Origin of the sequence: Peribacillus sp. NPDC097675, assembly GCF_050277655.1 — a bacterium.
GTDB lineage: Bacteria > Bacillota > Bacilli > Bacillales > DSM-1321 > Peribacillus.
On record NZ_JBNNSK010000011.1, the window covers coordinates 1 to 57,671 of the forward strand.

Here is a 57,671-nt window from a genome sequence, read left to right on the forward strand (position 1 = left end):
CAATTCGCTCCGACATCTTTTTTCTCAATTATAAACAAATGTACCCCATCTGATTGGACTTTTTTCAAAGTGTCTATCTGATAGGGTACATTTTATTCCTCGAGCCAGCTTTTTGTTACGTGGTTATAACGTCTCAAAGATACTGGGATTATCCAGGAAAGGCGCCTCAATGACAATTTTTTCTTCGGAAATGGGATGAGTGAATTCCATTTTTCGAGCATGTAGGGCCTGACGCAAAAAGGTCTTCTTTCCCCCATAAAGCGTATCTCCAGCCAAGGGATGATTCAAGTGGCTGAAATGCACCCGGATTTGATGTGTTCTTCCACTTTCCAATGTACAGCTGACGAGGGTCCTATTTTCATTAGGGTATCGTTTCATCACTTGATAATGGGTGATGGCCGTCTGTCCGGTGGGGGAAACTCTTCGTCTCGTCGCATGATGTCGGTCCCGTCCGATTTTTTCATCGATTTTTCCTGAGTTTTTTTGTAGGTTTCCTTCCACTATAGCGAAATAGGTCCTCTTAATGTTCCGTTCTTCCAGCATTCTATCGAGCATGGAGCCAGTTAGTCGGTCTTTAGCAAAAAGGACGGCACCGGTGGTATCTTTATCAAGTCTATGAATATGCTTAATCATACAGTTCTGCCCGGTTTCTCGCAGGTGGTATGCGACTCCATTAATCAATGAATTCCTATCACCGGGATGGGAGGGATGAGTATCCATGCCAGCCGGTTTATTCGCGATTAATAATACATCATCTTCATAAATGATGCTTATGCCCAAATCTGTAGCGGGTACGGAATCAATTACACCGTTAAGCAAGGGGATGCTTATCTTGTCTCCTTCGGAAATCTTGCTGGTCCACGGAATTAACATGTCATTCACTTTTACTTCTTTACTCATTCTCCATTCATGTACAAGTTTCTTGGGTGCTTTCCAATGATCTCTGAAAAGTCCTTCTAAAGTGAATTCATCCCAGTTTCCAGGAGCATGAATCAATAAGGTTTGGTCTTTTACCATGAAATGCTTCAAATTTATTCCTACTTTCGTTGGATTTATTTTGTGTTTTTATCAGAAAAACATATACTTATTACAGTACAATAAGGAAAAAAGAATCATTAGACCTATTGAAAATAATACAGTGGGTAAAATTACCACATAACATTTACAAAAATTATGTTATTCTATTAAAAAAAGGTTGATTCTCTAATATTAAACAAGATTTAATAGGACTAAAGTATTTGAAAAAGGTGGTTTTATTCGTGAAGGTTGTCTCTTCATCAACGGAAGAACAAGAGCAAGAAATTGCTAATCTTGTTGGACGTTTCTACGAATCTGTATTTCCAAATTACTTCACAGAAGATGAAATCCTTCATTTTAAAGAACTAGGCGTATTACAGCCGAATAAAAGTACATTCACCTACACCGGCACGCTTAGAGACGCCTATCAGGTGATGACATGTCTTCAAGTTCTCCTAACCATTATGGACAAAAGAGAGAAGCTGAATTCCAAAGCACCAGAAAGTAATTCCGTAGAATTGTTCATGAGGAACGTTACACTTTTGAATGAATATGGAATCTTCTTCCCGTTTGGTTATGATCATTTTATTGAGATGAATGAACAATCGGGTGTTGGAGGCTTGCCTATGTACAATGTTCAAGTAGCGAATTCATACTTAGTATAAGGGAAAAAAAAAGAGCCGGCTATAACGGGAAATGCCTTTCCGTCATAGCCGGCTCTTTTTCTTAATTGATGTCGTTATCCTCAAACCATTTCTTGAATTCTGCTTTTTCATGGTAGCCGACTAATCGGGCTTTTTCTTGTCCATTATTATAGTAGACGATGGTTGGCGTACTCTTTATGCCATAGTCGCTCCATCCTTGCTCGAATTCCAATAGATTGTACTGTACAAGGTCAATGCCCATCTCTTCAGCGAGGGGTGCAACTACAGGTGTGGTTTTTTGGCAATGCACGCATTCAGGACTATAAAAGTACACGGTCATTTCTTCTTTTTTCTGCAGGTCATTCTCCAACTCTGCCGGAAGAATCAAATTTTGATAATTGGGATCATCCAACTGATCGACAGTGGCGGATTTTAAATCATCCTTGCCGTATGGATTCCCTTTCGCTTTTTCTTCTTTTTTCATATTTGTCACAACGCCCAGTACGATGAATAGAGCGACGATAATCACTAAAAATACAACTATTTTTTTCATTAAGCGGAAGCCTCCTTGGATCTTGCCCATACGATGTAACTGCATAGGAATATAATGATGAATGCTATGAGAGCTAAGGCAGGGATCGTAATGAATCCAAACCAGTTAATATATTGACCTGTACATGGGACCCTTCCGCATGCTAGTGAATGGTCGGAAAAAAAAGAAACCTTCTGAATCAAATAATGGTACGTTGAAATGAGTGCGCCAATCCCGGATAATATCATGGTATAAAAGCTGATCCAATGGTCTTTACGAATGATGGCTATACCTAGAATGACCGTAAGAGGATACATGAGAATCCGTTGGTACCAACAAAGGGCACAAGGTTCGTATTGCTTAATTTCAGAAAAGTATAAACTTCCTAACATGGCAATGATAGAAGCAGCCCATGCAATAAATAGCCAGTTTTCCTTACTGTCTTTTGTCTTGTCCATCGCTTATTACTCCACCTTTTTTTTCTTTAATAAAAGTATAGTCTGTATCGATGGCGTCTGTAAAATATATGTTCTTAAAAAATGCTTTATATGGGGTTTCTTTAAGGTATTTAACGAAGAAATAAGGAATCCCGAGTGTTTTATTTTTAAAAATAGGGGTATAATCTTCGATGAAGAGTATAAAGGAGCCTGAGAAAAATGCCTAATTTAGACCTGCATAAATTTGAGAAAATCATGGAAATACGAAATATGAAGCCAGGTGACATAGACGAAATTATTGCTATGCAAGCGTCTTGTTTTCCAGGAATGGATCCATGGAAACGAGACCAGCTCGAAAGCCATTTGGAAATCTTTCCGGAGGGCCAATTTGTAGCTGAGTATGATGGCAAAGTGATTGGTTCCTGTTCCAGCCTCATTATCAATTTTGACGAATATGATGATCGCCATACTTGGGATGATGTGACGGATAATGGCTACATCACGAATCACAATCCTGACGGTTATAATTTATACGGGATCGAGGTCATGGTTCATCCTAAATTCCGCAGGATGAAAATCGGACAAAGACTATATGATTCAAGAAAAGAACTGGCAGCACAAATGAACCTGAAAAGTATCATCATCGGAGGCAGGATTCCAAATTACCATAAATATGCGGATGAATTGTTACCGAGAGAATACGTAAAGGAAGTGCAATTACATAAGATTTATGATCCTGTCCTTTCATTCCAGCTTTTAAATGGATTCACTTTGATGAGGATCAACCCCAATTATTTGCCTGATGATTTGGCTTCCAATAAGTACGCGACGCTCATGGAGTGGAATAATTGGGATTATCAGCCGAAAACGAAACGTTATTACAAGACATCCGAACCAGTTCGGATATGTGTTGTACAATATATGCTCCGCCGTATCGAATCATTTGAGGATTTCGCCAACCAAGTGGAATATTTCACGGATGTTGCTTCCGATGCGAGCGCAGATTTCGCTGTATTCCCGGAACTGTTCACGACCCAGCTGATGTCGTTCTTAAATGAACGGTCCCCAAGTCTGGCAGTCAGGAAACTTTCGGAATTCACGGAACAGTACATTGAATTGTTCACGAAGCTTGCTGTAAGATATAACGTCAATATTATTGGTGGATCACATTTCGTTAAAGAGGAAGATGACAATATCTATAATATTGCCTATTTATTCCGCCGCGATGGGACCATTGAAAAGCAGTATAAAATCCACATCACTCCCAATGAAAGGAAATGGTGGGGAATTAATGCAGGGGACCGTGTGCGCGTCTTTGATACGGATTGCGGAAAAATTGCCATTCAAATCTGTTATGACATCGAATTTCCGGAACTTGCTCGGATTGCGACGGATATGGGTGCCAAAATCCTGTTCACACCTTTCTGTACGGAAGATCGCCAAGGCTATCTGCGCGTCCGCTATTGTGCCCAGGCACGTGCTGTGGAAAATCAGATTTACACGGTCATCTCAGGAACCGTCGGAAACCTGCCACAGACGGAAAACATGGATATCCAATATGCACAGTCAGGAATTTTTGCTCCATCAGATTTCGAATTTGCTCGTGATGGCATTGTCGGGGAAACAAGTCCCAACCTTGAAATGGTGCTTATCGGTGATGTCGATTTGGAAATCTTACGACGGGAGCGACAGTCTGGTACTGTAAGACAGTTAAAAGATCGTCGCCATGACATTTACAAGTTGCATTATAAAAATGGGGATAAATAAGAATATATCTAGGCTCGTGAGGGAAAACAACGCTTGTTGCTTTTCCCTTCACGAGCCTTTACTTCATTTATTGGCAAAAATATGTTAATTTGGTAATAGAGTTAGATACATAAGTTTACATAAGGGCGTTGAGAGGAGATGTTGGAGATGGAATGGAAATCTTTATACACCACTTGGGCAGAATACCAGAATTTGAATGGGGAATTACGGATCCTGCTCGAGGAAATGCAACGAGATGAAGCTAAACTCGAAGATGCCTTTTATAAGAACTTAGAATTCGGAACAGGCGGCATGCGTGGGGAAATTGGGGTTGGAACAAATCGAATGAACGTATATACGGTTCGAAAGGCAACGCTTGGACTGGCTCAGTATATTTCTTCATTCGGAGAAGAGGCGAAAAATAGAGGGACGGTCATTGCCTATGATTCGAGGCACAAGTCACCAGAATTCGCACTGGAAGCGGCTAGAACTTTGGCCACATTCGGTGTGAAGGCCTATTTATTCGATGAGCTGCGTCCTACGCCTGAATTATCCTTTGCTGTTCGGGAACTGAATGCCTTTGCGGGAATCGTGATTACAGCAAGCCACAACCCTCCAGAATACAATGGATACAAGGTATACGGACCGGATGGGGCCCAGCTCCCTCCCGATGCGGCAGACCAAGTCATCCATTATGTGAATGCAATCGAAAATGAACTGGATATACAAATTAAAGAAGTCGAAGCACTTAAAGATAAAGAACTTATTGAGGTCATTGGCGAGGAACTGGATGACGCTTATAATCAACAGCTGTTAACCGTTCCAGAGAATCCTCAGTTGGCAGAGGAAATAGATGTGTCACTTGTTTTCACGCCCCTTCATGGGACGGCCAATAAATCAGTGAGGCGTGCACTTACCGATTTAGGCTATCAAAATGTCCATATCGTCAAGGAACAAGAATTGCCTGATCCTGACTTTTCGACAGTGAAGTCCCCGAATCCGGAGGAGCCGGCTGCCTTTGAAATGGCCATCGAACTCGGAAATAAGGTAGAAGCAGATCTGTTGATCGCGACAGATCCTGATGCCGATCGACTTGGAATTGCCGTGAAAAGCGAAGCGGGCCAATATGTCGTCTTGACCGGCAATCAAACGGGTGCCTTGTTCTTGGATTATTTATTGAGTCAGCAGAAAGAAAAAGGGACGCTACCTCAGAATGGAGTGGTCTTGAAAACAATCGTGACCTCGGAAATCGGAAGGACGATTGCCAAATCCTATGGGTTGGAGACTGTCGATGTATTGACTGGATTCAAGTTCATTGCTGAGAGGATAAATGAATACCACGAAAGCGGGGAACAAAGCTTCGTCTTCGGATATGAAGAAAGTTATGGCTATCTCATCAAGGACTTTGCCCGCGATAAAGATGCCATCCAAGCCGCCATACTAGCAGTGGAAGTGTGTGCCTATTACAAGAAACAGGGTCTGACCCTTTACCAAGGATTGATGAATGTCTTTGAAAAATATGGATTCTATTTGGAAGGACTCCGTTCATTAACCTTGAAAGGAATTGAAGGAGCGAAACAGATTCAGGACATATTGGATCGATTCAGGCAGAGCCCTCCCACACAGATTGCCGGTATCCCGGTAGCTGTGGCTGAAGATTATCAGAATGGCAAAAAGCAAGTGCTAAAGACCAATGATGTGGAAGATATTCAACTTCCGAAATCTAACGTATTAAAGTACTTCCTGGATGACGGCACGTGGGTATGTCTTCGTCCCTCAGGTACTGAACCGAAAATCAAATTTTATTTCGGGGTCCAAGGTGCTTCCATGCAGGAATCAGAAAATAAGCTTTCAGCTGTCGTTACTGATTTCATGAGTGAAATTGAAGCATTGGTGTAATGTATAAAAAAGGTAGGTAACGCGAAGGGCCTTCATGGTTCTTCGTTCTTCTATGTGTAGAATGGAATGCCTTAAAATCAAGAAATCCTACGGTAATTTTGGTATACTGAAATAGACATCAGGAATTAGATGAAAAATGCGATTTTTCATTTCAAACCATATAAAACATCCACGGAGGGGTATCTTCATGAAATTAGTTATCATTAACGGTTCACCACGTAAACAAGGACGTACAGGGATAGCTTCACGCTTCATCACTAAACAATATGGAGCAGAATTAATCGATTTAAGCAACAGTGAAATTCCTTTGTATTCCGGAGAAGGCGAGCAATACCAATTGAAAGTGATTCAAGATCTTCGTACAAGCATTGAAGAAGCGGATGGTGTCATCTTGACGACTCCTGAGTATCACGGTTCTATGAGTGGCGCTTTGAAAAATGCATTGGACTTCCTTAGCAGCGACCAATTCACTCACAAACCCGTTGCGCTTCTTGCCGTTTCAGGTGGAGGAAAAGGTGGAATCAATGCGTTGAACTCCATGAGAACAGTTGGACGCAGCCTATATGCAAATGTGATACCAAAGCAATTAGTACTTGATCCTCATTGCTTCGATTATGACAATGACGGACTGAATGAAGATTCAGCATTGCTTGTAGAGGCTTTAATGGATGAGTTGAAAATGTATGCAACTGCATATGCAACCATAAAAAAATAATGAAAAAGGGTCAGGCAGATGCCTGACCCTTCCTTGTTTCCTAATAGGGTCCACCAGCCATAGTTTAATCCCCGTAAAACGCAACTTGTATAATATTTCCCTTTTTGTACAAACTAATGTTGATTTCAGTAAAGAACTTCATTTTCATATTCACTCGTCTGTTCAGCAGCATGATCGAGATAACGAAATAGGGCATACAGCTGAGATTGAACGACTTGATAATCATGCTCAAACTGATAAGCATGTAAAAAATGTTCAATTTTCTTCGAAAGAATATGATCTTTCGTACGAACCATCAATACTAACAGGCTGTCCCAATCCGAACGGTGTGTGTGAAACAAAGCCTGATCATAATCCGCTATCCTCATGTCATTCTCCTCCTTAATAAGGAGCTATTTGTATTTTGTACAGAATGAGCAGAAGCTTTCCTTACAATAAGTGGCGATATAGAAAAACCGGTGTTTGTTGTTTTTTACCTGAATAATAAATAAAGGTGAGTACATGAAAAAAATCATTTTGATGGGGTTGATCTGTTTTCTACTTTTACCTACGGTCACGCTTTCTAAACAGCGATATTCACCAGAAACAATGGAGAGTGACCTTTTGAAGATACAGAAAAAGTATCACTTAGAGGTTGAAACAATCGGTAGAACTGAAAAAGGAAAACCAATAAAGGCGGTTAAGCTTGGAAAAGGGAAAAAGTCGATTCTAATGGTCGGTGCCCATCACGGCCGGGAATGGTTAAGTTCCCTAATCCTGATGGCGATGCTAAAAGACTATGCCTCCGCCTATCAATCGGGTCAACCAATTGGGGAATTTCCATCTAATTTATTAGATGAAGTTAGTATCTGGTTCATCCCGATGTTGAATTCTGATGGAGTCCGCATCCAGCAGGGGGATTTTTCCGACTTGAGTATAAAGGAGAGAGCGGCGGTCTGGAAAATGAACGACTTTAGCACCGATTGGTCCCGGTGGAAAGCCAATGCGAAGGGCATTGATTTAAACAGGCAATATCCAAGTGGGTGGGATGACTTAGTCAATGAAGCGAAAAAACCGATGTATCAATTTTATAAAGGAAAACGGCCACTCATGGCAGCGGAAGTGAAAGCCCTCTCGACCTTCACGAGAAAAGTCGATCCCCTCATTGCGGTTTCCTACCATACGTCTGGTCGGGAGATATTCTGGCATTATCATAATAAGCATAAGAATATGGCAAGGGATTATGGCATTGCCAAGAAAGTGGCGGAGATAACAGAGTATGAACTGGCCATTCCGGATAAAGAAGCGATTGGCAGTGGCTTTACGGATTGGTTCATCACTGAGTTTGGACGACCAGCACTGACCATTGAGCTAAGTTATTTAGTTGAGGAAACGAGCCCACCCTTATCCGTATTCCCCGAGGAGTGGGATAGAAATCGGCAAGTTGGAATCATGCTTGTTAAAGAAGCAAATCAGCTGAATAACTATGGTGCGGTTATACATAATAAGACTAACTAGTGATAATCAAGGAGGATAAATTGATGAGGAAATTATTAACGCTGATTATGGGATTCATGATGATCATGCAACTTGCCCCAGATACTCCACTTGCCGCCAGCCCGGATTATGAGAAATATGGAAAGATTGCCATCACTGTCGTTCAGGCTGATTATCCAGGGGATAATGTAACCGACTATGAATACAAAGGCCGTAAAAAATTGGCCAATAATCAAGTGGAAGATGACTTTGTATTCCTCGTTGTGGAAAATGGAAAGGAATTTAATGTCACGGTTACCATTCAACATAACCTGAAAAATAATAAATTATTGAGCATGAAGGTAACCGAACAAAAGAAAAAATAGACACGAGTACAAGCCAAGCATCTCCGTTTTTCGGGGGTGCTTTTTTATCGTAATTGTCACGGAGAGAATGTGAAGACTGTAAGCAAAGCGATGGAAAGGAGTTTGTTCACAACTTCTTAAGCCTATGTTACCTTATAATTAACGAAAATTTCTATATGGTGGAGGGATATGATGACTGACCATTCTCATGAGGGATTGTTAACGGGTGGTAATGTTTCGAAGGTTTATCAATCAGGTCATACCGTAAGACGGGATTTAAAGCCAAACAGCAAAAGAATTCATGGTTTATTGAAACACCTTGATAAGAAAGGATACCACTACGCACCTAAGTTCCATGGTATCGATGAAAACGGAAGAGAAATTCTGTCATTCATCGAAGGAGAAGCCGGTCATTATCCCTTAAAAGAATATATGTGGTCAGATGAAAACCTACAAGGGATTGCGAAAATGCTTCGTCTCTATCATGATTCTGTCAGCGACTTTCCCTTTGACGATGGTTGGCGACCAATAGACCTTACCCCACAACATAGGGAGGTATTGTGTCATAATGACTTTGCGATGTATAACATCATTTTTCATAACGAAAGATCAATGGGCATCATAGATTTTGATGAAGCCGGACCTGGTCCGCGTATTTGGGACATCGCTTATACGCTTTACACTTGTGTTCCATTAAGTCGATTTTATCTTAGTGAAACAGGCGAGAAAAAGTATTATCAGTCCTATCAAGACGCTCACCGGATTAAAAAAAGGGTTGCTTTGTTTTTCGACTTATACGGTGAGGATGTTGCCGCAAATTATATCGAAATGGTTTTGCTGCGCTTAGAAGGATTATGTAAAACCATTACAAGAAGAGCCAGTGAAGGTGATCCTGCATTTCAAAAGATGGTGGATGAAGGGCACCTTGAACATTATATAAACGATATCACTTTCATTTCTGAGCATAGGAAAGAATGGAATTGAAATTCACAAGCCGTTCATGGCTGCCATGAACTTTTCATTGCATTTATGAGGAAGGAACAAGTATAGTTAATAACAGGTTAAATACAGCAAGATTTTAGGGGAATTCGATAATGAGAAAGTTTAAAAAAGTGTACGTTGAAATAACGAACATATGTAATTTGAAGTGTAATTTTTGTCCGAGTTCTAGTTTGCAGAGAACCTTGAAATTTATGGATCCAGAAGGTTTTACCCATGTAATCGAGAAGATTAAACCACATACTGACCATATATATTTCCATCTGATGGGTGAACCATTTTTAAATAAAGATTTGGGTACGTTCCTGGATATTAGCGCCGAAAATGACCTGAAGGTAAATATCACGACAAATGGCACATTGATACAAAAGGTGAAGGATAAGCTTTTGGCCAAAAAAGCTCTTCGTCAGGTGAATATCTCCCTTCATAGCTTTGAAGCGAATGATACGAATAATAGCCTAGACACGTATGTCAGCAATATAACCGATTTCATTAATGAGGCAAATGCCACCAGCGAAGTGATCTGTGCAATCCGACTATGGAATATGGATTCGGACGAATTAAAAGCCAGTAATGGATTGAATGATGATATTCTCTCGATGTTGGAAGAGAAGTTGTCATTGGATATTCGTTTAAGTGAAGCCCTTCAAGAAAAGAATAATATCAAACTCAAAGATCGTGTTTATATCAATATGGCAGAAAAATTTGAGTGGCCGGAACTCGACCGCGATATCATCGATGAAAATATATTCTGCTATGCATTGAGAGACCAGCTCGGCATTTTAGTGGATGGTACGGTGGTTCCTTGTTGCCTGGATAGTGAAGGGAAGATTCCACTTGGAAATATATTCGATTCATCCTTAGAAGAAATCCTTGATGGTGAACGGGCGAAGAACATGTATGACGGCTTTTCGAGAAGATGTGCGGTTGAAGAGCTTTGTAAACGATGTGGTTATGCAAAACGCCACAAAAAATGAAAATGGTGAGTGAACCCCACGATATACTTCGTGGGGTTTTATTTTATTAATTATTCTGAAAATTATTGTTTTATGGAAATGTACGTGTTAGAATGTTCTCTATTATCAGTGAAGGCAATACTTCATAATTAATTAAAAAAAGTATATCATTCATTTTTTGCCAATGAAGGGAAGGGTTTTATGAATGTTCAGCTAAAAGCTAAAGAGATGTTCCCATCATTATCGTCGGGGCAAAAAAAAGTGGCAAAATATTTATTGAGCCATTCACATATCTTTGCGGTCAGCTCAGCTCAAACGTTAGGTAAGGAAATAGGCGTGAGTGAGACGACGATCATACGCTTTTGTTACTCATTGGGGTTGAGCGGATTTGCTGAACTTCAAAAACTAATCCGAAATCAGCTCATATTCGAGAGTAGTAGCTTGAATGAATATCATTCTTCTAAACTGGAAGTCGCCAACCAGCCCAACTTCATGGCACAGGTGATGGAACAAGATATCGTGAGCATAAAAAAGACCATAAATAATCTTTCGAATGATAATTTTACAAAAGCGGTGGATAAAATTGTGGCAGCCGATAATGTTCTAGTATCAGGACACCGTTTATCCTTTTCAGCGGCGCATTGGTTAACCTTCACGCTTAGGCTTGTGAAGGATGATGTTCAATTATATAGATCGGATACAGATGATATTTTTTTACAACTGAATAAAATGACGGAAAATTCCGTATTTATTGCAATATCCTTTCATCGCTATGTGAAAGAAACGGTGAAAATTACGGAAATGGCAAAACAGGCCGGGGCATTTGTAATTGGCATTACGGATTCCGAATTGGCACCACTTGCTGAATATGCGGATGTATTATTACCGGTTTCAACGCCTAGGACGTCGACCATCGATACGGCACCTGTATTGTTTTCTTTACTGAACAGTATAGTGGCAGGTGTCACAATTAAGAATGAAAAGAAAATTAAAGAAAGAAATACCAGATATGACGCATATAATCAGGATGATTTTTTCTTTTGAAGGGGAGAGGGAAATGGATATTACACAATCGCTTGTTAAATTAAGACCACGCATCATCGAGATATTTGACCATTTGCATGCTCATCCTGAAACGAGCTGGAATGAAGTGAATACGACTTCTTTCATTACTGACATTTTAACAGAGAATCAATGCACCGTGACAACCTTTGCCGATTGTACTGGCGTAATTGGTGAGATGGGGGAAGGACGTTTTACGGTTGGGTTACGATCGGATATTGATGCGCTGTGGCAAGAAGTGCATGATACCTTTCAGGCCAATCATTCCTGTGGTCACGATGGGCATATGGCTTTGGCACTTGGCGTTTTCCTGGTTTTGAAGGAAATGAATTTTCAACCAAATGGGAAATTGAAATTCATTTTTCAGCCTGCTGAAGAAAAAGGAACGGGTGCCTTAAAGATGATTGAAGAAAAAGTTGTCGATGATATGGATTATCTATATGGCGTGCATCTAAGGCCAGCTGAAGAAGTGAGTGATGGCCAGGCATCACCTGCCATCGTTCACGGTGCAGCCCAGTTCATAAAAGGAGAAATTATCGGAACGGATGCACATGGAGCAAGACCTCATCAAGGTCAAAACGCGATCGAAATAGGAGCTTCTTTCGTCACAATGCTCAACAATATCCATCTTAATCCTTCCATCCCCTATTCCGTAAAAATGACGCAATTTTCTGCAGGTGGAGAAAGCTCGAACATCATTCCAGGCAAAGCTACTTTTTCACTGGACTTACGCGCTCAGAAAAATGAAATCATGAAGGACTTAACGTCGAGAGTGAAAAAAATTGCAGAAGCATTGGCCCATGCCCATGGTGTTGAAATCAACCTTGAGTCGAGCTCATATGTTGTGGCTGCGCATGTCAACGAACAAGCCCAAGCAATCATGGCAGAGGCCATTTCGGATACATTAGGCAAAGAAAACCTGGTTCCCCCTGTCATTACGACGGGAGGAGAGGATTTTCACTTTTATACGTTGAGGAAACCCAAAATAAAAGCGACGATGCTCGGATTGGGTTGTGGTTTAACACCAGGTCTACATCATCCGCTTATGACCTTTAATAAAGAAGCATTGCTTTCTGGAATCGAAATTTTGACGAAAGCCATCCTTCTTACTTTTGATAAACATGGAGAAGGGGAACGCCATGAGTAATGAACTATTCATCAAATCGTTATCGACATTGGAAGAATTACAAGAAGTGCAGCAACTAGAAACGCTTGTATGGGGCATGGATAGTATCCCCACCCACCAGACGCTGACGGCAGTCAAGAACGGAGGAATCGTTTTAGGCGGTTATATCAACGATCAGTTAGTGGGCTTTCAATACAGCTTCCCGGGATTTAAGGATGGAAAGGTCTTTCTTTGCTCGCATTTGTTGGCTATCCACCCGGAACATCAGAAGAAGGGATACGGAAAGTTATTGAAGCTGGCCCAAAGAGAAGAAGCACGTAAAAAAGGCTACGATTTAATTTCCTGGACATATGATCCGTTGGAAAGCGTGAATGCCCATTTGAATATTGGAAAACTCAATGCGATTTGCCGCACCTATATGGAAGATTGCTACGGCAAGCTTGAAGGCTCTCTTAATGAGGGACTTTCGACTGACCGTTTTATGGTGGAATGGTACATCAATCAAGATAATCAAATGGATCAGGAGCTCCCTAGTCAGGCGACGCACCTCGTAACAATTGAAAAGGATGAACATGGTTTACCATTCATCAAAGACTATAGGCTGGATACATATGAAGAGGTGATAGCCATCCCTATACCAACAGAGATACAAAAAATCAAAAAAGAAAATCTTTCGTTGGCAATTGATTGGCGTTCCAAAACACGTAAGATATTCCAGGCTCTTTTTGCCAAGGGATATGTTGTAGTCGGGATTGAACGGAAAAAAGAGGATAACATCCAACATTACATCTTAAAAAAACAGAAATGAGTGGGGAATATACATGAAAATAAAAGAAGTGCGTTTACGTCATTTGAATATGGATTTAATTGCTCCATTCACAACGAGCTTCGGGACGTTTGTAGATAAAGAATTTATTTTAGTGGAAGTGAAAAATGAAGCGGGATTATCAGGATGGGCCGAATCCGTGGCGTTTGCCGCTCCCTGGTATAACGAGGAAACCATTAAAACGAACTGGACGATGCTGGAGGATTTTCTGATTCCGCTTGTGTTGGATAAAGAAATAGAACATCCAGGTGAAGTGGCTGAACTTTTTGCCCATATCCGAAAAAATAATATGGCCAAATCGGCTATCGAGGGAGCTATATGGGATCTTTATGCTAAAGAAAAGAATATCCCATTGAGTACAGCTCTAGGTGGGGAACTGGAAAAGATTGATGTTGGCATTAGTATCGGTATCCAAAAAACAGTTCCGGACCTGCTGAACAAAATCGAAAAGGGACTGAAAGATGGTTATAAACGGATCAAGATTAAAATTCAGCCAGGCTGGGATGTCGATGTGATCAGGGAAGTACGCAATCGCTATCCGGATGTACCGATCATGGCGGACGCGAACTCGGCTTATCGCTTGAAGGATATCGAGTTACTGAAACAACTCGACCAATTTGACTTAATGATGATTGAGCAGCCATTGTCATCAGATGATATTGTCGATCATGCGACATTACAAGCAAGTATCACGACACCGATTTGCTTGGATGAAAGCATTCATTCCGTAGAAGATGCCAGAAAAGCACTGGACCTGGGTAGCTGCAAAATCATCAATATCAAAATTGGCAGAGTGGGCGGTCTATCGGAAGCGAAAAAAATCCATGATTTATGTAAAGAAAGAAATGTGCCGGTATGGTGTGGGGGCATGTTGGAATCAGGTGTCGGACGTGCTCATAATATCGCATTGACCACACTTGATAATTTTACAATGCCTGGTGATACAGCCGCTTCTGCGAACTATTGGCATAAAGACATCATCAAACCTGAAGTGACCGTGGAAGATGGCGTCATCCATGTACCGAAGACGGCTGGTATTGGTTATGAAGTGGACACTTCCATTGTCGACGAATTCACGTCATATAGTAAACGCTACACAAAATAAGCAAGCAAGAAGGAATGGCACTCAAGCTTCAGTGTTCGAAAACTGAAGCTTGGGTGCTCATTACACTAAAAATGGGTCAATCTCCATGTGCATTAAATTGTCGGAATAATCATAATATTAAGGTGGACTTCCTATGAAAAACAGTATTAATTTAGCTGGTGCATATATCGGAATTATCATTGGGGCAGGATTTGCTTCAGGTCAAGAAGTGTTGCAATTTTTCACGAGCTTTGGAATTTACAGTGTAGCGGGAATCATCGTCGCGACTGTATTATTTGCATTCCTCGGGATGCAAGTGACTGAATTGGGATGCACCCTTCAAACACGTTCGCATAAAAGCATCATCGATCACTTATGCGGCCGGTATTTAGGTAGAGTTGTCGATGTAATCATTACCTTTTTCCTGTTTGGTGTTACGGTGATCATGATTGCTGGTTCAGGTTCCATTTTTGAAGAGCAATTTGGCATTCCAAGTATCGTTGGCGCCGCAATCATGACGGTTCTCACCATTGGGACGCTACTGCTTAAGGTTGATAAAATCATGTCGATCATCAGTGCCGTCACGCCATTTTTATTTATCATCATGATCATTGTTGCTGGTTATTCATTCTTTACATCCGATCTTCATTTTAGAGAAATCATGACTTCATCTAGTAAAGAAACGGCGGCAGCAGGAAATTGGATGATGGGCTCATTGCTGTATGTTTCCTATAATATTACGGCTGGAATCGCGATGTTAGCCGTAATGGGTGGCACGATGAAAAGTAAGAAAGAAGCGGGAGTTGGTGGGATTTTAGGTGGAATCGGTTTAGGAATCCTATTATTCTTGATTAATATGGGAATGATGTCCGACTTAAAAGGCATTGAAGGAGTAAGCATGCCTACTCTTTACTTGGCAAATGAAATCTCGCCTTGGTTAGGAAATATTTTATCCGTAGTCCTATTAGGCATGGTTTATAACACGTCAGTTGGGATGCTTTATGCATTTACGGCTAGGCTAGTACCGTCTGAAACAAGAAACTTTAAAATCTCGGTTATTGTTGTAGGGATTCTCGCATTTTTGGCCAGCTTTGTTGGTTTCATTAAATTGGTTGGTACCGTTTATCCGTTAACAGGGTATTTAGGTTTTATCATCATTGCCGCGCTTATCGTTTCATGGGTACGCTCAAAAACGAAAAAACAGGCATTGCATGCGGAAATAGCAAAGTAATAGACAGTATGGTTGTAAGTTTCTATATTTACTAACATCTTCATTTATTGAGGGTGTTTTTTTCTGTGTGCGAATGACCTTTAAGGTGGAACAAAGCATTTTTCCGCCTTTTTTTCATACATTAGACTAAAGACAGAAGACTTGGGGGGATATCGGATGAATGGATCGGAGCAGAAGGCTCTTGAATATGCCATCAGTGAAATTACGGAAATAGCCACTGGATTCGGATTGGATTTTTACCCGATGCGTTATGAAATTTGTCCTTCGGAAATCATTTATACATTTGGCGCATATGGAATGCCGACCCGTTTTTCACATTGGAGCTTCGGGAAGCAATTTCATAAAATGAAGCTGCAATATGATTTTGGTTTGAGTAAAATCTATGAATTGGTCATAAACTCTGACCCGTGTTACGCGTTCTTACTGGACTCGAATTCACTCGTGCAAAACAAACTGATCGTGGCGCACGTTCTGGCTCACTGCGATTTTTTCAAGAATAATGTCCGTTTCCGGAACACCAAGAGAGACATGGTAGAAAGCATGTCGGCCACGGCAGAGCGAATCCGGGAATATGAAGTGTTGCATGGAAAGCGGGAAGTGGAAACATTCCTGGACGCCCTTCTTGCCATCGAGGAACATATCGACCCGTCACTGATGAGGCCGAAACTCGCCTGGACGATGGAGGATGAGGAAGAAGAGGAGGAAGTAAAGCCAGCGGCAACAGAGTATGATGATTTGTGGAGCCTTGAAAACAAAGATGCGAAGAAGAAACCTAACACAAAAAGACGTAAGAAATTCCCGCCACGTCCTGAAAAGGATATCATGCTATTCATTGAACAGTACAGCCGGGATTTAACGGATTGGCAACGGGACATCATGACCATGATTCGCGAAGAAATGCTCTATTTCTGGCCGCAGCTCGAAACGAAAATCATGAACGAAGGCTGGGCATCGTTTCGCTAAGGTGCTTAATAAAATCTACAAATAGGATAGCTTGAGGTTACGAATAGGTATTAACTTGAATGAAGTGTTTGGCAAACACTGGTTGATATTTGTAAAATGTAAATTTAAATCATCATAATTCTATTGCTTAAAAGGTCTTGGATAAAGAAGACAAGTATGTAGGTCTTAAATTATTTTTATTTACTCCTAGAAGCACTTCGAGTAACTTTATTAGGCTAACATTACCTTGGTAAAGTTACTAAGGTAAAGATATTAATTAAAACATACATTTTCAATATAAACATAATAAAGTTACGGAAGTCTCTTTACTTCTTTAATAAAAAAGTAGTTAAATTTTATATTGTTTAATACCTTAGTAAAGTTCAATTTGTAATCTTTCAATGGTAAAGATACTTGAGTAATAATTATGACGCTTGTATCATTCTTAGCTTGTCCGCTACATATATATAGGTAAAAATGGAGAGGGAAGATGTAGATGGATGAGCAGATATTAAATACCAGTGAAGCGTTAAAAATTTTAAGGAAACACTATATAACGGATGAGATCCAGATGGTAACTCGATTTATACGAAGTGGAAGACTAAAAGCAGAGAAGGATACTAGGAAAAATGGATATCGAATTCGTGAAGAGGATTTGTACGAATTTATTGAGGAAGAGAAGCCTGGCATGGTACAGGTTATATACACATATGAAAAATACATTGAACAGTTACATGTGAAATCTGAACCAGAAAAGTACATACAGATTCTTTTATCAGAAAAGAATGGTGTGGCAAAAAAAGAGACACCTAGTTTGCTGATTTTTGATGAAAATGGTACGACCGATACGCGTGCTAGCGAGCAGCCTATTGCTAATCAAAAGATTGATCAAGATGATGCCTTTATAAATGAAACGTTACCAATTAAACCATCAGGTAATTGGATTTATGAACTCTTTGAACATCCCTCATTTCAAACAAAGTTATCTGAATGGTCGAAAGCTAATCCTATTAATCAGGATCAAAGCAAGGTGAATAGGAAGGAATCAAGGAATAAACACAAATACCATAAACTTTCTTATGAAAACCTTATTAAGATTTTAAAAGGACAAAAGACTGGTAAAAAGATATTGGAACTTTATTCTGATAAGCAATTAGAATTTGTTTACACTTGTTATTATGAAAATGGACAGATGAGAGAAACGTTATTCAATAATGAAAAAGGTTCCTCAGTTTATATCTGCCCAGTTTCTAAGAAAGAAAAGAATCAGTGGTTACATCTATTGGTTGCAACTCATCCCGATATCGTGGAAGCTATGGAAAAAACAAACTCTTCAAGGGGTGGGCAGAGTTCTGGCGAAGGTGATGATGAGAAAGAAAGCTTAACAGTGACTGATGGGGAAAATGGAGTACCATAGAATCTTGATGTCGATGAGTAGGCATTAGACGAAGGTACATCCAATACACATGATGAGTGCTTTAAAGAAAGGATTATATAAATAGGAGCAGAAGAAGTTACTCGCAGCTTACCAGTCTATACTTGACTCCCACTGGTAAGCTGGTGTTCAGGATATAAAGATTCCTGCATAGAGAAAAAAACAATCACTATCCATATGAGTAAACAATTGTTTACTGACGTCTAAGTGGTCTAACTTTATATATAATTTTTAGTACGTTATTTAGTACGCTTTTTAAACCACTCTATGCTACTCTCAACATTTTGGAGTAAAAACTCAGCATATAGTGGATCTTTTTTTTCAAGATCTTTAATATGCTGCTCAATACGGTTTATACGTTGTGAAACGTTAGACGTGGAATCGATTGGCAATACTTTTAAATATTCTTGAATTTTCTCTAGAATAGTTAATTTAATGGTATCTGATTTACCCGTTTCTAAATTGCTTAAATACCCTGCTGATACATTAAGCTCTTTTGCAAATTCATTAAGCCCTTTTCCTTTTTTTTCTCTTAATTGCCGAATTTGTTGACCTAAATTTTCTAGATTCATTCTCAACCTCCATCATAAAAAGCGCTAAATCTAAGGTTCTATGATCATCATCTTAGGATTTATTTACATATTCGGAATAGTTATACAAAAAACCTTTATAAAAAGAAAGATTGTATGAATAACCTACACTTGACTTAGTAGCGATAGGGGCTATTATTTCATAATTTAGTGATGAAAGAAGTAGTAATTAAAAAGTAAAAAAAGAAGGTGACCAGGATTATCCCTGTCATCTTCTTTAGTGGTCATAAGATATAAATTCTATATAATTATTTCAAAACATCCGTGACTTTAAAGACGTGTTAAAAATATACAGACTCAAAATAGCTTGTAGTCCGATCTATTTAATATTCTGATTATCTATTAAGCGAATTAAATATAGAAGCAAGTTTATCTTCTACGCCCTCTATTCCCTCCGTCAAGGCATTGATTTGCAAACAAATAAATAAAAGCAACAAAAGCAACAGAATACCAAAGATATACAAATTAAATGTATGCACCTTTTTCATTTGATTATATCTCCTTTTGATGAGATGGTGATGCTTTGTTTAGAAGTATTATATATTTGTAATTTCCTGAATATGTTAGCTTTATTTCACTTAATCTTTTCATCTTCACAGGAAATTTATTTACTTAATTAAAATGGCTATGTTAAAGGTAACGTTTGATTAAATAATGCACAAAAAAATGAGCTGGAAAATGTATCTCCAAGCTCATTGTATTTGATGTCCGTTTTTACTAAAGCACTCGTTATTCTATAAGGAATAGCAGATTAATACTTAGTTCATTATGGCGTACAGCAACATTTTGGGAATTCTGTACACCAAGTAAATTTCCAACATTAAATAGTCGATTTCCTGTACGTTAAGAAATCGACTTTTTTTATATACTTCCTATTTCTATTTTAGTGGTATCTTTATTTCCATTTCCTTTAATACTTCAAGATTTGGCATGCTAATAGTCACCACTTTTATTGGTTCATTTTTATTTATATGCTTGAACTCTTGAACATACGTGTTTTGTTTGATTCGTTCCGCATATCCTTTCGAATCACTTGTTAAATTATTTCCTGTCTTATCTTCAAGCCATAGGCTGTTGAAGCTGAAATGACCATCGTAAGGAAAATCACTAACCACTTCGAAGTATAACAACGTTTTATCTTTTTGGTACATCACATCAGTTACAATAATTTTTCCCATTTCACCTTGGTCCAGTGTAATTGGTAATTTATTTAAATGTAAAGGTTGTTCGATCCTTGAAGATTGCTCATTGGTAATGGGAATAAGGAAGGGACTGATAGTTAAAAACTCCGAACTCTCTTCTAAAGGAGAAAAGCCATATTCCATATTCATAACAAGTTTACCTCCTTTATCACTACCTGAACCAGATCCACCAGATTGTGTAAGCGATTCCCCTTTGTCATTTAGTAAATTAAATTGTAGGTGTCTATTATCAATCATTTGTGGATTTTCTCCATCATATGAAGTTAAATCAACTGACAGTTTAATTCCCGCAGGTCCGACTTTAACTGTTTTCACAGTCATGTGTGTATCTTTATAAGCCATCACTTGATTAGATTGAATTGTTTTCACTTCTTCCTTAGACTTGGTAACTGGAATTTCAAAATTCCAATTTCCTTTTATATTGCCTATATTGTTCAACCCTATGCTTAGATCAAATGAATCTGGTAGCTCCTCCTCAGGCTTTACATTAATTACACCTGCGTATTGATTATCAGCTAAAAATTCTCCCGTCCGACCGTCACCAAAATTTATTTCCTTACCATTAACTTTTAGTTCTAATTCTCCTAAATCGCCCCACTTGTTAGGGGATTCTTGTATATAACTAATCGACAAACGGGTACCATCATAAAAGATTTCCTTCATTGTTAAGCTTATATTTTTATCTGTAACGGTTTTCTCTATCTTCTCTGATAACCCCTTTTGACTAGCTAATTCAAGCCCTCTATCCCCTACAAACTCGAAAACAGAATTCAATACTGGAATAGATAATAATACCTTAGCCATTGCTGGGGAGACAAAGGCAGAGCCAATTAATACACAAGTTGCTAAAGAAGCTACACCAATAAAGGGATACAACTTTCTTTTTGGTTTCTTATGCTTCGTTTTCGCTCTCTTTATTGCAACCTCTATTGTTTTATCAAGTTTATCGTTAGGTACCTCAATCTTTTCAATAGCTTCTTTTATGTCTGGAATTTGATTATTCATTTATACACGCCTCCTTTAACTTACCCTTCAATTCGTTAATGGCTCGATGTAAATTCGTTTTAACCGTTCCTTCAGGGCATTCTAGAAATTCAGCTATCTGCTTAATAGTTAAGTCTTGATAGTATCTAAGAATAATCACTGTTTTGTACTTCTCAGCTAACCCTTCAATTGCTATAAACAGGTCCATCTTGTCTTCAAGCATTAATATTTCGGAGGATTTAATTCTCTCCAATGAATCTTGATCAATGGGGATCACTTTATTATTTTTCTTGATAAAATCCAATGCTGTGTTTATTAAGATCCGCGTCAGCCAAGTAGAGAAGTATGAAGAGTCCTTTAGGTTTCCAATAGATATGTAGGCTTTGTAAATCGTATCTTGAACAATTTCTAGAGAGTCACTTTCATTTTTCACATACAGGAATGCTGTTCGATAAAGTTTTTCTTTTTCTTTATGAATTAGCTTTATGAATGCTTGGTCGTCCCCTTTTTGCGCTTTTTTTACCGTATTAAAATGGAACATATTTTTCACTCCTTTCTTTCAGACAACAGTTAGACTGACACCCAAGTCATTTCGTTTCAATTATTTGGATAAAAATTTTAATATTACATAATTGCTCATTGATATAAGCCTTTGAGAACGTACTTACCATCAGTGGATTTAATTCTATAATGTTCTAATCTTTTTTCTTGCGCAACGTTTTATAGTCTCCAAGCATCTTTTACAAGTCTAGAGCCAACATTTTATCTACTTTTTCTTTCACAACTCGCCCCATATAAGACTTTAGAAACAGTTGTTTTGGTACGGCCTTGGCAATAAGAACGAAAAAAATAGAGACCTCTTATGGAGAGACCTCTATTTTACTTCTAGATTAATATGGAGTTATTTTAAAAATTATTTATTTAAACGCTTATTATGCCTCTTAATTTTGATAATTTTGTAGATCAAAAATCCTATTGCAACTAAAAAAACTAACCAACCAAACTGAATGTTATGTCTAACCAATTAACAGTAGAACTTGAAGTACTCATATGAATTTCTCCATCCTTTCCGAATGAAACCCTTTATTGTGAGTCTCTCTTTGTCCTTGGATTCACTGAAAGGGTTTACGTCATTTTCTTCAATGTTTTTTCATACTATAAGAAAAGAGAATTAAGGGGGAAACTATGTGAAAGTAGATGAGCAAAAGGACTTGAGTAGGGCAATTGATGAAATAACGGAGATTGCTAAAGGAGTTGGATTGGATTTCTATCCCATGAGATATGAAATTTGTCCAAGTGAGATCATCTATACGTTTGGAGCTTACGGAATGCCTACACGTTTTTCTCATTGGAGCTTTGGAAAACAATTTCATAAGATGAAACTTCAATATGATTTTGGCTTAAGTAAAATTTATGAATTAGTGATTAACTCCAATCCTTGTTACGCATTCTTATTAGACTCTAATTCATTAATACAAAATAAACTAATTGTTGCTCATGTCTTGGCACATTGTGATTTCTTCAAAAATAATATTCGTTTTCAAAATACGAATCGAGATATGGTGGAAAGTATGGCTGCAACCGCAAACCGCATTCACCAATATGAAGTTGAATATGGAAAGCATGAGGTAGAAACGTTTTTAGATGCGGTATTAGCAATAGAGGAGCATATTGATCCTGCTCTTCTCCGACCAGCGTCCACCATTACATTTGAAGATGAAAAGGATGAATTCGAACAAGTAATTACCCCTTATGATGATTTATGGGGGTTAGATAAGAAAGTAGGACCGAAACAAAAATCACCCGTAAAGAAGCACAGGAAATTCCCTCCACAGCCACAAAAGGACCTGATGTTATTCATTCAGCAATACAGTCAGGAACTAGAAGATTGGCAACGGGACATCTTGACCATGATGCGAGAAGAAATGCTCTATTTCTGGCCGCAACTTGAAACGAAGATTTTAAATGAGGGATGGGCAAGCTATTGGCACCAACGAATCCTTCGAGAAATGGATTTAACATCAGGCGAAGCCGTTGAGTTTGCGAAACTCAACGCTGGAGTTGTACAACCTTCCCGCACTAGTATCAATCCCTATTATTTAGGTCTGAAAATGTTTGAAGACATTGAAGAACGGTACAATAACCCATCAGAAGAAATGCTTAGACAAGGCGTGAAACCAAATTCAGGTCGTCAACAGATATTTGAAGTACGGGAAGTGGAATCGGATATTTCCTTTTTACGAAATTATTTAACAAAAGAACTGGTCACAAGGGAAGATATGTACCTATTCCAAAAACAAGGAAAAGACTATAAAGTCATCGATAAAGATTGGAGGCAAGTACGCGATCAACTCGTAAATATGCGTGTTAATGGGGGGTTCCCATATCTCACAGTGAATGATGGAGATTATATGCGGAATGGTGAGCTGTATTTAAAGCATGAATATGAAGATATTGAATTAGATATGAAATATCTGGAGAAAGTTTTGCCTTATATTTATCAGCTTTGGGGGAGAGCGGTTCACCTAGAGACGGTAGTTGAGGTGAAAGAAGTTCTCTTCTCGTATGATGGAAAAGGGCTACATCGCAAGTTTTTATAAAGAAAGTTAAGAAGTTACGAAAAATATATCACCCATAAAAGGTACAAAAAGAGCAGTGTGATTCAATCCGAATCACACTGCTCTTTTTGTACCTTTTGCTTGGACGATATAATAATACAGTTACTCGCAATCTTAAGGAATTGATTTAATAATGCAAAAAAATTGAGCAAGAAAATGAATCTCCAAGCTCATTTTACTTTGATGTCCGTTCATTACTAAAGCATCCGTTAGTTCAATCAAAATTAATGATTTAAGGTAAATCTTTATGTTTATTTTATTATTCCGTATGTATTAAGTTCTGCATCAGATAAATGGCGAAGGTTTGCCTGGGACATTGAACACTTACATCCAACTGCATGTGGAATAAGATTGGATTTCTTCAAATCTTTCATATAGAAGAATTCTTTTCTACATTTTGAACTTCCTCCAAAACCATTTATCAAAACAACTAGTTCGTCTTTTCTAGTTTCAGTAGCCTTTATTAAATCTTTTTGAATATCTGACCATTCGCGCTGGGCATGAACTATTGTTTGTAAGTGTATAAGTAAGAATTGAAGCTTCTTTTTTTCATACATTACTTTTTTAGAATTTGTCACGGGAAACTCTATGATTAATTCTTCGGACACTTCTTGAATATAGCCATGCTGTTGGATTTCATTATAGCCAGGAGAGTTCTTGATTTTTAATATTTCTTCTGGGTTCTTGACTTTTCTTTCCCTTCCGATTGCATTGAAACTTGTTAATAAAATTCGGGCATCGTGGGATAGCGAATAGAACTTTTTCTCATAATGTATCAAATCAATTTGCTCTCCTGATTCATTCTTTACAAAATAGTGCATTGTAAGGTTTTTATCTCCAATTTCTTTTGTAGCTTTAAGCTCATCCTCAAACTCTTTCCAATGATAGTTCCGAAACAATAAGAATGCCATTATAATGTAGTCAGCCTTATTATTATTGAGAGAATACCACATTAATTCATGTTGAATCTTAGAAAGATCTTCATTAGCTATTCCCTTTAGGGGGATTTTTAGCTTTTTTGCTTCTTTGTACGCCAGTACATTTAAACTATAAAACCGTTTAAAATGGTCGTCATCGAACTCTGGAACAAATGAAGAATAATGGAATCTGTTAGCACGATCTAAAATATTACATACCTCTTTGAAATCTCCACCTTTATCGAACAATTCCTTAGCTTTACCGTATAATGTAATACTTTCTTCAACATAATCCACTTGCTTATTTGAAAATTTTATTGTAGTTGAAGTTCTAGGTTCATTCCCTTCTAATTTTGGTGGGGGAATAGGATGAGTAGCAATTTTTTTCGATTCTTTAAATAAAGTTTTTAATTTTTCGAACATATTATCACCTCATGAATTAATTAGTTCAATCAGTCCACATGTAGTTTAATAATGATTGTATTAATTATAGATGGACGATGAATAAAATGTAACTAATTACTTTAAATGGTAATATGGATAAAGTGTATATTTATAACGCTCATGGTAGGATTCAAACTACAAATATACTTGCATAATGCAAGTATGGGTGCTAAGTTAAATATATGATTTTTATCTAAACTCGTGAAAAAAGAGGGGAAGTTATGAGGATCCGTGAAGCGATAGAAACCGATTTAGACTCCGTTAAAAATATCTACAATCAAGGGATTGAGGATCGAGTTGCCACGTTGGAAACAGAGATGAAGGACCAAACTTATATGAAAGAATGGTTTGCCAACCACATCGGACGTTATAAGGTTATCGTCGCTGAGGAAGAAGGAGAAATAGTTGGATGGTCCTCCTTGAATCAATATAGCCATCGCAGTGCTTATAAGGGGATTGCCGATTTATCCGTTTATATATCTAGGAATCATCGTGGGAAAGGGATTGGAGGTTTATTGTTGGACTCCATTGAAAAGCTGGCAGAAGAAAATGACTTCCACAAAATTGTTCTGTTTACTTTCCCTTTTAACCAGATGGGTCAAGGGTTGTATAAGAAAAAGGGGTATCGGAAAGTGGGTGTATTTAAGAATCAGGGAATATTAGACGGAGAATATGTGGATGTTATGGCTATGGAGAAATTAATGTAAACAAGAAGGGGGGAGCGGGTATGACTGTTAACCATGCAAGTGTATTGTCGATTGATTATTTTGAATCCTATTTTAAGTTGCTTTTAGCATCTCGTGAACCTGATTTGGAAAAGGCAAAAGAATACATCGAAACAAATTTCTTTAAAGGAAAGGAAGATTCTTTTGGCGAGCAAACTCGACGGAATTTCATATCAGCGTTTAACAAGCTAAAGAAAAACTAAAAAATACATGCATCAATTAGTTGCAAAATGCAAATAATAGGAGTATAACTGATAGTGAGGTGACAGTCATGGAAAATGAAGATCTTAGAGATCTCTTCCAACTCTTAACTAGACGTTTTGGATTATTGAATAAAAATTGTTGCAACGCTGAAGGAATAGAGGTTTCACTTGTTCAAAGCCATATCCTGTATGAAATAAACCGACGAAATAACTCTTCCATCCAGCAGCTTGCAGAAACATTGGGAACAGATATTACAACGTTTAGTCGGCAAATCCAATCTCTAATAAAATTGAATTTGGTCACTAAAACACAAGATGCGGAAGATCGTAGAATTTCTATCCTTTCCCTCACGGAGAAAGGACAAAAAGTTAATCAAATCATCGATCAGCAAATGAATGATTACTTGAATGAAATCTTCAAGACGATGAATGAGTTTGAAATTGACTCGGTCGTACGGTCACTTAAATTATTAAATGATCGAATGCTGAAGTCCTCTGTATGCTGTACTACTCCAGGCGGGTAGTATTAAATTTTATCAATAGTTGCAAAATGCAACTTTTCATACAACAAATATTCATGAATAAAAACAGTGAAGATTAGAGGAGGAAACAATGATGGTTCAAAAGGAGAAAAGTACATTACCAGTAGCAATTATAGGTGGAGGTCCTGTGGGCTTGGCAGCTGCCGCTCACTTACTAAAAAAAGGAGAGAAGTTTATCGTTTTGGAAGCGGGCGACTCGGTTGGTTCAAACATGTTGGAATGGGGCCATGTAAGGATGTTTTCACCCTGGCAGTATAACATCGATAAAGCAGCAAAGGAATTACTGGAGCAAGCTGGATGGACATCACCTGACGAAGAAGCATTGCCGACAGGTCGTGAATTGGTAGAAGAGTATCTTATGCCCCTAAGTAATCTTCCAGAAATAAAAGAAAATATTATCTTACAGGCAAAAGTGGTCGGCGTTGCTAAAAAGGCTCATGATAAACTAAAAACAGGAAAACGTGACGATGTTCCCTTTCAATTGTATGTAGAAGTGAATAGTGATACAAAGGTCATTGAAGCAAAAGCGGTAATTGATTCATCAGGTACTTGGACAAACCCAAACCCTATCCTTTCTAATGGTATTTGGACGAATGCCGAGAAGGATCTGCACAATCAAATCCACTATGGCATTCCTAACGTCGAACAATTAGAAAATAGATATCAAAATAAATCGACTGTGGTTATCGGTAGTGGCCATTCTGCCATCAATGCTCTATTGGATTTGGCAACTTTACAGCAACGATATACGGATACAAAAATCTACTGGGTGCTTCGTAAAAAACATATCAATGAGGTATATGGTGGGCAAGAAAATGACGGCTTGGCGGCTCGTGGAGAACTAGGCATTAGAATTCAGGAATTAGTGGAGTCTGGACGAATCAATATTCTCACTCCTTTTCATATTAACGGAGTTTCCCCCACAAAGGATAAAATCACTCTTGTGGGAGAACTGAACGGAGAAGAATTTAGACTTGATAATATTGATGAAATTGTTGTGAGTACAGGGTTTAGACCAGATACATCCTTTTTAAATGAATTAAGAATTAACCTTGATTCAGCTGTGGAAAGCATAGAAGCACTTGCGCCGCTAATTGATCCTAATATTCATAGCTGTGGAACAGTGCGTCCGCATGGTGAACAAGAATTACGTCATCCCGAAAAGAACTTTTATATCGTTGGCATGAAGAGTTATGGAAGAGCACCTACATTCTTAATGGCGACAGGCTACGAACAAGTCCGTTCAGTGGTGGCTTATCTTACAGGAGATATAGAGGGAGCAAAAGAAGTACAGTTGGAACTTCCTGAAACAGGGGTTTGCAGTGTGAATCTGACTTCTAATTCCTGCGATTCGGATATGTCCGCAACGGAAACACAGGGTAGTTCTTGTTGTGGAAGCCCCGTGCCAGTGAAATTGGTAATAAAAAATAATTCTTGTTGCGAATAAGACAGAAGACCAGCCTGAAGCTAGGCTGGTCTTTTTTCTGAACCATATCGCACTTTGTTCTAAATCAAAACTCTTCAGGGAAAAATCGTTCTGGTAAGGTTCCTCCTGTTTCTTCAGTGATTCTTTTGTATTCTATTTTATATGTTGGATTATTTGTGAATAGCTGATCTAAAGATTTACCTAATTTCCAAGGGGTGAAATTCCCCGAAAATGCATAATTGAGAGATTTTACTATATCTTCGTCAAACCCATCTTTTAAGATTAAATAGCATATTAAGTTTCTATGGTCACCAGACCAATTAAAATCAGAAATATTATAATCGTCAAATGCTAAGAGTTTAAATTCTGTCCAGAATCCTGATTCTTCCAATGTTTTAAGGACTGTCTCATCATTCTGATTTAACAATAAACGATCAATAACACTACTAACAGTACTTACAAATTCTTTGAACTGTTCTTTAGGTATTAACCTATGTCTAAGAATAGATATTAGAATGTGAGATTTATTATGATTACTTTCTTCTTTCCAAAGTGAACGAATAAATACTGGATCTTCAGAAAAGTAAATGAGATTACTAGGATCCTTGCTTAAGATATGCAAAATTAAATGTTTTTTAGTTTTTAAATAGTTGACTGCATGGACTCTAAATTCACTTTCTATTGTCAATATTTTAATCCAAAAAACGTCATCGTACCAATCCAACATTGGTTCAATCTCAGTATAGTCAAATATTATATCAAGCACTTCAGTATAATCAATCGGTTCAATTGCATATGGAATATCCCTTATAATAGGCAAAGGGTCTGCATGAGGGGGTGTTAAGTTTGTATCAAAAAACACTTTAATTCGTTCTAAGAGAGATTCTTTTCCTCCATTAACCCCAAACTTAGAAAGATTTGATTCAACAAAAAGCCAGAACGTTTCTACATGACTTATGCCAATCTTATTATCTTTTCCATGAGCACAGTCATTTCGTCGATCCTTCCAATAAAAATATTGTTTTTTAACATCATCTGACAATCGAAATATACTGCCAGGTTTATTTCTGTCTATGCATTCAATTATTTTAGATTCCCACTTATCATCATCTCTTAACTCTCTTTGAATATTTCCCCATAAATTTGAAGCATACCCAAGGGGAGGATCTGCCGAAAGAATTCTTTCTTTAATTATGTTTTGGAAAGATAAATATGAGAATAATAAGGATGCTTTATAGGCTTTAGCTCTATAACATATTATTGCTTCATTAATTAATTCTTCAGTTCTATGACTTATTCTTTGGTCTTTTATCCATTCCTCAAAGTGCAATCTCATAATAATAATCTCCTTGTAGAATTATTGCTAAGAGTTAGAAAGTACTGGGTGATAATTTACTCTTTTTATGCATAACTAAATATTACCATATTAAATACACTGAAAATTTTATTTGGAAATATAACCACAGGAGATTATTATCACTTGATTATATAAGAATATCCTTATATAATGATGATGGATAAAACATAAGCATATGCTTATATATAAAGGTTAGGAGGGATAATATGAAAACGAATGAAATGTTGGATATCGAAGTAACAGCGAATATTCTGAAACTTCTGGGTGATAAAACACGTTTGACGATGGTTAAAATTATGTCTGAGCATGAGTGTTGTGTCTGCGAATTTGTGGCCCTATTCGATATGAGTCAGCCAGCTATCAGCCAACATATTCGAAAATTAAAAGATTACGGAATTGTTAAAGAAACCAGAAAAGGGACATGGATCTTTTATTCGCTAAACTCAACCTCTTCGTATCATTCTTTTATACAAACTGTTATCAAGGACTTGCCAAGTCAAACATTTAAATTAGAAGAATTAACTACACAAGGAAAACGAATTTGTTGTGACTAACTAGGAGGTACTATTTCAGTGGGATCAGTTATTTTAGCAAGTGTCATCTTTTTATTAACGCTCATACTGGTTATCTGGCAGCCAAAAGGATTGTCGATTGGATGGTCAGCTTGTGGCGGTGCAGTCTTAGCCTTACTCGTTGGGGTAGTAGACTTTGCGGATGTCATAGATGTGACATCCATTGTATGGAACGCAACGCTCGCCTTCGTTGCCATTATAATTATCTCCCTTATTTTAGATGAAATTGGATTCTTTGAATGGGCAGCTTTACATATGGCTAGAGCGGCTAAGGGGAATGGAGTGAGGATGTTCGTCTATGTTAGCATTCTAGGTGCCCTTGTTGCTGCTTTTTTTGCAAACGACGGAGCAGCGCTTATCCTTACACCGATTGTCTTGGCCATGGTTCGAGCATTAAAATTCAATGATAAAATGATTTTCCCATTTATCATTGCGAGTGGTTTTATAGCCGATACAACCTCTTTACCATTAGTGGTTAGTAATCTTGTGAACATTGTATCCGCAGACTTTTTCAGTATCAGTTTTGCTGAGTTCGCATCAAGAATGATCGTACCAGATCTCTTTGCTCTTGCTGCAAGTATCTTGGTTCTATATCTGTTTTTCCGTAAAAGTATTCCGAAGAACTATGATGTTTCCCAACTTAAAAAACCAGTGGAAGCCATTCGAGATATAAGAATGTTTCGTCTGTCCTGGATTGTATTAGGAATTTTACTGATTGGTTATTTTGCAAGTGAATTCATTAAAGTACCTGTATCCATTATTGCAGGAATTGTTGCTATTTTCTTCCTAATCATGGCTAGAAGGAGTTCGGCTGTCAACACGAAAACCGTTATCAAAGGCGCCCCATGGGCCATCGTCTTTTTCTCATTAGGTATGTATGTAGTGGTTTACAGCCTGCGTAATGTTGGGTTAACAAGTGTATTAACGGATTTAATCCAAGTCACCGCTGATCAAGGATTATTTGCAGCCACGATTGGAATGGGATTCATTGCCGCTATCCTCTCGTCACTGATGAATAACATGCCAACCGTCATGATTGATGCCCTGGCGATTTCAGATACGAATACAACAGGTGTAATGAGGGAGGCCCTTATTTATGCCAATGTCATCGGTTCAGATTTGGGTCCGAAGATTACTCCAATTGGCTCTTTGGCAACATTATTATGGTTGCATGTCCTTTCCTTAAAAGGCGTGAAAATCTCATGGGGAACCTATTTTAAAACGGGTATCATCTTAACCATCCCAACATTGTTCATCACATTAGTTGGCTTATATATATGGTTGCTCATTATTCACTAAATACATCATTTTACACAGAATGGAGAAAACATCATGGCTAAAAAAACACTGTACTTTTTATGTACAGGTAACTCTTGCAGAAGCCAAATGGCTGAAGCGTGGGGGAAGAAATATCTAGGAGACGAATGGGAAGTGCTAAGTGCGGGAATCGAGGCACATGGCTTGAATCCGAATGCTGTTAAAGCGATGAATGAGGTTGGAATGGATATTATCAATCAAACTTCCGATATCATTGACCCTGACATTTTAAATAATGCCGATTTTGTAGTGACATTATGTGGGGATGCAGCAGATAAATGTCCAATGACACCACCGCATGTGAGACGTGAACATTGGGGCTTTGATGATCCAGCAAAAGCGGAAGGAACTAATGAAGAAAAATGGGCTACCTTCCAACGTGTTCGTGATGAAATTGGAGAAAGAATAGAACGTTTCGCCAAAACGGGCGTATAAATATAATTGCAAAGCCGCGAATGACCTCTCGGCTTTCATTTTATACAAAGTATAAGTAGATGGTTATATATGAAAAGGAGATGGGCAAGTGATGAAAGTTGAAATCTATGATCCAGCCATGTGTTGTTCAACGGGTGTATGTGGACCAAGTATTGATCCTGAATTAACAAGAGTGGCATCTGCTGTGTATTCCTTAGAAAGGAAAGGGTTTGATATCAAACGATATCAATTAACCAACGATCCTGCTAAGTTCGCAGACAACCCTGACATTAATAAAGCTTTACATGAAAAAGGACCTGAAGTCTTACCAATTGTTTTAGTCAATAATCAGATTGTAAAACAAGGTAGTTATCCAACGAACGAAGAGTTTAGTGAATGGTTTGACGTACAACCTGAAGAGTTGAATGAAAAGCCAAAGGCTCGTCTTTCCATTGATTTAAATCGACTCAAATAAGAAAGAAGGGGAACGCATGTTTCAATCTTTTGATCCTAGTATCATTCAAACACCCTTTTTGTTTTTAACGGGAAAAGGTGGGGTAGGAAAAACATCGACGGCCAGTGCCACTGCTGTTGCATTAGCCGATAGTGGGAAAAAGGTGTTGCTCATCAGCACAGACCCAGCTTCCAACTTACAAGATGTATTTGGGATCAGTCTAACCAATACACACATAGCCGTACCTGGTGTGGAAAATTTATTTGCCAGTAATTTAGATCCTGAAGCTTCAGCGAAAGCGTATCGTGACAAAGTGGTGGGTCCATATAAAGGGAAGCTACCTGATTCCGTCGTTGCCACCATGGAAGAGCAATTATCAGGAGCCTGTACGGTGGAAATTGCCGCATTTGATGAATTTTCAAACTTGCTAACAAATGTTGACATAGTCAACCAGTATGACCATATTATTTTTGACACGGCTCCAACAGGGCATACGTTGAGACTTTTACAGCTTCCGACGGCTTGGAGTGGATTCCTGGAAGAAAGCACACACGGTGCGTCATGCTTAGGTCCTTTATCGGGATTGGAAGGCAAAAAATATCTTTATTCTAAAACCGTGGAGGTCCTTTCCAATCCAAGTAAAGCTACATTAATCCTGATAACAAGGCCTGATGCCTCATCCTTATTAGAAGCAGACCGTGCTTCCAGTGAACTTAAAGAAATCGGTGTAAAAAACCCAATACTTATCGTTAACGGGCTTCTCCAGACACACCTTGAAGAGGATGGTGTGTCATCCGCCTTTTATCGTCGCCAAAGAAACGCATTACAGAACATACCAGAACAGTTAAAACAGGTTGATGTTTATTCGTTACCGTTTGTTTCTTTTTCCTTAACAGGGGTAGACAATTTACGATATTTATTTAAGCAGGACACGATTCCAGCCAATATCGTGACATATGAAGAAGACACTGCGAATCTTGCAAGATTGAATGAAATGATCAGGGATTTTTCATCAAATAATACAAAGCTTATATTCACCATGGGCAAAGGTGGAGTGGGGAAAACAACGGTTGCTTCCGCGATTGCCGTTGGCCTAGTTGAGAAGGGACACCGTGTTCACTTAACGACAACAGATCCTGCGGGACACTTGAATTACCAATTCGATAACAATCAATTCAATCAACACTTAACGATTAGCAGCATTAATCCAAAAGAAGAAGTTGAAATATATAAAGCAGATGTTTTAAAAAATGCAGGCGAAGGCTTAAGTGAAGAAGGACTCGCTTATTTAGAGGAAGACCTTAATTCACCTTGTACGGAGGAAATAGCTGTATTCCGAGCCTTCGCTGAAGTAGTGGCTAAATCAGAAAATGAAGTAGTCGTTATTGATACGGCACCAACGGGTCATACGTTGTTATTGTTGGATGCTGCACAGTCTTATAGTAAAGAGATTGCCAAGTCAACGGGTGATGTTCCTGAGAGTGTAACAAAATTGCTACCTCAAATTAGGAATGCAAAAGAAACCGCGGTAGTAATCGTTACACTTGCTGAAGCCACGCCAGTATTAGAAGCATCCCGATTACAAGATGATTTAAGAAGGGCAAATATCAACCCAAAATGGTGGGTAATTAATCAAAGTCTATATGCGACAAATACGGTAGATCCCATATTAAGCGGAAAAGCCATGGCTGAAAAAGAATGGATTCAGCAAGTTAAGGAAAAGTCATCTGAGAAATGTGCCATTATTCCTTGGATGCATGAGGAAAAGATCGGGTATGAAAAGCTGAAAGATTACATGAAATAAACGAGGAGGATTTATTATGAAAATTACAGATGGAGCCAAACAATTATTAGAAAACTTTTTAAGTCAAAATGGTGCAGAAGGAATTCGACTATCCTCGGTTGCAGGATGTTGTGGGCCACAAATGACATTGTCGTTAGATGCCCCACAAGAAACAGACGTGATTCAAAATATTAACGGAATTAAAGTGGCCATTGATTCTCAAATTACTTCAGTTGAAGAATTAACTTTGGATAAAGAAGAAAATCAAGATGGTGAAGGACTGGTTTTATTAGGTGGAAGTAACTGTTGCTAAAAGGTACAGTGGGACGCTAAAAAAGAGGATAATTAATCTGAAATTCGGATTAATTATCCTCTTTTTAATTATTTTCATCTGGAGATGAACTGGTATATGTATGGTAAAGGGATGCTTATTGAGTGATATATGAAGATGTGTAAGTATCTCATATGAAGTGTCACTAAAGAATATTTAGTTCAATTTCTAGTGCCTCTTCGTTAAATAAAATGACCTTTTCTACCAATGTGCTTATTAATGCTTTAGCTTCAGGGACAGGCAATATATCGATAGCTTCCGTAATGTTTTTCATTTTTTCCTTAATGACCTTTTCTAGGTATATTATGTCAATATCTGGAATTTTCTCTAGGTCATTTTCTTCCTCAATAAGTTGGTCCAACCGCTTTTTTTCTTCAGCTAAATCCTCTATTTCAATTAACCCTGCTGTGTAGGCATCAACTTTTCTTTTGTATCGATTTTTAGCCGATCGTATTTTTTGGTCCTTTGTATTTGTATTTTCTGTAATGCTTTTTTGAATGAGGTGAGGAATCATAGTTGTTTGGATGCTGTTTGAAAGTTGAAGAAGACCTTCTTTGAACCATGTCTCAACATCTTCGGCTTTGTATTGCTTACTAGTACAAGTTCCTTTATTTTTATTCGCCGAACAGCGATAAACACGGTATCTTCTTTTTACTGAACCAGACCAACCAATACTCATTCCTGAACCACACTTTCCGCATTTAAGTAGTCCGCCAAGAAGATGGGGGCTTGTTTGGGCTCTTGGTGCCATCTGCATTTTATTCGCCTTGATTTGAACCTTATCCCATGCATCTTTATTGATGATATTCGGAAGGGCATCATCGAGAACAACCCAATCTTTTTCATCTTTTTCAAATCGTTTTTTCTTACTGGAATCTAAACGATTCCAGACAAGAGTGCCCTTATAAACGGGATTAGTGAGCATTAACTTTATAGATCGTATAGACCACTCCTTATTTTGTCTAGAAGGAATGTTTTGATCATTTAACTTTTTAGCAATTGTGTAATACCCATTTCCTTCTTCTAGATACCAGTCATAGATTTGCTGAACAATTTTTGCTTCAGGTTCATATATAACAAGTTCTTTATCTTTTAGTCGATAACCGTAGGGGCTTTGTGTAAGCCATTTTCCATGGCTGGCAGCGTGATACATATTTTCAAAAACGCGTTCTCGTATTCGTTCGCGTTCAAATTCCGCTACGGCCCCTAAGACTTGAAGCGTAAGGCGACCCGCAGGAGTATTAGTATCGAATGCCTCACTAATAGAAATGAAAGAAACATTTATTTGATGAAATGACTCAATTAGTTCCAAAAGATGAAGCAGTCTTCTGCTAAGACGATCAAGTTTTGTTACCAAAATTTTTGAGATTTCTCCCTTTTTCATGGCTTCTAATAAACGCATTAATTGTGGCCGTTCCAAATTCTTCGCTGAATAACCATCATCTATAAAAAGAAGTGGAACCTCGCTCCAGCCCATTGCTCGACAGTATGCGGTCAACCGTTCTTGTTGTTCGTCCAGCGATACCCCTTCTCGGGCTTGTTCATCGGTGGAAACTCGGCAGTACAAGGCAATAGATTTTTCTTTTAATTCAATACTTTCGTGTTTCAAACTAATATCCCCCTACCTCTTTTGTCTCAATATATGGTTAGGTAATTTAAATAATGAGAGAAGAATAATTAATAATGAATATGGTTGTCCCATTGAATTTCTTGCATAGATATAAAAGCAAGGGGGAGTGCAAATGGGGGAACTACAAATTCGTTTTTCTGTTCATATCGAGTCTGAGAAAATATTGTTTACGCATATAAACGATCTTGTCAACCATGATGTGAGACAACTAATTTGGCAAAAAATAACCGATTGTGACTTGAAAATGAAAGAGGCGGCAATTCTCCATCTGTTAAATGAAAAAATTGGGATATCTCAAACCACTAATCTTCAAGTTGCATTTACTGATATGCAAAGAGAGCCACCATTCTATGGTTAAGCTCTCCTTTTTTTAGTGTTAGTATTCATAGTTATAAATAGATGTTCATAATAATGAATAGTATTACCAGTAAATGTTTATAATGAATCTTATTCAGACATATAGGGGCTTCAAGAGTGCTGTCCTGCTTCAGATCGTATGTTCGCGACAACAAATGAAATACTCGTATTCAACATAAGTAAAAAAATAAAATCATAAAGATATAAAGGAGCCAATAAAATGGGACGTAAGATGCCAAAGTGTAAAGTAGTTTCAGTTCAATATGTAAATTCACCTGATAGTGCAAGCAAATGGTTTGAGCTATATGCGAATCTTATTTTAAAAGAAGTGGAAAGCAAAAATAAGTGAAAAGGAGGTTGCTGATTATTGTATACAGTGGCTTATTATCGAAATTCCATCAGTTCAGTTAAGCAAAAGTTATCTATTGAGATGCAAATGCAACATGTACGGGAAGTGGCATTAAATAATCACTTATTAATTGAAGAGGAATTTATCGATCGAGCAACTTCTGCGAGAAAGACAAAAATTGAAGAGAGAAATGGAATGAATCTTTTAATGGAAGCAATTAAAAAGGGGAGAGTGAAAAATTTAATTGTATATAGCCGTTGCAGGTTAGCGAGAAATGTTAATCAATATATGACCTTATACGAGTTATTAAAACAGTACGATGTGAAAGTAATTTTTGCAGCAAGTTTTGAAGTACCTATGTTCTTTACGATGGAATCAGAACTAATTGAACGAATTCTCGCGGCGATGAATCAGGAGGATGCTGATAAATTAGTTCAGAAATTACAGGATTCTAAAATAACAGTGGCAAAGGATGGTAGACATGCTACTGGTAGGATCCCATTCGGATACGAGAAAACTCTGGAGGAGCAAGAAAAAGGGGCGTCAGATTGGAAAAAGGTAGACCACGAGAGCAAGGATATTAAGGAGATATTTCAGTTATTCTTAGATGAGGATTTCACCTCTTTACAAAGGTTTGTTGATATAGCAAATAGAAAGGGAAAACGGTCTAGGAATGATAAGGAATGGACTTATACGGGGATGAGGAGTATTCTTACTAATCCAATTTATAATGGACAAAGAATTTATAGGTCAGCAGAAGGGGAAATTAAAAGAAAAGTGCCATCTATTCAGCTAATAGATGATGAAATTTGGCAACAAGTTCAAATGAAAATTAATGATGTAATAACAAAAAGAGAAAAAACGAAAGAAGGGGATGAACTATATCTCCTGAAAAATCTGGTTTATTGTAGTGAATGCAAACAAATAATGCCTGGAAGAACGCAACGTTTGAAGGACGAAATCTTATTGGTGTACAAGTGTCAAAAGCACTCAAAAGTCCGTGCAACAAAAGTCTGGTTGGAAATGGAAGTATTAAATAAGGCAAATGAGTTTTTTAGAAATATGCTCGAAACTAATTTTTCTGAGATTATTGAAAAAATTTACAATAGGGAGGTTGCTGATTATTTAGAAGTAATAAAACGCTCTGAACAAAGCCTGAAACGCTTAGAAAACTTAATGGTGGAAAAGGCAGAACAAGCACTTGAAAAAAGAGAGGAGCTTCAACTTGGTGAAGTAATGAAAGGTGAATTGAGACAATTTGAAGAGGAACAATTTATTATCTTAGAATTAACCTCGAAAATTCTTGAAATAAAAGAAAAACTGAAAAAAGTAGACGACTGGAAACTGGATTCCTTAATGAACATAATCGAATATGATTTAAAAGATGAAGAAAAGCAGGAATTACTCCAAGATATTGTTAATCGAATTGAAATAAGCCAGGAGCAGGTTTATATAACATTTCATCATCCATTATTTACAGGAATAACAGGGAGGGAAGAATTTGGACTTATCTAAAGTACTAACACCTGGACTAAAAGGAGTATTTTACGGACGGCATTCTACTCATAAACAAGTTATGGATACACAATTGCGGAGTGCATACGATCTAGTTGGAAAATATGACTGTTCAATTGTTGAAGAAATTTTAGATAAAGGCGTTTCATCTAGAAATAAAGATCGGCAAGGATTTAAAAGATTAATCTCAGAAGCATATTCAAAAAAATTTGATTTTGTCATCATCTACTCTCATTCCCGTATAGCCCGTATTCCAGAAGAACATGAAACATTTAGGGCTACTATGCATATTTTGGACATACCTATTATCGAGAGTGAAAATGAAAGTCTCTATGATGTCGGAGATACTATATTCAGAGCCATTAAAGATGGAGTGGCAAAGTATGAGTTAGATAAAATAAGAGTAAATACTAAGAATGCAATACAAACATTGGCGAAAAAAGGGCGATGGACAGGAGGTAGGGCTCCGTTTGGTTATAAGTATACGCCCAAATATATGGGCGGAACGGAAAAGGTTGAGACTATTGACATTGAAATCGAAATGGTGAAAAAAGTATTCGATCTATACAAAAATAATAACGGATTTACATCCATTGCGAATCAGATGCCTCCTAATAGTCACCGTGGGAAAGCGTGGAACAAAGACCGTGTGAAAAACATCATTACCAATCCTTTTTATGCGGGATATACTTCAATCAGAAGAAAGTATGAAAATAAACATAATTCCATAAAAGATAGACGTGAATGGGTAATGGAGAAAAGTTCTCTTATCCCCGCTATTATATCGATTGGGGAATGGGAATATTGCTGGAGTTTGTATCTTAACAAAAAGGAACGAAAGGTCCCTCCAAAGCATTTTAAAACTAAATTTTTATTAACGAGTTTATTAAAATGCCAAAACTGTGATAATTTATTGGAGGGAAAAGACCAACGAACTAAGAGTAACCAGGGGAAAGCCTATGGTAAGAGGGTATATGTATGCAAAAGTTGCAATTATAAAATAGATGCAGCTGATGCTCATAATACGACTTTAAAAGTATTCAAAAATTATCAGGGGATCGAAAAAGAAAAAGTCATTGTTGCAGTTCAGGAAAAAGTGGAGGATGAAATTAAACATATTAGAATGAATATATTGGACTTAGAGAAAACATGGAAAAGAGACAAAGAAAAAATCCATTTTTGTAATATAGATATTGAAAAGTACTTTAAGGAAAAAGACGAAAAGGAGTTACATATCAAAGTGTTGAGTCTCACAAAAAAACGTTTGTTAGAAAATATTCAACAAATTGAAGAGTTCATTGAAGAGAAACATGCAAGGATTAAGTTTTTAATGGAGGTTCAAAAAAATCAAGATTTAATTGAAGATCAGTTAAGCGAATTAAAAACTGCATCATTGAGTCGGTCACAAGAATTGCGCGCCTTGTTTTTATATGCATTTGAGGAAATTAAAGTAAATGATACTGGCCATTTGTATTATAAGTGTCAGTTTAACTTAGATGAGACCATGTGAAAATCTCCAGAAAAGGAGATTTTTTATTTTGCGGATTTTCTCGGTAATTAGGTACTTACTTTCTTGAATTTACGGATTTTCTCGGTCATTAGGGGTGAAGCCCGATCGGGCTTCACCCCTAATGACCGATACTGATATGACTGAGTTGCTTGAAAAACCTTTGATAATATAGGATGACCAAATAATTATGCTATTTTATTATCGACAAAATTATTTCGGGTTTATGGATACTCGGTTTTTAGGAGACAGTTAAAAATTCTTCCTCGGTAATTAGGCGAAATCTGGTTGAGGAGTTACCAGAGTCATACAGTGCTGAGTCAGCACCTTAGCGATACGAAGGCTGGGCATCGTTTTGGCATCAGCGGATTATGCGAGAACTGGACTTAACCTCTGGCGAATCCATTGAATTTGCCAAACTGAATGCAGGCGTCGTGCAGCCATCACGCACGAGCATCAATCCTTACTACCTGGGGCTGAAGGTGTTTGAGGATATCGAAGAACGGTATGATAACCCAACCGAGGAAATGCTTAAACTCGGCATCGAACCGGGGTCAGGCCGGGAGAAGATGTTCGAAGTCAGGGAAATCGAATCGGATATTTCTTTCCTTCGTAACTACCTGACCAAAGACCTTGTCATGCGGGAAGATATGTACTTATTTCAAAAGCAGGGCAAGGACTACAAAATCGTCGATAAAGCATGGGAACAGGTGCGGGATCAGCTCGTCAGCATGAGGGTCAACGGTGGATTCCCCTATATCACGGTCAATGACGGCGACTATATGCGGAATGGAGAACTATATCTGAAACATTGGTATGAGGACATTGAACTCGATTTGAAATACCTTGAAAAAGTCATGCCATATGTCCACCAGCTTTGGGGGCGCCCAGTCCATATGGAATCGGTCATGGAAGGGAAAGAGGTTGTGTTTTCCTACGACGGAAAAGGGATACACCGGAAATATATATAAGGAAACGATACTGCCGGGTAATCGGCAGTTTTTTTATGTGGGCTTTTGGAAAGTAGCCTAATAGGAAATTCATCTAAGTGAAATCCTTGTTAGGGCTTTTTAAAATAAGCAAATTGTAGCTTATGTATTGGCACACTGTGATTTTACCAAAATTGAATAGAATTACATTGCTTTTCTTTTATAAAGTTGTTTGTCAGTAAAGGTCTGATGATAGTTACATAAGGTGGAGGGGCAGTTGAACGAGCTATGTTGTAACCAAATGTATTGTAATAGAAAACAGATATTAATTGACGGTTATGTGAACAGGTAGGATTAGCAGCTAGACATAAAGAATATGTATTTATAAAAAAGGGGGCCTCTATAATGGAAAAGAACTTACTATCTGTGAAGTGTTCGTGCTGCAAAAAGGAATTGGACGCAATAGACTTGGTCATCATCAATGACTCACTTCAGCTGACGCATATTCAATGCCCTGATAAAGGAGAAAGACCCATTATTGATGTAGGATATTATAATGCGGTATCCCGAAAATACTTATTATTATCGTGATAACCAAACCAAGGAAATGCTTAAACTCGGCATCGAACCGGGGTCAGGCCGGGAGAAGATGTTCGAAGTCAGGGAAATCGAATTGGGTATTTCTTTCCTTCTAACTATTGGACTGAAGATCTTGTCATGCGGGAAGATATGTACTTATTTCAAAAGCAGGGCAAGGACTACAAAATCGTCGATAAAGCGTGGGAACAGGTGCAGGTTCAGCTCGTCAGCATAAGGGTCAACGGTGGATTCCCCTATATCACGGTCAATGACGGCGAAATGGAGACCTATATTTGGTACACTGGTATGAGGATAGTGAACTCGATTTGACATACCTAGAAAAAGTCATGCCATATGTCCACCAACTGAGGGAGCGCCCTGTGCATTTGGAATCGGTCGTGGAGGGAAAAGAGGTTCTCCGGAAAAGGAATACACCGGAAATATGCATAAGGAAACGATACTGCCGAGAAATCGGCAGTTTTTTTGACGTGGTTGAAGAGCCTTCTGCCACTCTTCAAAATAGCTCATGATTCATAGTTCCATTTAATATTGGTCATTACTTAGTAACGCCACCTATAGTTCAGGTGGGCGTTTGTAGTGGCCGTAGAATATCACCACCACTAAGGGAAATTAAAGTGGATAAACCAATTCTTTTGCTGTTGCTCGATTATGGATGATTCAATGTACATATCGTCCGATAATCACTGAGGAAAGTGGTCTAATGCAACAAACGTCCGGAACCTATAATCATCATGGCATATAAAAAGTAAAATACGCCTGCCGTGGGGGGACAAATTAAGTTTGTTGGTATTAAGAAGCTAAAAACCAATGCAGAAAAAATAGAAATAGCAGTTAAAATCAAACTTTGGAAATGGATATAGATCATAAATAGTTCAATCAAACGTCTCGATAAACCGCTGGGCAACTTTTGATAGAGGGCGCTTTTCGTCCCAGATGAGTGTGGTCTTATTATACAGAGGGCAATCTTCTATTTCGACAATTTTAACATCGTCTAGCGGGTGAATGGAAAACGTTGATTTTGGCAGTACCGTCGCTCCCATCCCGGCGGCGACAAATGAAAATATAATGGCGACGTCATGACATTCACAGACGACGTTCGTTTTTATTCCTTGTTTTATACAGGTATCATGGAATGCACTATATTTCCCATACTTATTTTCTCTAACGACCATGACGAGCGGGATATCTTCGAGATCTTTCATGCTAATAGAAGTTCTGGATGGATCCCAATCCCATTTACTTGGAACGAATAATACATAAGGTTCAATTTGTAAAGTTCTTGATCCATAATCTAAATGTAGATCTGAAACGAAACGAACTACAGCTAGTTCTACTAGTCTCTCTTCTACATACTTAACTACTTGATAGGGATGCCCGTCCAGAACTCGAAATGTAATGAGGGGATATTTACTGAGGAAAGCTTGAATCCTATCCGGTAAATATGACACGGCGCATGTCTTAGCAGTACCAATCGATAGCTGTCCCCGTAAGCCATCTCCCGTTTCTTTTACTTCAATTAAAGTGTCATCAATTTGATGGAGGATACTAATGGCACGTTGGTAGAGTAATTGTCCAGCCTCCGTTAACTCTACACTTCTACTGTTCCGGAAAAACAAAGCGGTCCCTAGCTGTTCTTCGATTATTTTTAACTGATGGCTTAAGGGAGGTTGAGCCATATTTAATTTTTTTGCAGCACGTGTAATTTGACCTTCATTCGCTACAGTCACAAAGTAACGTAGTTGGCGTATATCCATCTGGTGACCACCTATCCATATTTTAATCGTATCCCAAATCTATTAAAAGGATATTTGTAGTGTAGTATAACGGATGATACTATAAAAATAAAGAATTTTGTGAATAATCAAAATAAAGTCGTTTCCTACCAACAATGGCTTAAAGGTATTTAAGCTAGAGACTGTCCACATGATTGCAGATGCAAGAGTTAAGGTACAAAGCCATATTCAAGCCTAAGTGTAAAACTAGGATTGGTGGAAACTTCAGAGATAAAGAGGAAAGGGAGTGAATGGGTGTTAGTGTATTTGAATTTTGCGGCTGTTCTAGCGGTAACAGGATATGCGTTGTATTTATTTTTCCAAATCGTATACAGTCGATATTTATTTGTGAAGCTTGGCAAGAAATCTACTTTTGAATTGAACCTTAGTGAACGATTAAATAGTGTGTTAGTCAATGGGTTTGGTCAAAGGAAATTGTTTAAAGACAAGAAAAGCGGTTTGATGCATTTTATCTTATTTTATGGTTTTTTCATCATCCAAATTGGGCTCATAGAAATTATCATCAAGGGATTTATTATAGGGTTTGAATTTCCTTTCGCTACCGCGCACAAATATTTCACTCTTATGCAGGAGTGGACGACTTTCCTCATGCTTTGTGGTGTGGCATATGCTTTTTACCGTCGTTATATCGAAAAACTAAAACGTTTACAACTCAGGAAGGATGTCAAGTCGGCCGTGGTCATCATTGCTCTGACTACACTGACTGTGTCCATCCTGTTGACGCTGGGTTTTGAAACCGTGATGCTCGGGCATGAACCGGATTTCATCTATGCCCCATTCTCCGGATTGGTTGCAACATTGTTCTCCGGCATTGGAACGACAGTAGGAACTGTATTATTTTATGTATTTTGGTGGGTGCATCTTCTAACAGTGTTGTCCTTCATGGTATTCGTCCCGCAGTCGAAGCAAGCGCATGAGCTATTCGCGCTGTTCAACTTGTTTTTCAAGAAAGTCGGGCCTATCGGAAAATTAAGGAAGATCGATTTCGAGGATGAAGAGATTGAGGAATTCGGCGTTGGAAAAATCGAGAATTTTAACCAACAGCAGTTGATCGATCTGTATGCCTGCGCAGAATGCGGACGATGTACAAATATGTGTCCTGCATCCGGTACAGGTAAGACCCTTTCACCAATGGAACTCATTTTGAAAATGCGAAACCACCTTACGGAAAAGGGAGCTTCCATCACATCGCGAACACCATGGGTGCCTGCCTTTGCTTTTAAGGAAGCGAAAGCTAATCAATTGGCATTACAAGCGGGAAATTCCGAGGTAGCGGCTACTGTAGAAATGCAAACTTTGATTGGGGATGTCATAACGGAAGAAGAGTTGTGGGCCTGTACGACATGCCGCAACTGTGAAGATCAATGTCCGGTGATGAATGAGCATGTGGATAAAATTATCGATATGCGCCGGTTTTTGGTCATGAGTCAAGGGGAGATGCCCACTGAAGCTTCACGCTACTTCCAAAATATTGAGAGACAGGGAAACCCTTGGGGCACAAACCGTAAAGAACGCATCAAATGGCGTGAAGGCATGGAGGATATCATCAAGACCGTTAATGAAACCGATGATTTCGATGTTTTATTCTGGGTTGGTTCGATGGGCTCGTTCGACATCCGCAACCAGAGGATTGCCCGATCCTTTGCTCGTCTGCTGCACAAGGCAGGGGTGAAATTTGCGATTCTTGGCAATGAAGAGATGAACTCCGGGGACACGTCGCGTCGAATGGGGAACGAGTATTTATTCCAGGACTTATGCACTCAAAACATTGATACATTCCAAAAGTACGGTGTGCGCAAAATTGTGACGACCGATCCCCATGCATTTAACACTTTCAAAAATGAGTACCCGGAATTTGGGCTGGAGGCGGAAGTCGTTCACCATACCCAACTTTTGGCTGATCTATTGAAGGAAGGCAAGCTTAAACCCAGTAAGAAGGTTCAAGAGAAAGTGGCCTATCATGACTCTTGTTATATTGGACGCTACAATGATATCTATGTTTCGCCGAGGGATATCTTGCGTGCAATCCCGGGAATTGAGTTGCTCGAGATGGACCGGAACCATGAAAATGCGCTCTGTTGCGGTGCTGGTGGAGGTAGGATGTGGATGGAAGAGCACGAAGGGACACGGGTAAATATAGCACGGACGGAAATGGCGCTAGAAACGAATCCGACCGTTATCGGCAGTAATTGCCCCTATTGTTTAACCATGCTATCGGATGGCACAAAGGCCAAGGAGGTCGAGGAACAGGTCCAGACGTTGGATATTGCTGAAATAATTGAAAAGTCGCTGGAATTTTAAAAAGAAATAAAGGAGATGAATTCATGGACGAAGCACTTAAGTTCGATAGTTATACGACCGCAGACGCTTTGATGGAAGCATTGCAGGAAGTTGGTATTTCTTACCTGTTTTGCAATCTAGGCAGCGATCATCCATCGTTGATCGAGGCCTTGGCCAAGGCCAAGGAGGAAGGAAAGGAACTCCCAAAGGCCATCATTTGTCCGCACGAGAGTGTCGCTTTATCCGCGGCTCAAGGATATGCGATGTTGTCCAGCCAACCACAGGGTGTCATCATTCATACGGATGTAGGGACTCAAAACCTGGGAGGGGCTGTTCATAATGCATTCAGAGCTCGCGTTCCGGTATTCATTTTCGCTGGAGAAACACCGTTCACCATGGACGGAGAACTTCCCGGAAGCCGCAATTCCCATGTGAATTACCTACAAAATATATACGATCAGCGTGGAATCCTCAGGTCCTATGTCAAATGGGAATCAGATATTAGAACGGGTAAGAACGTGAAACAGCTCATTTACCGGGCCATGCAGATGGCCCAAAGTGATCCACCTGGACCGGTTTATTTGACCGGAGCGAGAGAAGTTCTAGAGGAAAAAGTGAAGAAAGTACCAGATACTTGGGGACAATGGTCGCCAATTGAACAGTCCTCCTTATCCAAATCTGGTGTCAATGAAATTGTAAGCGCTTTATCAGAAGCGCGAAATCCATTATTGATTACGTCATATTTAGGCAGAATTACAAAAGCAGTTCCTGAATTAATTGAATTTTGCGAAAAATTAGCCATACCTGTGGTGGAGCAGGTTCCGTCTTACGTGAATTTCCCTAGGGACCACCCTCTGCATCTGGGATACGATCCGAACCCTTTTATTCCTGAAGCGGATGTTATTATTGCCATTGACACGGATGTTCCTTGGGTCGCTACACAAGTTCAGCCAAAGGAAGATTGCAAAGTCTACTTCATTGATTTAGACCCTATCAAGGAAGAAATCCCATTGTGGCACATTCCCTCGTTGAAGAATTATCGTGCGGATGCCTATGAGTCCTTAATTCAATTAAATGAAGATCTAGTCCAGAGGGATATGAATGAGGCACAAGTACAAGAACGTTATCACCGCTTAGCTAACCACCACGACGATCAACGTGAAGCTTGGAAGCAAAAAGAACAGGCAAAAGGAAACACGATTTCTCCAGAATGGTTGACGGCTTGCTTACGAAATGTGGTGGACGATGAGACCATCATATTAGATGAGACGATTACGAATACAATGACGGTATCCAAGCATTTGCCGCGCTCAAAGACAGGCACCTATTTTGGCAGCGGAGGTACATCATTAGGATGGAACGGTGGCGCTGCTATTGGAATCAAGCTCGCTGATCCTTCAAAAACAGTAGTGACGTTAACCGGTGACGGTACATACTTATTCAGTGTTCCCGCCTCAGTTCACTGGATGTCGCGCAGGTATCAGGCGCCATTCCTAACCGTCATTTACAACAATGAAGGTTGGAATGCAACGAAGCAGAATCTATTAAAGCGGTATCCAGACGGCATGGCCAAGCAAACGGACCGTTACTGGGTGAATTTTGATCAATCTGCTGATTTGGCAAAAATTGCTGAAGCAGCAGGGGGTGCATACGCCAGGACGGTGACAGATCCAAAGGAGTTACCGGAAATATTACAGCAGGCCATGAAAGAAGTGAAAAATGGGAGATCCGCTGTGGTGGATGTCCGCCTTGCCAAAATTTCATATCAGATAGATTAATAGTCTAGGCTTAATAGAAGTTATATTTTCATGTGAAAGGGGGTGAGGTAAACGAGTGAATTCAAAGTGACTTGAAAATTATTCTTAGGGGGGAATGTTGGAAAATGAAAAAAATAGTGGTGCTATGTATGTCAGTTTTGCTTATTGTACTGGGAGGTTGTTCTCAATCTTCAAAATCAACGGTATCCGGAAAGTCTAAAATAGAGTATCCGACAAAGCCGATTGAAGTAATCGTACCTTTTGCTCCTGGCGGCTCTACAGACATTGGTGCTCGAATTATTGAAAAATACCTTCCTAAATATTTGCCTAAAGCCCAGATAGTGATTGTGAACAAACCCGGCGGCAGCGGAACGATTGCCATTTCTGAAGTGTTTAATGCTAAGCCTGACGGATATAAACTCGGGTTGTCCACACATCGGGCAATTGCTACACAGCCACTTTATGGAAAAACAAAGTATTCATATGACAGTTTTCAGCCCATCGCAAAAGTATTTGGCAATCAACAGATCATGGTTGTAAAAGGTGATGCACCATGGAAAACGTTTGAAGAATGGGTTGATTATATGAAGAAAAATCCAGGTAAATTTACATTTGGCGTGGCTGGGGGAATTGGGTCAGGGTCTCATCTGCCGATGGCTGAACTGGACATGATTGCAGGTTTAAAAGCAAAGCCGGTTCCGTTTGAAGGGACGCCTCCTGCGATCACAGGAATTTTAGGGGGGCATGTTCAGGGAGCCGTTTTACAGCCGAGTGATGCGAAGGCGCTAATAGACTCGGGAGAGCTTCGTGCATTATTTAATGCAGGAAGTACACCAGTTCCTTATTTTCCAGAGGTTCCCCTTCTAAAGGATAAAGGCTACGACATCGTATACGACAGCAATACCTCGCTTATCGCACCAAAGAATGTGCCACAAGAAATTGTAACGATGCTGCAGAAAGCGGTTAAGAAAACCATGGAAGACCCTGAAGTGATTAAAGAGTTCGAGAAAGCCAACCTTCAAGTTCAATACGATACGGCTGAAGATGTTCAAGATGAGCTTTCTAAAGAGAATGCTAAAACTAAAGTAGTCCTAAAAGAGCTCAAACTGATCAAATAAAATGGTATTGAAAACATCGGGCATTCGGGGTGAACTCCCTTAATGCCCCTCTATTCAAGTTTGATTCGTGAAAGGGGATGAATCTAATATGAGTAACTACAGGTCAGGAATTACGGCCGGGATAGTCATTTTACTTCTAGCACTTTTTTTGTTTGTAATGTCCTTTCAGTATAGCTATTCTAGTGTTCTTGGACCAGGGCCAGGCTTTTTTCCTAGATGGCTCAGCGGTATCCTAATCATTCTCTCTATTTTGTATATTTTTGAAAGTGCGAAAGGGAAAAATTCAAGCAGTGAGTCTTGGCCAACAGGTGGTTCTTTAAAACGAATCTTGTTTATCATTATGAGTCTGTTCATTTTCCTAATTTTCTTTATTTTAGGTGGATTCTTACTTGCAGGCGTTATCTTTATGTCTATTTTGTTCTACAAAGAGTATAGATGGTACACCACATTATCGATGTCTGTCGGGATTACACTATTCATTTACTTGATGTTTAATACGGTTTTAAAGGTGTACATACCTTCAGGGGGGATTCTATTTTAGGAGGGACAGGCTAATGGATTCATTGTTATTGCTTTTGCAAGGATTTGAAACGGCCATGACCTGGTCGAATCTTCTCTACTGCTTTATTGGGGTACTGTTGGGGATGATCATTGGCATACTGCCTGGCCTTGGGCCGGTTTCTGGAACTTCTTTACTTATTCCCATTACCTTCGGGATGGAGCCAGTCTCAGCCATTATCATGCTTTCCGGAATTTTTTACGGATCGATGTATGGAGGAACGATAACTTCCGTATTAGTTAACGTACCTGGTGAGGCTGCATCGGTCATTACGTGTATTGACGGGTACCAAATGACCAAGCAGGGGCGTGCCGGGGCGGCTCTTGGGGTATCAGCAATTGGTTCTTTCATTGGTGGGATTATTGCTGTAACGGCGCTTACATTTGTAGGTCCTGCCTTATCTAAATTTGCTTTGGGGTTTGGTCCGCCAGAGTTCTTTGCGATTATGATGCTTGGCATGCTGATGATCGTGGCATTGATGGGCAAGTCATTGGTCAGGGGATTAATCGCTGCATTGATTGGTTTATTATTGTCCTTGGTAGGACAAGACATGGTTTCTGGAGAATATCGTTTCACATTTGACTCCATGGAGTTGATGGAAGGGCTGGATTTTTCAGTCATGGCCATGGGACTGTTTGGTATTTCAGAGATCCTGCTGAATGCGGAAAATCCAAAGAAAATTGCTAAAGCAGGTAAGGTTACAGGACTTCTTCCTAGGCGGGAAGAATGGGGGCCAACTCTCAAATCTGTTGGGAGGGGAACTGGCATCGGAATGATTCTTGGAGTCATCCCAGGTGCAAACTCGATTATCGCGTCAACCTTTTCTTACATTTTAGAAAAAAAAGTTGCAAAGGATCCGTCACGTTTTGGAAAAGGCGCTATAGAGGGGGTAGCTGGACCTGAAACAGCGAATAACGCTCATAGTGGTGCCGCTTTAATTCCTTTATTTTCGTTAGGCTTACCTAGCTCGCCAACCATGGCGGTAATTTTAGGAGCATTTATAATGCACGGATTAACTCCAGGGCCAGCCCTGTTTACGAAAAATCCGGATTTTGTATGGGGCTTGATTGCGAGCATGTTTATTGGGAATGTCTTACTGCTGATCATGAACTTGCCATTAGTCGGTGTTTGGGCCAAAATCGCCATGATCCCATATAAATTATTGTTCCCTATTATCCTGATGGTCATTTTGGTGGGAACTTATAGTCTGAATGGTAGCCTTTGGGATGTTGCAATCATGCTAGTATTTGGTGTTATTGGATATATAATGAAGAAACTAGATATTCCAATGTCCGCGATGATTGTAACGTTTATATTGGGATCACAGATGGAGTCTTCCATGTTGCAGTCCTTATCGATCTCAACCGAAGGATTTCTAATCTTTTTTACACGTCCCATTTCAGGCGTCATTATGGTCGTGGCTATTATTATATTTGCCCTTAGTATCTATAGTGGAGTTAAAAATAAGCGTGGAAAATTGGCTGACGATGTTGAGATGTAAGGAGCATATGAAATAGTCAAATCGAGGTGAAAGTATTTGAAGGTAAATATGTTAATTAACAATGAGGATGTGTCAACGAAGCATTATACCGAAGTGCAGGACCCTGGTAGATTAAGCGAAACAGTAGGCTATATCGCCAATGGAGATGCTACCCATGTCGATCAAGCCGTGGATTCTGCACATCGAGCTTTCCTCTCCTGGCGCAAGAATTCACTAGAGGAGAGAATTTCAATTATAATGAAATCTGCTGAGAAAATAGAGGGGAATTCATCCTCCATCGCCTCTGTGACGACTAAAGAAAATGGTATGCTTCTTGGCAGAACAATCGATGAAATCAAGTTAGGTTTGATGGATATGAGAAATATGGCTGATTTAGCACTTTCTGCTTTTCAACAACGGGTAATTGAGGATGAAACCGGTTGGGTCAGTGTAGTGAAAAGGCCGATGGGTGTAATTGCTTGTATTGTCCCTTGGAATGCTCCACTCATCCTGACTTTACAAAAAATAACGCCTATTCTTCTCGCAGGTAATACCATTGTGGTTAAGCCGTCACCGACTGCGTCGATGGGTGTAGTCAGTTTATTAACAACCATGGCAAAATCATTTCCTCCAGGTGTGATTAATGTTGTTCTTGGGGACGGTGATGTGGGAAACGCTTTAACTTCTCACCCGCTCGTTCGTAAAATTTCATTTACCGGTGGAGGAAATACAGCTGTGACAATCATGAAATCTGCTGCTGAAACACTCAAAGATGTTCACTTTGAATTGGGGGGTAATGATCCCGCCATCGTACTAGACGACGCCAATCTCAATGAAGTCGTTCCCAAAATCGTAGAAGGAGCATTTCGAAGAACGGGTCAATTCTGCTTTGCCATTAAGCGGGTCTACATCCCATATGATATATATGATGAGTTTTATGAAAAGGTTTGCGAATTGACAGATGCCTATAAAATTGGACATCAGTTGAATAAAGAGGCCACGATGGGTCCAATCAACAACCAACTTCAATATCGAAGGATAAAAGAACTAATCGAAAGACTTGAGCATAGCGGGGCGAACTTAGTCAAGTTAGGTAAGCGGCTTGAACCTGAAAACTGGGACAATGGTTACTATTTGCAACCAGTTGTAGTACGGGATGTCCATCCTAACGCTGAGATTGTAACCTGCGAGCAATTCGGTCCGGTGCTCCCGCTGATTCCCTATCATACGGAAGAAGAGGTTATCCATATGGCCAACAATTCAGAATTCGGTTTGGGTTCTTCCGTATGGTCATCGGATTTAGAACGTGCATTGGACATTGCGAACCAAATAGAAGCGGGTATGACATTTATTAATGGTCATGGACAAACACTATTAGGTTCAAAACACATCCCTTTTGGTGGAATCAAGCAAAGTGGAATCGGAAGAGAAAAGTCTATCGAAGTTTTTGATGAATTTATTGAATACCACGGGATTAACCTCCATAAGAAAAAAGTATAATTATTAAAACGAAAGTAGATAGTTTCAATTTTCTTATGGGTGACTCATACCATTATGGGTCACCCATAACTGGTTAAGTAAGGTATAGATTAGTTAGAGTCTCCAATCGAGGCTGGTTCAGAGTTACTATATTTCCCTTATGGTGTTCAAATTTTGTTATATGAAACTTTCCTAATTTAGGGGAGTCCTTTTTATTTTAGAATACTTTTTGGCTCTATACCTCTATCTTGGCGGTGAATCTATTGAATTATTACATTATTATACTGATGAATACGATTCTAATCACCACGATTACGGGGATTAAGCCTGTTGTTTCGATATACGCTTACTCCTTAGGACATTCCCCTCAAGAAATCAGCATGATTATTGCTAGTTCTGCAATATTTCCGGCCATATTGGCTTTGAAGATTGGGAAATGGGTGGACCATATTGGAACGCGTCCAATTGTGATTATCGGGAATGTCATGTTTATGGTCGCCTTATTGTTAAGTGCAATATACCCCTCATTTCTCACCTTTTTAATCCAACTAGCAATGGTCGGTATCGCCTCTACCTGCCTGATGCTCTGTTTACAGAAGAGAATCGGCAACCTAGGAGGGAATATCGATCGGGCAGTGGCCAACTACAGTCTGTTCGGCTCGATAGGAGCGATGGTAGGACCTACAATGAGTTCATATCTGTATGATAGCTACGGTTACCAGAGCTGCATCTTTTTTAATATAACTCTCATTGCCATCGCATTGAGTAGCGAAATGGGCATGAAAGATGCTGATGGAAATAATCTTTTAAAAACGTCTGGAAACCAACAATCTAATTTGATAGTAAGAGAATCAATCTGGAAGCTAATGCGAAACCGTGACATGCGGAACGCGATGCTAATAGGAGGATTACTTTTTTCCAATCGGGAGCTATTTAGCGTGTACTTTCCTTTGCTTGCGGAAAATATGGACATTAGCCCAACGATGACAGGAATCCTCCTCTCATTAAGTGGTCTCACTATGCTCATTATTCGATTTACCCAGACGTCTTTAGTGCACTCTTTTGGTCGTATGAAAATCCTGACGTGGTCGATTTTTGTTACCGCTGTCATTTATCTCATAACCCCAATTTCCCCCTCAATTGTCGTGCTTTTTGTCTTGATTGGCATTGTAGGAGCAGGTTTTGGTCTTGCACAACCGCTGAGCACTTCCGCTGTACTGGAAGCAACCTTACCGGAACGTCGTGGAGAGGTGCTAGGAGCCCAGATGATGATTAACCGCGTCTCACAATTTGCGATTCCATTAATTTTTGGCGGAATTGGGGGTCTGATAGGAGTTTCGGCGATTTTTTGGGGTAGCGGGTTGGTTCTTTTGGCCTTTGGTTATATTACGCGTCCCTTGCCTGCGCATGGCGATAAGGGAAAGAATCAAAGCTAAATTTGTAGTTTGATTATCTTTAAAAGAATGTCTGTAAATTACATATTTAAAATGTATGGGAAGACTATCATTTAGATATTAGTAATATGTTTAAACCCATGTTAAATTTTAAATATATAGAATATTTAAAAAATATTCTGAAACGAAAAATGAAATTTTACTTTCAGGAGGTTCTCATGAAAATATTGGTGTTACTCAAGCAAACATTTGATACAGAAGAGGAAATTGTACTCACTAATGGGCAAGTATCTGAAAACGGAGTAAAATTCGTGATTAATCCTTATGATGAGTACGCTGTGGAGGAGGCCATCTCCATCAAGGAAAAATACGGTGGAGAAGTCACAGTTGTTACTGTAGGTCCATCACGGGCCGAGGCAGCACTTCGTACGGCTTTAGGCGTGGGAGCTGATAAGGCGATCATCGTGGAAGATGAGTCTGTTTTCGGTGATGAATATATGATTTCCAAAGTTTTGGCTTCGGTTGCGAAAAGAGATACTTATGATTTGATTATAGGTGGTTATATGGCTGTCGATGATGGAGCAGCTCAGGTTGGACCTCGCTTGGCAGAAGAGTTGGGGATTACGCATATCTCTACTATTACGAGACTGGAAGTTGAAAACGGTTTGGTAAGAGTTGAAAAAGACATGGAAGGCGATACAGAAATTATCGAAGCTGCGATGCCTGTACTGCTGACCGCACAACAGGGCTTAAATGAACCACGTTACCCTTCACTTCCAGGAATTTTGAAGGCGAAGAAAAAAACGATAGAACGGATTACTGCTGCTGATTTAGGTCTGAACATTGAGGAAATTCTTTCGAAAACGGAAATCTTGGATCAATATCTGCCTCCACAAAAAGTGGCCGGGAAAGTACTTGTAGGGGAGTTGCCAAATCAAATCTCAGAGCTGGTAGATATCCTGCGGAATGAAGCGAAAGTGGTGTAATCGATTCATCTGAACTTAACATTTAAGGAGGGGAAGGAATTAATGAGTAAGGATGTATTAGTTGTTGCTGAAAGACGCGACGGGAATTTGAGAAATGTTTCGTTCGAAGTATTGGAAGCTGCCCGGAAAATTGCAAACGGTGGGAAAGTCATGGCGGTATTATTTGGCCAAGGGGAAGATGGAGAGGCAGAGCAATTAGCGCATTATGGCGCCGATCAGGTCTACTTGGTCGCTAATGAGGAATTAAATGTTTATTCAACAGACGCATTTACGAAAGCGTTTACAGAAATAATTTATATGGTGAAACCGGATACCGTACTGCTTGGTCATACCGTAATGGGCCGTGATTTGGCCCCTCGGGTAGCTGCCCGTCTGGAACTTGGGTTAATATCTGACTGTACTGATGTGGAGATTCAAGGGGATGAAGTTGTCTTTGTTCGCCCTATTTATGCAGGGAAAGCGTTTCAAAAGAAAAAAATAACAAACGGAATTACTTTTGCTACCATTCGTCCTAATAATATCGCTAAAGGCGAACCGGATGCAAGCCGTACTGCAGAAACAATCGATGTTAAAGTGACCATTACTGATATTCGCACAATCATTAAAGAAGTCGTCAAAAAAACATCAGGCACCATCGATTTGACGGAGGCTAAAATTATTATTTCGGGTGGTCGGGGAGTGAAAAGCGCAGATGGATTCAACCCAATTAACGAATTAGCTAAAGTGCTGGGAGCGGCTGTTGGTGCATCTCGTGGGGCATGTGATGCAGGTTACTGTGATTACGCGATGCAAGTCGGACAGACCGGGAAAGTGGTAACGCCCGATTTATATATCGCGTGCGGCATATCCGGGGCTGTTCAGCACTTGGCGGGGATGTCTAATTCTAAAATTATCGTGGCAATCAATAAGGATCCGGAAGCCCCGATTTTCAAAGTGGCGGATTATGGCATTGTAGGAGACTTATTTGAGGTCCTTCCATTGTTGACAGAGGAATTCAGCAAAGTTCCAGTATAAAGCAAAAGAGAGGGGAAACGAAAATGGCTAATATTCTTTCGGGTCTTACGGTCATCGATGTAACGCAAAACGTTGCGGGCCCGTTTTGTTCACAAATGTTAGGTGATTTAGGAGCGACGGTCATCAAGATTGAACGTCCGGGTCATGGAGATGATACGAGGCACTGGCACCCGCCATTATGGGGAGGGGAATCATCCACCTTCCTGGCGTTAAATCGCAATAAGAAAAGTCTTTGCGTGGATCTTAATCATCCTGAGGGGCAGAAAATTGTCCATCAGTTATGTGAGACTGCAGATATCTTTATCCATAGCTTGAAGCCTGGAAGTGAAGAATCTCGCGGACTTGGCTATGAGCAGTTATCCGCGACTAATCCTACCTTAATCTACGCGGCAATTAGTGCATTCGGAGATAAAGGGGAAATGAAAAACAAGCCGGGTTATGACCCACTAATTCAGGCATACAGCGGCATCATGAGTTTGACAGGAAATGAGGGGGATGATCCTGCTCGTGTAGGCGTTTCCATTGTTGATATGGCAACAGGGATGTGGTCTCTGATCGGGATTCTAAGCGCCCTTCACCAACGCAACCAAACCGGCAAAGGCTGTAAAGTAGCAAACAGTCTGTTAGAGACGGGTATTGGATGGGTCACATTACAGCTTTCTACTTACATGGCTTCTGGAAACCTCCCGAAGAAGATGGGAACGGGAATGGCGACGACGGCACCTTATGAGGCTTTTAAAACCAAAGGGGAGCACTGGGCAATAGTAGCAGCAGGAAACAATCGACTGTTTAAAAATTTATGTGCGGCGCTTCAAATGCCAGAATTAGTCGAGGATCCTCGATTTGAATCTAATCCGGTCCGGGTCCAGAACCGTAAAGAACTTCATCGATTGATAGAAGAATGCACTTTAGAATATGAAGTGGATGACCTCGTCAGCTTAATGGCGGAATATGATGTACCAAGTTGTCCAATCAATACATTGGATCGGGTGCTCCGCGATGAACAAGTGAATGCGCTCGAAATGATTAAACCAGTGGAAGACTTTAGAGTGTCCGATTTCCGAATGGTTGATTTACCATTCCGAATCAACGAAGAACGAGGCAATCTTCAATCTCTGCCTCCACTGTTAGGGGAGCATACGGACGAAATTCTTAACTCTTTAAATTATTCAAAAGAAATAATGGATCAGCTCAAGAGCAAGAGCATTGTTGGTTAGGAGGTAAGAACATGGAATTACCCCAACACGTTGAATTGTATGAGGTAGGGCCAAGGGAGGGTTTTCAATCGGAAGCACGCACGATTCCGACAAAGGATAAGATTACCCTCATCAATGCATTGAGCCAGGCAGGACTCAGAAATATTGAAGTCACATCTTTTGTTAGTCCGAAGTGGGTACCACAGATGGCAGATGCAGAGATGGTCCTCTCAGAGATACGGAGAGTGCCAGGGGTTACTTATCGGGCAGCATATCTGAATTTGAAAGGCCTGGAGCGAGCACTATCCAATAACGTTACATTGGACGGGAGTCTGGTGTTATCTGCCAGTGATGCTTTTTCGAAGCGGAATATGAATAAATCAACGAATGAAATGCTCACAGCGCTGCCAGAATGGATTGAGGCCTATCAGGCAGCAGGCATACCCGTCAAACAGATGGGATTTATGGCTTCCTTTGGATGTAACTTTGAAGGCTATATCTATTTGGATCATTTGCTAGATGTCATGGGCAAGGTAATCACATTGGCAGAAGGTTATGGAGAACGGATTCAGAAAGTCAAACTAGCAGATACGATGGGATGGGCCAACCCGGAGCAGATTAAGCGAACGGTTCGTGCCATTCAGGATAAGTGGCCAGAACTTAATATACATTTGCATCTGCATGATACACGCGGGCTGGGTCTTGCAAATGTTTACGCAGCTCTTCAGGAAGGCCTATGGGAATTCGATACGGCGGTTGCAGGACTCGGTGGATGTCCTTTTGCTTCAGTGAAAGGGGCACCAGGGAATATTTCAACTGAGGATGTCGCGTTTATGTGTGAACAAATGGGAATCAATACTGGACTTAACTTGGAATCCTTGATCGAATGTACCAAGATGGCCGAAGACATTGTGGGACGAGAGCTCCCAGGACATTTGTCCAAAGGCGGGGTTCTATCTGGAATTAGACCGCAATCCTGGATGCAGGTACAAGGATCATAGATTAATAGTAGAAAATAATCATAGGATATGGAGGAATAAAAGATGATTACTGAATTTACTGACCTACAGAATGATATTCGTGACGGCGTAAGAGAGGTTTGTTCACGTTTCGATTTAGATTATTGGAAACAATCCCATGAGGATGGTACCCATCCGACAGAATTTGTAAAAGCAATGAGTGACGCGGGCTGGTTAGGGGCACTTATTCCGGAAGAGTACGGAGGTTCGGGGTTAGGTTTTACAGAGGGAGCCATTATCCTAGAAGAAGTCAATCGATCTGGAGGAAACTCCAACCAAATTCATGCTCAAATGTATACGATGGGGGCGCTTCTGAGACACGGCAGTGAGGAACAAAAGCGCAAATACTTGCCAAAAAT

The 57,671-nt window shown here is 39.4% G+C and carries 54 protein-coding genes and 3 pseudogenes (1 of these 57 running past the window's edge); 45 read left to right on the top strand and 12 right to left on the bottom strand.

Annotation, left to right across the window (positions count from 1 at the left end; translation table 11 throughout):
* Positions 1-123: 123 nt before the first annotated feature.
* On the bottom strand, positions 124-1,017 hold the full coding sequence (locus tag ACQKL5_RS16125; protein WP_427609904.1) for an RluA family pseudouridine synthase: 894 nt from the start codon (positions 1,015-1,017) through the stop codon (positions 124-126).
* Between the two features lie 242 nt (positions 1,018-1,259).
* Between ACQKL5_RS16125 and ACQKL5_RS16130 the strand changes: the two genes are divergently transcribed.
* Positions 1,260-1,682 carry a DUF5365 family protein gene (locus ACQKL5_RS16130; RefSeq protein WP_427609905.1) on the top strand — a complete coding sequence of 141 codons (423 nt, stop codon included), beginning with the start codon at positions 1,260-1,262 and terminating at the stop codon, positions 1,680-1,682.
* A 61-nt stretch (positions 1,683-1,743) separates the two neighbouring features.
* Here ACQKL5_RS16130 and ACQKL5_RS16135 read toward each other — a convergent pair whose 3' ends face one another.
* Both ACQKL5_RS16135 and ACQKL5_RS16140 read right to left on the bottom strand, forming a co-directional pair.
* Positions 1,744-2,214 carry a thioredoxin domain-containing protein gene (locus ACQKL5_RS16135; protein WP_427609906.1) on the bottom strand — a complete coding sequence of 157 codons (471 nt, stop codon included), beginning with the start codon at positions 2,212-2,214 and terminating at the stop codon, positions 1,744-1,746.
* Positions 2,214-2,651 (bottom strand): disulfide oxidoreductase, encoded by a 438-nt coding sequence (locus tag ACQKL5_RS16140; protein WP_427609907.1) that lies wholly within the window; start codon positions 2,649-2,651, stop codon positions 2,214-2,216. Before ACQKL5_RS16140 ends, ACQKL5_RS16135 begins: the two co-directional genes overlap by 1 nt.
* 198 nt (positions 2,652-2,849) lie before the next feature.
* Here ACQKL5_RS16140 and ACQKL5_RS16145 point away from each other — a divergent pair, with 198 nt between their 5' ends.
* From ACQKL5_RS16145 to ACQKL5_RS16155, 3 genes are all read left to right on the top strand, one after another.
* Positions 2,850-4,397, top strand: coding sequence for a GNAT family N-acetyltransferase (locus ACQKL5_RS16145; protein WP_427609908.1), 1,548 nt, complete (start codon positions 2,850-2,852; stop codon positions 4,395-4,397).
* Between the two features lie 147 nt (positions 4,398-4,544).
* Positions 4,545-6,275 carry a phospho-sugar mutase gene (locus ACQKL5_RS16150; protein WP_427609909.1) on the top strand — a complete coding sequence of 577 codons (1,731 nt, stop codon included), beginning with the start codon at positions 4,545-4,547 and terminating at the stop codon, positions 6,273-6,275.
* 187 nt (positions 6,276-6,462) lie between these two features.
* The gene (locus tag ACQKL5_RS16155; RefSeq protein WP_427609910.1) at positions 6,463-6,990 is read left to right on the top strand and encodes an NADPH-dependent FMN reductase; all 528 of its coding nucleotides are present in this window, start codon (positions 6,463-6,465) and stop codon (positions 6,988-6,990) included.
* Between the two features lie 125 nt (positions 6,991-7,115).
* On the opposite strand, the gene ACQKL5_RS16160 is transcribed toward ACQKL5_RS16155, so the two are convergent.
* Entirely contained in the window at positions 7,116-7,358 is a 243-nt protein-coding gene (locus ACQKL5_RS16160; RefSeq protein WP_427609911.1) for a YhdB family protein, read from the bottom strand.
* A gap of 133 nt (positions 7,359-7,491) precedes the next feature.
* Between ACQKL5_RS16160 and ACQKL5_RS16165 the strand changes: the two genes are divergently transcribed.
* The 11 genes and pseudogenes from ACQKL5_RS16165 (at position 7,492) to ACQKL5_RS16215 (ending at position 18,453) form a co-directional block, all read left to right on the top strand.
* Complete coding sequence (locus tag ACQKL5_RS16165; RefSeq protein ID WP_427609912.1) at positions 7,492-8,487, top strand: M14 family zinc carboxypeptidase; 996 nt, start codon at positions 7,492-7,494, stop codon at positions 8,485-8,487.
* Between the two features lie 23 nt (positions 8,488-8,510).
* A complete protein-coding gene (locus ACQKL5_RS16170) occupies positions 8,511-8,831 on the top strand; it encodes a DUF3889 domain-containing protein (RefSeq protein WP_427609913.1) in 321 nt (106 codons plus the stop codon).
* A gap of 171 nt (positions 8,832-9,002) precedes the next feature.
* Positions 9,003-9,794 (top strand): phosphotransferase, encoded by a 792-nt coding sequence (locus tag ACQKL5_RS16175; protein ID WP_427609914.1) that lies wholly within the window; start codon positions 9,003-9,005, stop codon positions 9,792-9,794.
* Between the two features lie 110 nt (positions 9,795-9,904).
* Positions 9,905-10,786 carry a radical SAM/SPASM domain-containing protein gene (locus tag ACQKL5_RS16180; RefSeq protein ID WP_427609915.1) on the top strand — a complete coding sequence of 294 codons (882 nt, stop codon included), beginning with the start codon at positions 9,905-9,907 and terminating at the stop codon, positions 10,784-10,786.
* A gap of 180 nt (positions 10,787-10,966) precedes the next feature.
* Entirely contained in the window at positions 10,967-11,809 is an 843-nt protein-coding gene (locus ACQKL5_RS16185; RefSeq protein WP_427609916.1) for a MurR/RpiR family transcriptional regulator, read from the top strand.
* 13 nt (positions 11,810-11,822) lie between these two features.
* Positions 11,823-12,974, top strand: coding sequence for a M20 peptidase aminoacylase family protein (locus ACQKL5_RS16190; RefSeq protein WP_427609917.1), 1,152 nt, complete (start codon positions 11,823-11,825; stop codon positions 12,972-12,974).
* On the top strand, positions 12,967-13,761 hold the full coding sequence (locus ACQKL5_RS16195; RefSeq protein WP_427609918.1) for a GNAT family N-acetyltransferase: 795 nt from the start codon (positions 12,967-12,969) through the stop codon (positions 13,759-13,761). The genes ACQKL5_RS16190 and ACQKL5_RS16195 overlap by 8 nt, the downstream gene beginning before the upstream one ends.
* A 13-nt stretch (positions 13,762-13,774) precedes the next feature.
* Positions 13,775-14,884 carry an o-succinylbenzoate synthase gene (menC, locus tag ACQKL5_RS16200; RefSeq protein WP_427609919.1) on the top strand — a complete coding sequence of 370 codons (1,110 nt, stop codon included), beginning with the start codon at positions 13,775-13,777 and terminating at the stop codon, positions 14,882-14,884.
* Positions 14,885-15,017: 133 nt separating this feature from the next.
* The gene (locus ACQKL5_RS16205) at positions 15,018-16,094 is read left to right on the top strand and encodes a YkvI family membrane protein (protein ID WP_427609920.1); all 1,077 of its coding nucleotides are present in this window, start codon (positions 15,018-15,020) and stop codon (positions 16,092-16,094) included.
* A gap of 156 nt (positions 16,095-16,250) precedes the next feature.
* A pseudogene (locus tag ACQKL5_RS16210) lies at positions 16,251-17,051 on the top strand (SpoVR family protein); the annotation flags it as partial.
* A 481-nt stretch (positions 17,052-17,532) separates the two neighbouring features.
* Positions 17,533-18,453 carry a hypothetical protein gene (locus ACQKL5_RS16215; RefSeq protein ID WP_427609921.1) on the top strand — a complete coding sequence of 307 codons (921 nt, stop codon included), beginning with the start codon at positions 17,533-17,535 and terminating at the stop codon, positions 18,451-18,453.
* Positions 18,454-18,710: 257 nt separating this feature from the next.
* Here ACQKL5_RS16215 and ACQKL5_RS16220 read toward each other — a convergent pair whose 3' ends face one another.
* The 4 genes from ACQKL5_RS16220 to ACQKL5_RS16235 all read right to left on the bottom strand — a co-directional run bounded on the left by ACQKL5_RS16220 (position 18,711) and on the right by ACQKL5_RS16235 (position 21,788).
* Complete coding sequence (locus tag ACQKL5_RS16220) at positions 18,711-19,043, bottom strand: helix-turn-helix domain-containing protein (protein WP_427609922.1); 333 nt, start codon at positions 19,041-19,043, stop codon at positions 18,711-18,713.
* A gap of 353 nt (positions 19,044-19,396) precedes the next feature.
* Entirely contained in the window at positions 19,397-19,549 is a 153-nt protein-coding gene (locus ACQKL5_RS16225) for a hypothetical protein (RefSeq protein WP_427609923.1), read from the bottom strand.
* 390 nt (positions 19,550-19,939) lie between these two features.
* Positions 19,940-21,268: a DUF4179 domain-containing protein gene (locus ACQKL5_RS16230; RefSeq protein WP_427609924.1), complete on the bottom strand. Its 1,329-nt coding sequence runs from the start codon at positions 21,266-21,268 to the stop codon at positions 19,940-19,942.
* Positions 21,261-21,788, bottom strand: coding sequence for a sigma-70 family RNA polymerase sigma factor (locus ACQKL5_RS16235; protein ID WP_427609925.1), 528 nt, complete (start codon positions 21,786-21,788; stop codon positions 21,261-21,263). Before ACQKL5_RS16235 ends, ACQKL5_RS16230 begins: the two co-directional genes overlap by 8 nt.
* Before the next feature lie 646 nt (positions 21,789-22,434).
* On the opposite strand from ACQKL5_RS16235, the gene ACQKL5_RS16240 reads away from it, so the two are divergent.
* Complete coding sequence (locus tag ACQKL5_RS16240) at positions 22,435-23,847, top strand: SpoVR family protein (protein WP_427609926.1); 1,413 nt, start codon at positions 22,435-22,437, stop codon at positions 23,845-23,847.
* Positions 23,848-24,116: 269 nt separating this feature from the next.
* On the opposite strand, the gene ACQKL5_RS16245 is transcribed toward ACQKL5_RS16240, so the two are convergent.
* Positions 24,117-25,205, bottom strand: a complete 1,089-nt coding sequence (locus ACQKL5_RS16245; protein ID WP_427609927.1) for a hypothetical protein — start codon at positions 25,203-25,205, stop codon at positions 24,117-24,119.
* Between the two features lie 242 nt (positions 25,206-25,447).
* Here ACQKL5_RS16245 and ACQKL5_RS16250 point away from each other — a divergent pair, with 242 nt between their 5' ends.
* The 4 genes from ACQKL5_RS16250 (at position 25,448) to ACQKL5_RS16265 (ending at position 28,143) form a co-directional block, all read left to right on the top strand.
* Entirely contained in the window at positions 25,448-25,933 is a 486-nt protein-coding gene (locus tag ACQKL5_RS16250; RefSeq protein WP_427609928.1) for an arsinothricin resistance N-acetyltransferase ArsN1 family A, read from the top strand.
* A gap of 20 nt (positions 25,934-25,953) precedes the next feature.
* The gene (locus tag ACQKL5_RS16255; protein ID WP_427609929.1) at positions 25,954-26,154 is read left to right on the top strand and encodes a hypothetical protein; all 201 of its coding nucleotides are present in this window, start codon (positions 25,954-25,956) and stop codon (positions 26,152-26,154) included.
* Between the two features lie 68 nt (positions 26,155-26,222).
* A complete protein-coding gene (locus tag ACQKL5_RS16260; RefSeq protein ID WP_427609930.1) occupies positions 26,223-26,678 on the top strand; it encodes a MarR family winged helix-turn-helix transcriptional regulator in 456 nt (151 codons plus the stop codon).
* 88 nt (positions 26,679-26,766) lie between these two features.
* Positions 26,767-28,143 carry an NAD(P)-binding domain-containing protein gene (locus ACQKL5_RS16265; protein WP_427609931.1) on the top strand — a complete coding sequence of 459 codons (1,377 nt, stop codon included), beginning with the start codon at positions 26,767-26,769 and terminating at the stop codon, positions 28,141-28,143.
* A gap of 64 nt (positions 28,144-28,207) precedes the next feature.
* Here ACQKL5_RS16265 and ACQKL5_RS16270 read toward each other — a convergent pair whose 3' ends face one another.
* Positions 28,208-29,458 carry a hypothetical protein gene (locus ACQKL5_RS16270; protein ID WP_427609932.1) on the bottom strand — a complete coding sequence of 417 codons (1,251 nt, stop codon included), beginning with the start codon at positions 29,456-29,458 and terminating at the stop codon, positions 28,208-28,210.
* 227 nt (positions 29,459-29,685) lie between these two features.
* On the opposite strand from ACQKL5_RS16270, the gene ACQKL5_RS16275 reads away from it, so the two are divergent.
* From ACQKL5_RS16275 to ACQKL5_RS16300, 6 genes are all read left to right on the top strand, one after another.
* Entirely contained in the window at positions 29,686-30,033 is a 348-nt protein-coding gene (locus ACQKL5_RS16275) for an ArsR/SmtB family transcription factor (protein ID WP_427609933.1), read from the top strand.
* A gap of 18 nt (positions 30,034-30,051) precedes the next feature.
* Positions 30,052-31,350: an arsenic transporter gene (locus tag ACQKL5_RS16280; RefSeq protein WP_427609934.1), complete on the top strand. Its 1,299-nt coding sequence runs from the start codon at positions 30,052-30,054 to the stop codon at positions 31,348-31,350.
* A gap of 33 nt (positions 31,351-31,383) precedes the next feature.
* Entirely contained in the window at positions 31,384-31,803 is a 420-nt protein-coding gene (gene arsC, locus ACQKL5_RS16285) for an arsenate reductase (thioredoxin) (RefSeq protein ID WP_427609935.1), read from the top strand.
* 88 nt (positions 31,804-31,891) lie between these two features.
* Entirely contained in the window at positions 31,892-32,257 is a 366-nt protein-coding gene (gene arsD, locus ACQKL5_RS16290; protein ID WP_427609936.1) for an arsenite efflux transporter metallochaperone ArsD, read from the top strand.
* Positions 32,258-32,273: 16 nt separating this feature from the next.
* Complete coding sequence (arsA, locus tag ACQKL5_RS16295; RefSeq protein WP_427609937.1) at positions 32,274-34,040, top strand: arsenical pump-driving ATPase; 1,767 nt, start codon at positions 32,274-32,276, stop codon at positions 34,038-34,040.
* Between the two features lie 16 nt (positions 34,041-34,056).
* Positions 34,057-34,332 (top strand): adhesin, encoded by a 276-nt coding sequence (locus ACQKL5_RS16300; RefSeq protein ID WP_427609938.1) that lies wholly within the window; start codon positions 34,057-34,059, stop codon positions 34,330-34,332.
* Positions 34,333-34,495: 163 nt separating this feature from the next.
* Here the strand turns inward: ACQKL5_RS16300 and ACQKL5_RS16305 are convergent, their stop codons facing one another.
* Positions 34,496-35,959, bottom strand: a complete 1,464-nt coding sequence (locus ACQKL5_RS16305) for a recombinase family protein (RefSeq protein ID WP_427609939.1) — start codon at positions 35,957-35,959, stop codon at positions 34,496-34,498.
* Positions 35,960-36,092: 133 nt separating this feature from the next.
* Here ACQKL5_RS16305 and ACQKL5_RS16310 point away from each other — a divergent pair, with 133 nt between their 5' ends.
* The 7 genes and pseudogenes from ACQKL5_RS16310 to ACQKL5_RS16340 form a co-directional block, all read left to right on the top strand.
* A complete protein-coding gene (locus ACQKL5_RS16310) occupies positions 36,093-36,338 on the top strand; it encodes a hypothetical protein (protein ID WP_427609940.1) in 246 nt (81 codons plus the stop codon).
* 219 nt (positions 36,339-36,557) lie between these two features.
* Positions 36,558-36,686, top strand: coding sequence for a hypothetical protein (locus ACQKL5_RS16315; protein ID WP_427609941.1), 129 nt, complete (start codon positions 36,558-36,560; stop codon positions 36,684-36,686).
* Between the two features lie 27 nt (positions 36,687-36,713).
* Complete coding sequence (locus tag ACQKL5_RS16320) at positions 36,714-38,201, top strand: recombinase family protein (protein ID WP_427610100.1); 1,488 nt, start codon at positions 36,714-36,716, stop codon at positions 38,199-38,201.
* Entirely contained in the window at positions 38,188-39,711 is a 1,524-nt protein-coding gene (locus tag ACQKL5_RS16325; protein ID WP_427609942.1) for a recombinase family protein, read from the top strand. The genes ACQKL5_RS16320 and ACQKL5_RS16325 overlap by 14 nt, the downstream gene beginning before the upstream one ends.
* Before the next feature lie 335 nt (positions 39,712-40,046).
* Positions 40,047-40,679, top strand: a pseudogene (locus tag ACQKL5_RS16330) (SpoVR family protein); the annotation flags it as partial.
* 363 nt (positions 40,680-41,042) lie between these two features.
* Complete coding sequence (locus ACQKL5_RS16335; protein ID WP_427609943.1) at positions 41,043-41,228, top strand: hypothetical protein; 186 nt, start codon at positions 41,043-41,045, stop codon at positions 41,226-41,228.
* Positions 41,227-41,666, top strand: a pseudogene (locus tag ACQKL5_RS16340) (SpoVR family protein); the annotation flags it as partial. The gene ACQKL5_RS16335 and the pseudogene ACQKL5_RS16340, both read left to right, overlap by 2 nt.
* Before the next feature lie 443 nt (positions 41,667-42,109).
* Here the strand turns inward: ACQKL5_RS16340 and ACQKL5_RS16345 are convergent.
* On the bottom strand, positions 42,110-42,991 hold the full coding sequence (locus ACQKL5_RS16345) for a LysR family transcriptional regulator (RefSeq protein WP_427609944.1): 882 nt from the start codon (positions 42,989-42,991) through the stop codon (positions 42,110-42,112).
* Positions 42,992-43,264: 273 nt separating this feature from the next.
* On the opposite strand from ACQKL5_RS16345, the gene ACQKL5_RS16350 reads away from it, so the two are divergent.
* The 12 genes from ACQKL5_RS16350 to ACQKL5_RS16405 all read left to right on the top strand — a co-directional run.
* On the top strand, positions 43,265-45,331 hold the full coding sequence (locus ACQKL5_RS16350; protein ID WP_427609945.1) for a (Fe-S)-binding protein: 2,067 nt from the start codon (positions 43,265-43,267) through the stop codon (positions 45,329-45,331).
* 23 nt (positions 45,332-45,354) lie between these two features.
* Complete coding sequence (locus ACQKL5_RS16355; RefSeq protein WP_427609946.1) at positions 45,355-47,088, top strand: thiamine pyrophosphate-requiring protein; 1,734 nt, start codon at positions 45,355-45,357, stop codon at positions 47,086-47,088.
* A 104-nt stretch (positions 47,089-47,192) separates the two neighbouring features.
* Entirely contained in the window at positions 47,193-48,185 is a 993-nt protein-coding gene (locus ACQKL5_RS16360; protein ID WP_427609947.1) for a tripartite tricarboxylate transporter substrate binding protein, read from the top strand.
* A gap of 88 nt (positions 48,186-48,273) precedes the next feature.
* Positions 48,274-48,726 carry a tripartite tricarboxylate transporter TctB family protein gene (locus tag ACQKL5_RS16365; protein WP_427609948.1) on the top strand — a complete coding sequence of 151 codons (453 nt, stop codon included), beginning with the start codon at positions 48,274-48,276 and terminating at the stop codon, positions 48,724-48,726.
* Between the two features lie 13 nt (positions 48,727-48,739).
* Positions 48,740-50,245 carry a tripartite tricarboxylate transporter permease gene (locus ACQKL5_RS16370; RefSeq protein ID WP_427609949.1) on the top strand — a complete coding sequence of 502 codons (1,506 nt, stop codon included), beginning with the start codon at positions 48,740-48,742 and terminating at the stop codon, positions 50,243-50,245.
* A 48-nt stretch (positions 50,246-50,293) separates the two neighbouring features.
* A complete protein-coding gene (locus tag ACQKL5_RS16375; protein WP_427609950.1) occupies positions 50,294-51,724 on the top strand; it encodes an aldehyde dehydrogenase family protein in 1,431 nt (476 codons plus the stop codon).
* A gap of 242 nt (positions 51,725-51,966) precedes the next feature.
* Positions 51,967-53,139: an MFS transporter gene (locus ACQKL5_RS16380; RefSeq protein WP_427609951.1), complete on the top strand. Its 1,173-nt coding sequence runs from the start codon at positions 51,967-51,969 to the stop codon at positions 53,137-53,139.
* Between the two features lie 176 nt (positions 53,140-53,315).
* Positions 53,316-54,083, top strand: coding sequence for an electron transfer flavoprotein subunit beta/FixA family protein (locus tag ACQKL5_RS16385; RefSeq protein ID WP_427609952.1), 768 nt, complete (start codon positions 53,316-53,318; stop codon positions 54,081-54,083).
* A 42-nt stretch (positions 54,084-54,125) separates the two neighbouring features.
* Complete coding sequence (locus ACQKL5_RS16390; protein ID WP_427609953.1) at positions 54,126-55,097, top strand: electron transfer flavoprotein subunit alpha/FixB family protein; 972 nt, start codon at positions 54,126-54,128, stop codon at positions 55,095-55,097.
* A gap of 23 nt (positions 55,098-55,120) precedes the next feature.
* The gene (locus tag ACQKL5_RS16395) at positions 55,121-56,314 is read left to right on the top strand and encodes a CaiB/BaiF CoA transferase family protein (protein ID WP_427609954.1); all 1,194 of its coding nucleotides are present in this window, start codon (positions 55,121-55,123) and stop codon (positions 56,312-56,314) included.
* An 11-nt stretch (positions 56,315-56,325) separates the two neighbouring features.
* Positions 56,326-57,294: a hydroxymethylglutaryl-CoA lyase gene (locus tag ACQKL5_RS16400; RefSeq protein WP_427609955.1), complete on the top strand. Its 969-nt coding sequence runs from the start codon at positions 56,326-56,328 to the stop codon at positions 57,292-57,294.
* 42 nt (positions 57,295-57,336) lie between these two features.
* A protein-coding gene (locus tag ACQKL5_RS16405; RefSeq protein ID WP_427609956.1) for an acyl-CoA dehydrogenase family protein crosses the window boundary here: on the top strand, positions 57,337-57,671 show its 5' end (the start). The gene runs 826 nt beyond the window's last position; 335 of the gene's 1,161 nt are visible here — the first part of the coding sequence; the start codon lies at positions 57,337-57,339; its stop codon lies beyond the right edge, outside the window.

Excerpts from the sequence above, each read along its gene's own strand:
- ACQKL5_RS16125 (WP_427609904.1), bottom strand. The coding sequence starts at position 1,017 with ATGGTAAAAGACCAAACCTTATTGATTCATGCTCCTGGAAACTGGGAT.
- ACQKL5_RS16135 (WP_427609906.1), bottom strand. The coding sequence starts at position 2,214 with ATGAAAAAAATAGTTGTATTTTTAGTGATTATCGTCGCTCTATTCATC.
- ACQKL5_RS16140 (WP_427609907.1), bottom strand. The coding sequence starts at position 2,651 with ATGGACAAGACAAAAGACAGTAAGGAAAACTGGCTATTTATTGCATGG.
- ACQKL5_RS16145 (WP_427609908.1), top strand. The coding sequence starts at position 2,850 with ATGCCTAATTTAGACCTGCATAAATTTGAGAAAATCATGGAAATACGA.
- ACQKL5_RS16150 (WP_427609909.1), top strand. The coding sequence starts at position 4,545 with ATGGAATGGAAATCTTTATACACCACTTGGGCAGAATACCAGAATTTG.
- ACQKL5_RS16155 (WP_427609910.1), top strand. The coding sequence starts at position 6,463 with ATGAAATTAGTTATCATTAACGGTTCACCACGTAAACAAGGACGTACA.
- ACQKL5_RS16160 (WP_427609911.1), bottom strand. The coding sequence starts at position 7,358 with ATGAGGATAGCGGATTATGATCAGGCTTTGTTTCACACACACCGTTCG.
- ACQKL5_RS16165 (WP_427609912.1), top strand. The coding sequence starts at position 7,492 with ATGAAAAAAATCATTTTGATGGGGTTGATCTGTTTTCTACTTTTACCT.
- ACQKL5_RS16170 (WP_427609913.1), top strand. The coding sequence starts at position 8,511 with ATGAGGAAATTATTAACGCTGATTATGGGATTCATGATGATCATGCAA.
- ACQKL5_RS16175 (WP_427609914.1), top strand. The coding sequence starts at position 9,003 with ATGACTGACCATTCTCATGAGGGATTGTTAACGGGTGGTAATGTTTCG.
- ACQKL5_RS16180 (WP_427609915.1), top strand. The coding sequence starts at position 9,905 with ATGAGAAAGTTTAAAAAAGTGTACGTTGAAATAACGAACATATGTAAT.
- ACQKL5_RS16185 (WP_427609916.1), top strand. The coding sequence starts at position 10,967 with ATGAATGTTCAGCTAAAAGCTAAAGAGATGTTCCCATCATTATCGTCG.
- ACQKL5_RS16190 (WP_427609917.1), top strand. The coding sequence starts at position 11,823 with ATGGATATTACACAATCGCTTGTTAAATTAAGACCACGCATCATCGAG.
- ACQKL5_RS16195 (WP_427609918.1), top strand. The coding sequence starts at position 12,967 with ATGAGTAATGAACTATTCATCAAATCGTTATCGACATTGGAAGAATTA.
- menC (WP_427609919.1), top strand. The coding sequence starts at position 13,775 with ATGAAAATAAAAGAAGTGCGTTTACGTCATTTGAATATGGATTTAATT.
- ACQKL5_RS16205 (WP_427609920.1), top strand. The coding sequence starts at position 15,018 with ATGAAAAACAGTATTAATTTAGCTGGTGCATATATCGGAATTATCATT.
- ACQKL5_RS16215 (WP_427609921.1), top strand. The coding sequence starts at position 17,533 with ATGGATGAGCAGATATTAAATACCAGTGAAGCGTTAAAAATTTTAAGG.
- ACQKL5_RS16220 (WP_427609922.1), bottom strand. The coding sequence starts at position 19,043 with ATGAATCTAGAAAATTTAGGTCAACAAATTCGGCAATTAAGAGAAAAA.
- ACQKL5_RS16225 (WP_427609923.1), bottom strand. The coding sequence starts at position 19,549 with ATGAAAAAGGTGCATACATTTAATTTGTATATCTTTGGTATTCTGTTG.
- ACQKL5_RS16230 (WP_427609924.1), bottom strand. The coding sequence starts at position 21,268 with ATGAATAATCAAATTCCAGACATAAAAGAAGCTATTGAAAAGATTGAG.
- ACQKL5_RS16235 (WP_427609925.1), bottom strand. The coding sequence starts at position 21,788 with ATGTTCCATTTTAATACGGTAAAAAAAGCGCAAAAAGGGGACGACCAA.
- ACQKL5_RS16245 (WP_427609927.1), bottom strand. The coding sequence starts at position 25,205 with ATGTTCGAAAAATTAAAAACTTTATTTAAAGAATCGAAAAAAATTGCT.
- ACQKL5_RS16250 (WP_427609928.1), top strand. The coding sequence starts at position 25,448 with ATGAGGATCCGTGAAGCGATAGAAACCGATTTAGACTCCGTTAAAAAT.
- ACQKL5_RS16255 (WP_427609929.1), top strand. The coding sequence starts at position 25,954 with ATGACTGTTAACCATGCAAGTGTATTGTCGATTGATTATTTTGAATCC.
- ACQKL5_RS16260 (WP_427609930.1), top strand. The coding sequence starts at position 26,223 with ATGGAAAATGAAGATCTTAGAGATCTCTTCCAACTCTTAACTAGACGT.
- ACQKL5_RS16265 (WP_427609931.1), top strand. The coding sequence starts at position 26,767 with ATGATGGTTCAAAAGGAGAAAAGTACATTACCAGTAGCAATTATAGGT.
- ACQKL5_RS16270 (WP_427609932.1), bottom strand. The coding sequence starts at position 29,458 with ATGAGATTGCACTTTGAGGAATGGATAAAAGACCAAAGAATAAGTCAT.
- ACQKL5_RS16275 (WP_427609933.1), top strand. The coding sequence starts at position 29,686 with ATGAAAACGAATGAAATGTTGGATATCGAAGTAACAGCGAATATTCTG.
- arsC (WP_427609935.1), top strand. The coding sequence starts at position 31,384 with ATGGCTAAAAAAACACTGTACTTTTTATGTACAGGTAACTCTTGCAGA.
- arsA (WP_427609937.1), top strand. The coding sequence starts at position 32,274 with ATGTTTCAATCTTTTGATCCTAGTATCATTCAAACACCCTTTTTGTTT.
- ACQKL5_RS16300 (WP_427609938.1), top strand. The coding sequence starts at position 34,057 with ATGAAAATTACAGATGGAGCCAAACAATTATTAGAAAACTTTTTAAGT.
- ACQKL5_RS16310 (WP_427609940.1), top strand. The coding sequence starts at position 36,093 with ATGGGGGAACTACAAATTCGTTTTTCTGTTCATATCGAGTCTGAGAAA.
- ACQKL5_RS16315 (WP_427609941.1), top strand. The coding sequence starts at position 36,558 with ATGGGACGTAAGATGCCAAAGTGTAAAGTAGTTTCAGTTCAATATGTA.
- ACQKL5_RS16335 (WP_427609943.1), top strand. The coding sequence starts at position 41,043 with ATGGAAAAGAACTTACTATCTGTGAAGTGTTCGTGCTGCAAAAAGGAA.
- ACQKL5_RS16345 (WP_427609944.1), bottom strand. The coding sequence starts at position 42,991 with ATGGATATACGCCAACTACGTTACTTTGTGACTGTAGCGAATGAAGGT.
- ACQKL5_RS16355 (WP_427609946.1), top strand. The coding sequence starts at position 45,355 with ATGGACGAAGCACTTAAGTTCGATAGTTATACGACCGCAGACGCTTTG.
- ACQKL5_RS16360 (WP_427609947.1), top strand. The coding sequence starts at position 47,193 with ATGAAAAAAATAGTGGTGCTATGTATGTCAGTTTTGCTTATTGTACTG.
- ACQKL5_RS16365 (WP_427609948.1), top strand. The coding sequence starts at position 48,274 with ATGAGTAACTACAGGTCAGGAATTACGGCCGGGATAGTCATTTTACTT.
- ACQKL5_RS16370 (WP_427609949.1), top strand. The coding sequence starts at position 48,740 with ATGGATTCATTGTTATTGCTTTTGCAAGGATTTGAAACGGCCATGACC.
- ACQKL5_RS16375 (WP_427609950.1), top strand. The coding sequence starts at position 50,294 with ATGTTAATTAACAATGAGGATGTGTCAACGAAGCATTATACCGAAGTG.
- ACQKL5_RS16385 (WP_427609952.1), top strand. The coding sequence starts at position 53,316 with ATGAAAATATTGGTGTTACTCAAGCAAACATTTGATACAGAAGAGGAA.
- ACQKL5_RS16390 (WP_427609953.1), top strand. The coding sequence starts at position 54,126 with ATGAGTAAGGATGTATTAGTTGTTGCTGAAAGACGCGACGGGAATTTG.
- ACQKL5_RS16395 (WP_427609954.1), top strand. The coding sequence starts at position 55,121 with ATGGCTAATATTCTTTCGGGTCTTACGGTCATCGATGTAACGCAAAAC.
- ACQKL5_RS16400 (WP_427609955.1), top strand. The coding sequence starts at position 56,326 with ATGGAATTACCCCAACACGTTGAATTGTATGAGGTAGGGCCAAGGGAG.